Origin of the sequence: Nocardia sp., assembly GCF_025465275.1 — a bacterium.
Lineage (GTDB): Bacteria > Actinomycetota > Actinomycetes > Mycobacteriales > Mycobacteriaceae > Nocardia.
On record NZ_JAODNK010000028.1, the window covers coordinates 1 to 53,824 of the forward strand.

The window sequence follows — 53,824 nt, forward strand, 5'->3', positions numbered from 1 at the left end:
GCTCCGCTGGTACGTTGCAGCCCAATCGGCTGCACTCACAGAAAGAATCGAGGAGTCCCAGAAAGTGACAATCCTTGGTATCGGGCTGGACTTGGTGTGCATCTCCGAGTTCGCCGAACAATTGGAACGCCCCGGATCCACCATGATCCGGGAGACTTTCACCGCGGGCGAGCGGCGCTATTGCCAAAGCAAAGGCACCGACCCGGCCCGCAGTTACGCCGCCCGGTGGGCTGCGAAGGAAGCTGTCATCAAGGCGTGGGCCGCTTCGCGTTTCGCCCGCAGCCCGCAGATCGGCGACAATCCGTATCCCCTCATCGAGGTCGTCAATGACGCCTGGGGCCGCCCCAGCATCAAATTGCACGGCCTCACAGCCGAATTCCTGCCTCGGGTACGGGTGCATCTGTCGCTGACGCACGACGGCGATATGGCGGCCGCCATGGTGGTGCTGGAGGATCCGGGCGAACTCGCCGACCTCATTCAGGGCTGAGGCGGCTCGGTCCCTCGCGAGCTCGAACTCAGAACTTGTCGTCGAGCGGCAGGCGCTGCCCGCCCGTCCGCGATTCCTTCTCGGCGATCAGCAGATACGCGACCATGAGGCGCTTGAGTTCGGCGACCGCGTCCTCGTGACTGAGGCCGTCCTGCACCGAGAAATTCAGCATCGAATAGACGACATGCACCAGCACCTGCGCCATCATCGAACGACGGGCGCGCGGGGTGCGGGGCATGAGCGAGCGCAACATCTGCGCTACCGCCTCGGCGAATTCCTTCTCGTGAATCGCCCCGGTGGCCCGCGTCGAGGGTGTCGACTGCATGGCCAGCCACACTTCGCGCCGTGACGGGTCGGTCATCCACAGTTCGGCGAGGTGATCGACCAGCGCGTTCATATGCCGCAGCCAGTCCATGGACGGGATCTCGCCGTGGAAGTCGGCCAGCTCCTGTGAAACCGCCACCAGGTCTTGGCGATTGAGCTCGCAGACGATGACGTACTTGTTGGCGAAGAATTGGTAGAGGGTGCCGATCGGCACCTCCGCGCGGGCCGCGACCTCTTCGCAGGTGAACGATTCGAAGCCGACCTCGACGAGCAGTTCGCGGGAGGACTGCAGCAGCGCGTCGAACTTGCGTTTGCTCCGCTCCTGCGTCGGCCGGCGCCGCGGCATGAGCTCCTGCGGATCGTCCTGCAACTCCAACGCAGGGTCCGGTCGCCGCGTCGACCTGGTTCCCGTGCGTGCTTCCACGTTCAACAGCCTAGAGGTAGCGACACTCCGATGACACGCTGCGGTAGTTCGTGTGTCCTTCTGTCGCCCCGGTTTTTTACCCATCCGCGCCGGGAACGGCGACGAACCTTCATCGCAGCTGCTTCCCAGCTGCATGTCTCAGCGCTCATTTAACGCAGGGCCTATTTCACTACCGGGTTTATTTCACTGAGTAGCACGACGACGTTGGAAGGCTGATCTGTGGTTGCTTCTGCTGTTGTTCGTTCCGCGGTGACCATCGGCGTTGCCACCGAGCGCGGCACCGTGCGCGCCGTGGCACTCGCCGACGACGGTGACAAGTTGCCAGAACGCGTGGTCATGGAACGTGTCGAGAAGATCATCGGCGACACGAAGGCCGATCTGGCCGAGGCGGTCGAGCTGGTGCTGGAGGAGATCGCGGGCAAGCTCGGCCCGGATCGGGAGATTCTGGGTGCGGCCGTCGCCTACCGCGATTCCGCCGAGCGGCGGGCGATCGTCACCCGCCTGGCCGCCGGGGCGTGGCGTGAGGCCTCGCTGGTCTCCGCGAAGGCCGCGCACCTGTCCGTGGCGCGCGCCATGACGTGGGTGGCCGAATTCGACGATCTCGCCATCTGTGAGGTGGTGCCGGGTTCGCAGGCCTTCTCACTCATCGATCCCACCCGCAGCCGGGTGCTCGCGGCGGTGTCGCTCACCGGCGGCGGTACCACCGAGGAGGCCATGCGGGCCGCCGTGACGGCCGCCTGGGACCAGTTCGACGCGGCCGGGGTGAAGCCGGACGCGGTGGTGCTGATCGGTTCCGCCGCAAGCGAACCCGCTGTCAAGGCGGCGCTGGAGGCCGGTTTCGGCGCACCCGTCATTCCGTGCTCCGTCGCCGCGGCCGCACCGGCTATCGGCGCGGCGCTCTCCGCCATGCCGGAGGCCGAGTACGCGGGTGAGGCCGCCGAGCGCATTCGCCGCGCCCGGGGCACCGCTGCTCTTTTCGCAGCCGCCAGCGTGCTCGCGGGTGGTCTCGTCGCGGGCGGAGTGTATGCGGCGAGCGGTAATTCGAAGTCGGTGCCGGAGCCGATGCTGACCGATTCCCGGGTGTCCGCGGATGCGCGCACCAGTGGCAGTGCGCATCCCATCGCGCAACCCGGGGTCGAAACCGGGTCGGCGGGCAATCCCGCGGACGGTCAGCCGGGTGGTCCGGCCACACCGACCGATGTGGGCGCGCCGCTCTCCGAGCAGCCCGCTCCGGTGGCCTCGCCCGCTCCGGATGTGGTTACCATCGATCCGGCGACCATGAACTGGGGTCCGTCGAATCCCGATGCGGGGCATTGGCGTCCGTCCAAGCCGCTGGTGAAGTCGCAGCCGGAGCCGGAGACGGGTCTGTATCAGGATTCCATCCTGCCCGCGCCGACACACGCGGCCGCACTCACCGATACCGGGCTCTTCTCGGGTGAGACCGCACCGCCCGCGCTGGACACGCCGGAGTTCGCCAAGTGGTGGGACAACCACTGGAACATGATGCTGCAGTGGGCAGCGGCACAGATGCTGCCGCGCGGCGTCTAGAGCTGGGTTCCTTCGGGAACCAGGTCTCGGCGTCAGCGACGCTGTGTCGAGGTGAAGAGTCCCGGCCCGGGTTGGGGGCCGGGACTTTTCATTTCTGTGTCGAAAAGACTCCTATACCGACAGGTCGCGGCGCAGCTTGGCGACATGTCCGGTGGCGCGCACGTTGTACTGGGCCACCTCGATCTTGCCGCTCTCGTCCACCAGGAAGGTGGACCGAATGACTCCGGTGACGGTCTTGCCGTACATGGTCTTCTCGCCGAACGCGCCGTACGCGAGCAGCACGGCCTTGTCCGGATCCGACAGCAGCGGGAAGGTCAGGCCCTCCGCCTCGCGGAACTTGGCCAGCTTGGCGGGCTTATCGGGGGAGATGCCGATGACCTCGAGCCCGGCCTCGTTCAATTCGGCCAGGCTGTCGCGGAAGTCGCAGGCCTGTTTCGTACAGCCGGGGGTGCTCGCGGCCGGGTAGAAGTACACGATCACCTTGCGGCCGCGGTAGTCGGCGAGCGACACCTCCTTGCCGTCCGCATCGGGGAGCGTGAAGGCGGGCGCGATATCGCCGGGACTGAGTCGGGGGTTCTCGGTCATGCCGTCACCGTAGTAGACGGGTCCGGCGCGATGTGAGCTATACACTCCAGAGCAGGTCGGCTCGTACCCGGACGCGCTGAGCGATTCCTGACGACCGACGCGCGAGCGACCTCGAGACGACAGTGCCGCTGAGCGCGGCTTGCAGACAGGAGTGTGACGTGGCCAGAGATACCGAGGCGATCGAGCGGGAGATCGAGGCCGCACGGAGCCGGCTCGCCAGCACCCTCGACGAACTGGCGGTGCGGGCCGATCCGCAGCGGTTGGCCGACAACACCAAGCACGCGCTGATCGCGAAGGTGAACGAGCCGAAGATCAAATACAGCCTGATCGGCGCGGGCGCGCTGATCGTGACGCTGGTGCTGGTCAAGATCTTCCGCTGAGACGAAGAACACCCGGTGCCCACTGCGGCACCGGGTGTTCTTTGTTTTCGAGCATAAGTAAGACCGGATCAGACTGTCGGGCAGGCCATTCCGGTGCCGTCGGGATCGAGGTTCGGGCCGTAACCGGGCTCACCGCGGAAGAGCGGCGCGCGGCCGGCCGCCCGGGCTTCGTCGCAATTGCGGAACTGGCCGCCCGCGGAACCGGTCTGGGTGAGATTGGCCGAACCGGTCGCGCCGGAGCCGGTGTCGATGACCGAGGATCCGGTACCGGACGACCCGGTCGGCACATCGGCGAGGGCAAGGGCGGCGGGGGCTGCAAGAGTCGTCAGTCCCGCGACGCTGGCGGTGACGAGAAGCCGGCGAACGTTCATGTATTCCTCAATGTCGGCGCAATAGGTTGGTGGCGGCCCGATTCGGCGCGGATGCCACCCTTGCCGCGGTGGTGCGGCACGGTGGCCGGTACGGGTCCGGCGTCTACAGTTCCGGCGGAACGTTGCATTGTCAACCGGTATGGCTATTCATCCAGGTAAATAGCCATGCGACGGACCGCCGAACGGGATGTGTTCCGCTGGAACATGTCCCATTTGTCCTGTGGCAGACACTGTATCGTGACGCCAGGCCTTATATCCTGTGAGGACTCGCAGAGTTTCCTGCAGATCGGGCGCGAGCACGTCCCCCGGGCGCTTATTCGCCCAATCGCCTGCCGCGAAGATGTTCCGCCGGAACATGTCCCATCCGCCCCGCCTGGAAATCCTCGATGGCTTCGATGATCTCCTGCCGCGAATTCATGACGAACGGGCCGTGCTGCACGACCGGTTCACGAATCGGCTGCCCGCCGAGCAGGAGTACTTCCATATCTCCGGTGCGCGTCTCCTGCTGCGGATCGGCCGCGACGGTGAGGGAGTCGCCGCGGCCGAGGACCACCAGCTGTCCGGCGGTGACGGGGCGGCGCTCCACGCCGACCGTGCCGCTGCCGGAGACCACGTAGACCATGGCGGTGAACTGTTGCGGCCACGGGGTTTCCAGCTGCCCGCCCGGACTGAGGGAGGCGTGCGCGTAGGCGATGGGGGTATGTGTGGAGCCGGGGCCCTCGAAGCCGCCGATATTTCCGGCGATGATGCGCAGCAGCGCGCCGCCGTCGTGCGAGCTGACCAGGGTGAGGTCGCCGGCCTTCAGGTCCTGGTAGCGCGGCGCGGTCATCTTCAGCGTCTTGGGCAGATTCACCCAGAGCTGGAAGCCGTGGAAGCGGCCGCCCGCGATGACGAGTTCCTCGGCGGGCAGTTCGTCGTGCAGGATGCCGGAGCCGGCGGTCATCCACTGCGTGTCGCCCTCGTTCATGACACCGCCGCCACCATTGGAATCGTGGTGGACCATAGTTCCGTCGAGCATGTACGTGACGGTCTCGAAGCCGCGGTGCGGGTGCCAGGGTGCGCCCTTGGCCTCGTACGGCTCATAGGTGACCGGGCCCATTTCGTCCAGCAGCAGGAACGGGTCGGCGCTGCGCAGATTCATGCTCGGAAACGGGCGGCGCACCTCGAAGCCGGCGCCTTCCATCTGCGAGTGCGCGGTGACGACACTCTGGACCGGCCGGTTCGCGGTGGTGACATCGGGCCGGGGCAGCCGGGGCAGCACCAGGATGTTGTCGACGGTGATGGCAGGCATGAGACCTCCTAGCTGGGCATCGGCGTGATCGAAATCGCCTTTGGTGTCCATGTCAACCAACGGGGGATACTATGTATTCCATGACCCGCTGGCTCAGTGAACAGGAACAGGCGACCTGGCAGTCGTTCATTCGCATGCGGCAGCGGCTGGATGCGGCAATGGCCACCGGTCTCGCCCAGGACGGCCTGTCGATGTCGGACTACGAAGTGCTGGTGGCGCTTTCGGCCGCGGGCGGGCAATTGCGCGCCAAGGAACTCGGCGCGGAGATCTGCTGGGACAAGAGCCGGCTCTCCAAGCATCTGACCCGCATGGCCACGCGCGGCCTGATCGACCGCTGCCAGGCCGTCGACGACGCCCGCGGGCGTGACGTGCGACTGACCGATGCGGGCCGCCAGGCCCTGGAAACCGCCGCACCCAACCACGTGGAACTTGTCCGCCGACTCTTCATCGACGAACTGACCGAGGCCGAAGCCGACGCGGTGCGCTCCCTGGCCGACAAGGTGGTTGTCGAAGTCGAACGCACCGACGTGCCCGGCATCGGCTGAAAGCTGTGCCGGCTTCCGGCCGATCAGCTTTCGTTTGCGGGCTTGTCGAACTGTGCGCGTTTCCAGTCGCCGAACGGCTCGTCGCGTTCGCGGACGGCCTCGCGGAAACCGGTTGTGGCGGCGCGTAATTGGAAGGCGTAGCCCTCTCGGGTGTGGCGGGAGATGCCGTCGAATACCGTGCTGATCATGCCGGAGTTCGCTACTCCCTGATTGAGAAGTGCGCTGTTGAGGGCCAGCTTCGCCATGATCAGCTGATTGATCGGGACCTGTGAAATGCGTTGCAGCAGATCCTCGGTGCGCTCGTCGAGCTGATCGGCGGGCGCGGACTCGATGGCCAGGCCCCACTCCTCGGCCTGCTTGCCGCTGAGACTGTCGCCGGTGAACAGCAGCCGTTTGGCGCGCTGATCGCCGACACGATGCGCCCACATGCCCGCCGCCGGAATACCCCAGGTGCGGGTGGGCGGGTAGCCGAAGCGGGCATCCTCGGCGCAGATGATCTGGTCGGCGTAGAGCGCGATATCGGTGCCGCCCGCGATGGCGAATCCGTGCACCTTCGCCACCGTCGGTTTATTGGCGTAGAGCAGGCTGGCGAAGCCGCGATTGAAGCGCGACATCATGGCGTAGTCGACCATGGGATCCCAAGTGCCCCAGGGATTGTGATTGCGCGCCTGCACCACCGGATCGAGCACGGTGCCCTCGGTGGGCTGTGCGCCTTCTGGGGGCTCGAAACCGTTCTCCGCGAAGATCGACAGGTCGTAGCCGCCGCAGAAGCCCTTGCCGCGCCCGCTGAGCACGATCACGTGCACCCGTGGATCCAGGTCGGCGCGCTCAACGGCGGCGGCCAATTCGATCGGAGTGTCCGAGGTAATGGCATTGCCCTGCTTCGGGCGATTGAAGGTGATGCGCGCGATGCGGCCGGTCACCTCGTAAGTCAGTGTGCGGCCGGTGATTTCGCCCTCGGGCTGCGGGCGGCCGGTGAAGAGCGAGTCCTCGCCGCCGGTGAGGTCGTCCCGCCAGGCGGCGGGGCGGGTACCGGAGTGGTGCTCGGAGGGTCCGGAGGGGCTGCCCGTGGGGCTGCCGCCGGCCGGGGTGGCGGGGCTTTCGGAATCGGCTGACACCCAAGCAGTGAACCCCCGTTCATTTCTTGCTGTCAAGGGCTACCGGGCAAGTTCAGGCGCCCCACGGCCGAATCGGCGGCTTCACCCAGAGGATTTTCTCGTCGGCATGTTCCCGCTGCGCCGCCGGATGCTCCGGATTGCGCGCCGCCCAGCCGTCCTTTTCGACGAGCAGCTCCGCCACCGCCTGCCACGTCTCATCGGTGCTGGGCGGATTGGTATCGGCGGCCCGGGCCAGCTTGCGCCGCTGCGTCAGCGGCAACTCCAGCAGTTCCGGCCCGCTGATGCCGCGAGCCCAGATGAATGCCGCCAATCGTCGAGCCTTGTCCTCACGGCTACGGCTCGCATGATCGGAGTGCGCGTAGTCGGCCATATCGCATCCCCGCAGGTAGTCCACAATGTCCAGCCGACCCTACCGCAGCGCGGAGTACCGGCTGCCGGGTAGTTCGCCGGGCTTTCCGCCACCGGCGCGGGTCCTGCGCGATTACGGTGAAACCCATGCCGGATGCCGCCGCAAGCGCCGACCATCTTGTTTTCGATCGAGCCACTCCGGAGGACTGGACAACCGTCACCGGATGGGCCGCCGACGAAGGCTGGAACCCCGGACTACGTGATGCAGCGGCCTTTTTCGCACAGGATCCCGATGGCTTCCTCATCGGACGCCTGAGCAGGGAGCCTGCCACTGCCGTCTCGGTGGTCAACTACGGTTATGGCTTCGCGTTCCTGGGCTTCTACCTGGTGCGCCCGGAACTGCGCGGTCGCGGGCTGGGCATCGCCACCTGGAAAGCGGGTCTCGCACACGCGGGCAGGCGCATTGTCGGCCTGGACGGTGTCCCGGATCAACAGGGCAACTATCGCCGCAGCGGATTCGAACTCGCCTACAACACAGCACGTTTCGTCGGCATACCGGATCTTCCGCCACCCGATGGAACCGTGCGCATCATGGGTGCCGCCGACACCGCGGACGTGCACGACTACGACTCCGCCTGCCTGCCGGCGGATCGCCCCGAATTCCTGCGCACCTGGCTCGGAAACCCGGGACATCGGACAATCGTGCGCATTGTGGACGGGGACCTCGCTGGCTTCGGAACAGTCCGTCCCGCAAGGGATTCCCACCGCATCGGGCCCCTGTTCGCGGACAGTGCCGATACCGCCCGTCAGCTGCTCGCCGCACTGGCCGCGCAGTCCGGCGGAGCACCTGTGGCCATCGACGCACCGTTGTGCAACGAGTCCGCCGTCCGTCTGTGCGAAGAAGCGGGCCTGGTCCCCAGTTTCGAAACGGCGCGCATGTACACCGGTCCCGTTCGATCCCATTGTCAGGAACGGGTTTTCGGCGTCACGACACTCGAGCTCGGCTGACTACCGCGGGCGAATCGATTCGGCCAGCTGCTGGGCCGCGGCGCGGTCGATGGGCGCTTTGGCGCTGCCGAGCCAGCTGACCCACCAGCGGCGGTCGCCGGATTGGACTACGGCGGCATAGATCTCGGCTTCCGGGCTGGAGGCGGTGTCGAAGGCAATGCGGTAGAAGCACGACTCTCCGGCGACCTCGCGGCCTTCCAGATCGAGGGTTTCGGTGTCCACCCGCTTGCCGGAGTCGGGGAAGAAGAACTCGCCCATGCCGGAGCCGACGGCGCACGCGGCCCGTGTGTCGTCGGATTCGGCTGCGGCGAACAGGGATTGGTCGAGCTTGCCGATCAGGATCATCCCGTCGCCGCCACCGGCCTGCTCCAGCGCGACCTGGCCGAAGATCACATGATCGTCGTCGCCCTCCTGCGGCATCCGCTGCCAGCCGTCGGGGGCCAGGAAACTCATGCCCGCCGCGCTGCTGACGATGCGATCGGCCTCGTCGTGGGAGCGGCGCAGTTGCAGGAACGCCGAATAGCCGATGCCCGCCAGCGAGGCGACCAGAGCGACAATGCAGAGCGCGACGACCCAGTGTGCGGTGCGCGGCGACACGGTCGGTTCCACCCCGCGACGCTAACAACAGTGCAGGTCAGTGCCTATGCGGCTGGTGACGCGCCGCGCCGGACGGGATTATCACGATCGGGCTACCAGCCCGACGGCCGCACCCGGCCGGGCGTGACAACGTGCGCGAGCATATTCCGCAGTTCGACAACCGCCGCCGGCCCCAGCGACCTCGCCCAGTGCTCGGTGAACTGTGCCGCGGCGGCATCGGCGGCCCGTGTGCACGCCCAGCCCCGCTCGGTGAGTGTGATCAAGCGCGCCCGCGCGTCGTGCGGATGCGGATTGCGTTCGGCGTAACCCCTTTTGACGAGCTCATCGACCAGCTGACTGGCCGCCTGCTTGGTCACCCCCAGATGCTCGGCGATCTCACCCACCGCCGCCCCGTTCGGCACCATCCGAACAAAGGCGAAGCCGTGCGCAGGCCGCACATCGGTGAACCCGGCCGCGACGACCCCGCGATTGACGGCATCGGTGACCTGGGCGGCGGCCGCGAGCAGCAGCATCGGCAAATCCTGGGCGGGTGCGGGCATGAGTGCATCTTGGCACTTGACAAGAAAGTCAACAAGCTTGACTATATAGACAAGTAGATTGACTAAATAGGAGATGTGCACATGTCAGTAATCCGCACCGCAGATGTCGAGTCCCACCAGATGCACGGCTCCACCTTCACCCCGCTGGTCCGCCCCACCACCGGCAGCGCCGAACTCTGCGTCTGGCGCCTGGAGATCGCCCCCGGCACCCAGGGCGTAGCCCACCGAATCCACGGCGAGGAAGCCTTCGTCCTCCTCGAAGGCGCCGTCACCATCACCATTCAGGGCGAGCCCAGCACCCTCACCCCGGGCGACGCGGCCGTCGCCCCCGCCGGATCCACCATCCGCCTCGACAACCCGGCGGCTGCCCCCGCTGTCATCATGGTCACCGTCGCAGTCGGCTTCACCGGCGAACTCCCCGACGGCACAATCGTGAACCCGCCCTGGGTGAACTGATCACCGCACCGGCGGTGTGGCCAAGGCCAGCGCGAAGCGCAGGGCGCCAATGGCTTCCAGTAGGACGGAGCGCCCGGTGTCACCGAATGCTGTGCCGTAGATGACGCCGTGGATCAGGGAGGGGTGGCGGCGGAGTGTCACGTGGACACCGGCTTCCCGGAGGCGCTGGGCGTACTCTTCGCCTTCGTCGCGGAGGGGGTCGAAACCCGATACCGCGACGTAGGTGGGTGGGAGTCCGGTGAAGCTGGGCGCCAGTAGCGGTGAGGCTCGGGGGTCGGTGGCGTGCAATGGGTTCGGTAGATAGTTGTCCCGGAACCAATCCATGTGGGCCTCGGTCAGGACATAGCCGTCGGAGAAGAGCGAGTACGAGCGTCGCTTCCGGGAGACGTCCGTGATAGGGCAGAAGAGTAGTTGGAATGCGGGCGGAAGGCCTGTCGCGGTCGCCTGCTGGGACACGACGGCCGCCAGATTGCCGCCGGCACTCTCGCCTGCCACAACAATGCGTTCCGGCAGTGCGCCGAGCGCTTCGGCGTTCTCGTAGGCGAACCGATACGCCGACATCGCGTCGTCGATCGCTGCGGGGAACGGATGCTCGGGGGCGAGACGATAGCCGACCGAGAGCACCGGGAATCCGGAGCGGTCGGCCAGGAAGCGGGCGACGTTGTCGCAGGCGTCGATACTGCCCACCGTCCAGCCGCCACCGTGGAAGAACACGATGAGAGCGTCGCCGGTGGACAACTCCAGTGGTGTGTACAGCCGTGCGGGAATCGGTCCCCCGTCCCCGTTGATCTCCAGATCCTCGATCCGGCGTTGCGGTAATGCGTGGCCGAGCATGCGGCCGCCGAAGTTCATTGCCGACCTGGAGTAGCGAAGGGGGATGTCGCTCATGGGCTTTCGGGACATGAGACTGAACAGGCCCATGGCCCGCTGCAGACCCGGATCCAGGGTTTGGCCGTCGATCATCACATCGAAGTTCCGGACTGTTTGCGGCCGAACGATTTTCAGTATGCGGGAGGAACCGCGCAGCAGCGCCCTGGCGATGCGATCCACACCCGGCGCCGGGGCGCTGTGCTGCTGGGTCACCGGGCCAGGAACCCCTTCTCGACCGGAAGCTGGGCGCCGGTGACGACCCTGGATCCATCGCCCGCGAGCCACACCACCACATCCGAAATCTCTTCCGGCTCGACAAGCCCGTCGGGCTTGAGCAGGTTGGGGGTGTAGCTGTAAACGTAGGACGGGTACTGCTCGAACATCTTGTACATGGAGGTGTCGTTGCCGAGCGGTGTATTGGTGCCGTAGGGGAGCAGGACATTCACCCGGATGCCGTATTCGCCGAGCTCGATCGCCAGCGATTTCGTCAGGCCCACCACGCCGAATTTGCTTGCGGCGTAATGGCCGCAGCCGGGCGGTGCCTTGACACCCGCCGAGGAGCTGATGGTCATGATCGAGCCGCCGTTGCCGGCCTCGATCATGGCGGGCACCGTGGCCTTGATGGTGTTCCAGACGCCCGTCAGATTGATATCGACGGTCTCGGCGAACTGCTCGGCCGAGATCTCCCAGAGCCGGCCCCAACTGCACACGCCCGCATTGGCCACCACGACATCGAGCCGCCCGAACTGGGCAATGGCCTCGGCCACCGCGCTCTGCTGACCTTCGAGATCGCGAACATCGACCTGTTTGGTCAGAATATTGCCGCCCTCGGCCTTGACGAGCCGCGCGGTCTCCGCGAGATCCTCCGGCTCCGCCATCGAATATCCGCTGAACTCGGTATTCGTGCAGGCGTCGACGGCGACGATATCCGCCCCGGCCCGCGCCAAGCTCAGGGCGTGCGAACGGCCCTGGCCGCGCGCTGCGCCTGTCACATAGGCGACCTTTCCGGTCAGCGTCTTCTCTTGCGGCGTAACGCCGGATGCTGCGACGGTCATGCACGTGCCTCGATTTCTTGTCGATCCGATGTGTTTTGCGAAGTGGGAGCGCTCTGCTTGCCGCCGCGCGCGAACTGGTAGTCGTCGAACGATGAGTGCCTGCTGAACCACCAAGCGCCGCTGATGGTTTGGGGACGGTAGTAGAGCGCGTCACCCTGTGAGTTGACAAAATAGGTCCGAAGCCCCGGATTGCAGTCGACGGTGTAGGTGCGAATCAGCTTCTCGTTCCGGCGCATTCGGCTCACCCAGCGATCGAAGGCCGCGGGCCGCACCTGTGCCACCGTGGCCTTCCGCCGGGTGGCCTCGGAAATAATGCGGACGGCATGCCGGGCCGTCAGATCGATGAAGGTGTGCCAGGCGACGCCGACATAACCTTGCGGGCCGACCAGGGACCACCGGTTCGGAAAGCCGGGGTGCGCACTGCCGCCGTAACTGCGTAATCCATTGCGCCGGTAGTCCTCTGCGAGATCTTGTCCGGACTCGCCCATGATCCGCCCGGTCCGGTACGACTCCGGATCGGTGAACAACTCGTACCCGGTGGCCATCACGATGAGGTCGTACGGTCGCTCGACGCCGTCCGTGGTGCGCATGCCCTCGGTGGTGACACGTCCGATGGGGTCGGTGATCAGCGATACCGACGGCAGCGCGAGTGCCGGGAAGAAGGTGCTGCTGAGGATGGGTCGCTTCGCGAGGATTCCGTAGCCGGGGACCAGCGCCGCGCGATCGTCCGGGTTCGTGACCTCCCGGCGCAGCAGCAGCCGATACACGGACCGCCAAATCTTGTCGTACTGCGGCAATACCGCGGCGAGCAGCGAACGCGGAAGTTTCGGCAGCACATTGCAAATGAGCTGCAGCGGCAGTTCCATCAGTGCCAGCACCGCCCCGTTGAGTGCCGCGACGACACCGGGCAGCGCCAGCACCCTCTGCACGCGCGCGGAGATTTCGGCGTCCGGCTTGGGCAGGATCCAGGCCGGTGTCCGCTGATAGATATCGACCGACTGGGCCTCGCCCGCGATCGCGGAGAGTATCTGCACCGAGCTCGATCCGGTGCCGATCAGCGCCACTCGCTTTCCGGCGCAACTGTATTCGGGATCCCATGCGTTGGGGCGCAGGATGGTGCCCGCGAATCCGTCGGTGCCGGGTATCTGATCGGTGGACTTCGGATTGATGTACCCGCCGACCGCATTGATGACAAAGCGTGCGGTAACCGGTTCTCGCCCTGCGATATCCAGCACCCAGACCTGGTTCACGTCATCCCAGACCTCGCGCTCCACCGCGGAACCTCCACGGAAGTGCGCGTAGAGGCCGAGCCGCTGTGCGACATCCCGGTTGTAGCGCTGAATCTCCGGTCCGTCGGGAAAGAGCCTGGACCAGTTCGGTTTTCGCGCGAAGGGGAACTGGTAGAACAGCGTCGGAACATCGACGGCGAGACCGGGGTAGAAGTTGTCCCGCCAGCTTCCGCCGAAATCGTCGGCGCGCTCCAGTATCACAAAATTGGTGAGGCCAGCGCGTTGCAGATAGTGAGCGGCGGTTATTCCGCCCGGTCCGGCCCCGATGATGGCGACATCGAAATAGTCACTTGCCATCCGTTTTTCATCCTTCCACGTGACTAGCGCGGGGCAAGTCCATTGATCAATAGATCGCTGGTGTGCCGCGCCATTTCGTCCGCACTGTCGAAGCCGAGCACGACAGACGGGAGTATTTCCAAGCTGAGCAATACCCGGACGATCCAGTCGCCGGCATGCATGGGATTCATTCCGCTGTCGACCTCGCCGCGTTCCTGCGCGGCGATGACGAGGGGAGCCCAGAATCCGGCCCAGCGGTAGACGAGGTTTTCGCCGTAGTGCTCCATGAGAATCGCGATGACGCTCTCGGTGCGCAGTGGGGGAGCGAGCACCTGCGGCGTATTCATATGTTCGTAGATCATTGCGACCGCCGCGCCCACCTGGTCACGCAGGGTGACCTGGGGTTCGACAATGGTCGCTAAGCCGTCGATGAAAGCGTCGCAGATATAGGCCAGGCCCGCATTGAGAGCGGTTTCCTTATCGCCGAAGCAGTTGTACACCGTCCCGCGAGATACCCCGGCGGCCTTGGCCAGATCGGTCAGCCGGAATCCGCGTACACCGAATCGCTGAACACACTCCGCAGCACCGGCAACCAAGTCCTTCGGAAAGTCCTCGGTCACCGCACGCTTCATCGCGTTGTTCATGTTGAACACTTTACGTCAAGATGTTCAAAGAGGTCAATGCCCAATCTTCGAATGGATTCGTATTTCTCTTTAGGGCAACGTATTTCGACCGGCGCCGAGTTCTCGCCCGAATCCGGGTGGGATCACCAGATCGTCCGGAGTCAGCTCACGCACACTGCTCCGGCCCAGACCGCGCAGCGCGGAATCGATACCGCTGCTGAGAATGTCGAGCACATTCTCGACCCCCGGCTGACCCGCGCTGGCCAGACCCCAGAGGTACGCGCGTCCGATCATGACCGCGCGGGCGCCGAGCGCGAGGGCCTTCACCACATCGCTGCCGCGGCGGATACCGCCGTCGAGTACCACCTCGATCTGGTCGCCCACCGCCGCGGCGACGGCGGGCAGCGCTCGAATCGAGGCCGGAGTGGTGTCGAGATTATTGCCGCCATGATTGGAGACCGAGATGGCAGCCGCACCCGTGTCGACCGCACGTTTGGCATCGTCCACGCGCATGACGCCCTTGAGCAGCACCGGGCCGGACCACTGCTCGACCAGCCAGCGAATCTCGTCCCAGGTGGGTGGCGTGGTCTGCATCCATTCTCCGTAGGCCTCGAAGAAGGTCGGCGACGGTTGGCCGGGGATACCCATATTGGGGACCGTGAGGTCGGGAATCCGGCCCGATTTCACGAAGGTCGACAGCCAGCGTGGATGAGTGAGCGCCTGTGGGCCGTAGTGGATGAGCGCCTTGAGATCGACCCGTTCCGGGATGGCCGGACTGCCCCAGTCGCGGCCGTGGCTGAACGACCAGTCCAGTGTGACGATCAGGCCGACGACCCCGGCGGCCTTGGCGCGTTCCATGCGCTGAAGCAGCTGATCCTTGTCGCCGGACCAGTAGATCTGCAGCAGCGTGCGTGGATTCGCGGCGGTGACTTCTTCGACGGATTTGCCCGCGAATGAACTCAGCCCCACCAGGGTGTCGCGTGCGGCCGCCGCTCGTGCGACGGCCACCTCGCCCTCGGGATGAATGGCCTGCGCACCGACCGGAGAGATGATGACCGGCAGGGAGATTCGCTGTCCCAGCACGGTGGTCGACAGGTCGCGGTGCTCGGTTTGGCCGACCAGATGCGGTGCGAAACCCAGCTCGCCGAACGCCCCGATATTGTCCTGCACGGTCAATCCGGATTCCGAGCCGGCGATCAATGCGCCGTATACCGATTTCGGCAGGCGGCGTTTGGCGCGGCGTTGTGCCTCGGCCACTGTCTCGAACCAGAGGTTGGCCATTACTTGGATCCTTTCATTGTCGATCGTGATGCGGCCGATAGTGCTGTCGCAGCGCCGATTCGGCGGGGCGGACGGGCGAGGATCGGCCGGATCGGCACGGTGGTGCGGTGCCGGAGGCAACCCGCCCAGACACCCGCGCCGTAGGCGGCGTGGTCGGCGATCCGGCCGAGTACGAAGCGGATCGGGTCCAGCCTCGGGCGATGCTGGAAGTACGCCGTCAAGGGGGTGCCCAGGAGTAGTGAGGCAGCGGCCGCACGGCTGAGTCGGCGTTGTGCCGGTCTTCCGCTCCCATGAAGCAGCATTGCGGCCAGGACCGGTGCGGCGAACTGAATCATGAAGCGCCCCAGACCGAGCCAGGTCTGCTGGAGGCCGGTACCGGTGGTTGCGAGCATGCCGGTGGTCGGCAGTCCGGCCTGGCGCAGTGCCTTGCGGGTGGCCCACACCGACAGTCCGAAAGCCACGGCGGTCGGTGCCGGTCGTCCGGTGACCGCCGCGAGCACGGTGGCGGTATGCCACGGGTGCACGACCAGCGGAGCCAGCGAGTCCGGATGTCGCTGTGCCAGTGGCGCTGCCGAGGTTCCGTAGTGGAATCGCCTGGCCAGTAGTTCCGGCCACCGCTGCGGCTCCTGGTGGTACACCTGCACCGCGGGGTCGTAGCGGATACGCAGGCCCGCCTCGTGTAGCCGCCAGATCAGGTCGACATCCTCGCCGTAGCGCAGGTGTTCGTCGAATACGCCGATGTCGCGCAATGCGTCTCGGCGCACGATGAGCGCGGCGCTGGGTACATAGGAAATTCGGGAACCCGGCAGCACGCGCCCCTCGGCCGCACCCATATCCAAGCTGCCCGCGACCTCGCCGTAGCGGCCGGCCGATGTTGTCGCGTGCAGGGTGCGGACGCGCGGAGCGACGGCCGCTACCAGTGGGTCGGCGAAATGCGGGGCCAGTGCCTCGATCCAGCCCACCGTGGTTGTGCAGTCGCTGTCGATAAACGCGACCAAGTCAGTGCTCACCGAGTTCAGCCCGGTATTGCGGGCAGCGGCGGGGCCGCCGCAGTGCGGGCGGCGCATCATGGTGGCCGAGTGCTCGGAGGCTATGTCCGCCAGCGCATCTCGATCCTCCGAGCCATCGTCCACTATCACGGTGGGATACGCGCCGCCGAGCGCTGTCAGGCATCGCCGGAGCATGGCCGCTCGATCCTTGACCGGGATGACGACTGTGACGGAGTAGGCGGTCTCGGGTTCCGGCGGTCGCGGATGTGCCAGGCCCACATCGGTGAGCCGTCGTGCCAGCGCCGACCCGGCAGCGGAACGCACTGGGCCGTGGCGCAATTCGGCCCAGGCATTGCGTCCCTTCGGCGAAAGCCGCAGTACTTTGATCGGCGATCCTCCACGCAGGGTATCGGTATCGATCTGCACGGTGTCGGCGTCGATCGCAAGGTGAAAGCCGTGCGGCAGTCCGGTATTCACAGCGCCAGCCCGCCGTCGACAGGTAGCACCGCGCCGGTGACGCCACTGGCGGCGGGCGAGGCCAGGAAGACAAGGGCGGCGGCGATCTCCCGGGGATCGAGCAATCTCCCGATCGGCTGTTGTGCGGCAAAGGCGGTGGGGCCGGACAGGTCGTACAGTCGTGCGCTTTCGGCCAGTATGGGGGTATCGGTCGATCCCGGACTGACGGCATTGGCGGTGATGCCGGTGCCGCCCAGTTCGACGGCCAGCGCCCGAATCAGTCCGGCTACACCCGCTTTGGCGGCGCAGTAGGCCGCCAGCATCGGCAGCCCCTTGGTCGCGGCGGCGGAGGCGACGGCCAGAAATCGCCCGGAGCGCGGTTCCGGCTGCCGCAACAGGGTTGGAATCACAGCCCGCGCAAGAGAAATCACGCCACCGAGATTGATGTCGAGCACAGCCTTCTCCTGCGCCTCCGGCATCTCCCATAGCGGAACACCACCGGCGATCACCCCGGCGCAGGCAATGCCGGCGTCGATCCGGCCCCAGCGCTGCCGCGCCGCATCCACGGCCGCCTCGAGACCATCAGTGTCCCGAACATCCGCACGGTAGCGGTGAATCCGCTCCGAATCCCCGGTGAGTACACGGCCCCGCGCGACTACGTCATCGAGGTCGGCCTCCGTAGCCATCGGATACGGCAGCGTCGAATCGTCCGTCACACAGTCGACCGCCAGCACCGACCAGCCGTCCGTGATCAGCGCCAGTGTCGTAGCCGCCCCGATGCCGCGTGCCGCACCGGTCACCACCGCCACCCGCGCACTCACGGCCCCGCCATTTCACCGGGCGCCGCAGTGACACCTGTCACGGCTCTCCGCCTCCTCATGGCCGCTCTGTTTCGAGCTTGGTGGTGCGTCGTCGAGCGCTGCGCCAGTGCGGGTTTCGAATGGCGGCCAGCGGTCGGGCCGCCGAGGGCGTCGGGCCCGGTCCGGCTGCTCCCGAGGCCGTCGGCCTTACCGCGGGTCCTGTCGGTGACTGTTCGCCTCGTCATGGCAGAGCCGGTTCGAGCCAGGTGCTGACATTGTCGAACAGTGCGGCGGTGAGGGTTTCGAGTAGTCGGTGGCCGGACTCGGATTCGGCGGCGGTCGGGTCGCCGAGGATGCCGGTCTCGGTGACGGCGTGCACGCCACCCGAACGCAGCAGGGGCATGATCTCTGGGAGTGGGCGTCGATCGCCGGGCACGGCGCGATCCATGTGCACGCGTTCGGGTTTCAGTGCCAGCATCAACGATGTCTCCTGATGGCCGGCGTGCGGATCGCCTGCCCAGTGCGGGCAGAACAGCTGTACGTCCCGCGATTCGGAGCGCAGCAGCCGGACCGCGCGGGTGAGCGGTTCGTTGTTGCCGCCGTGCGCGGAAACCAACAGGACCCGGTCGAACGTATCGAAGGCCGAGCGTCCCAATTCCACGATGAGCAGTTCCAGGGCTGTCTGCCCGATCGAGAGCGTGCCGGGGAATCCGGCGTGCTCGCCCGCCGAGCCGTAGGGGAGTGCCGGTGCGACCAGCACGTCGTCGCGGGCGGCGCGGAGTCTTTCGCACAGGGCCGAGGCGATATCGGTATCGGTCGACATCGGCAGGTGCGGGCCGTGCTGCTCGGTCGATCCGATCGGTATGGCCAGCACCGAAGTGGTCGCGCGCAGTCCTATTTCGGGCGAGGTCAGCTCGGCGAGCCGAGTCATCATCGGCCGATCGGCACGGCGGGCGGGGTGAAACCGGCGAGCGGGTTCTCATCACAGGCGCGATCCGGGATGACGTTCGCGGGCGGTCCCCAGCCGAGCTGCACCGGAACGCTCTTGCGGGTGCGGTGCGAGTGATCCAAGGACGGCTTCGGCCGATCAGGGATGGTTGGCATGGACAGCGCCGTAGCGCCGAAACCCTTGACGCACTCGGGATCCGGGCCGTCCAAGGGCAGTCCGGTGAAGAATTTCGCGGCCATACAACCACCCCGGCACGCGTCGAAGGCCGAGCACGAGGTGCAGGCGCCACCGGTCTGCGGCCCGCGCAGTTCGGTGAACAGATCCGAACTCTGCCAGACCTTTTGGAAGCCGCCGACGTCGAGAACGTTGCCCGCCAAGAAGTTCTCGTGAATGGCGAACGGGCAGGCGTACACATCGCCGACCGGATCGATCAGGCAGACCACCCGGCCCGCACCGCACAGATTCAGTCCCGGCAGCGCTTCGCCGTACCCGGCCAGATGGAAGAACGAGTCGCCGGTCAGCACCTGTTCACCGTGTGCGAGCAGCCAGTCGTAGAGTTCGCGCTGTTGTCCGGCGGTCGGATGCAGCTCGTCCCACACGTCGGCGCCGCGGCCCGAAGGGCGCAGCCGGGTGATCCGCAATTGGGCGTCGAATCGATCGGCGATCGCTTTGAAGGCATCCAGTTGGCTGATGTTCTGCCTGGTCATCACGACGGAAATCTTGAAATCGCGGAATCCGGCATCGGCCAGATTCTGCATGGCGCGCATTGCGGTGGCGTACGAACCGGCACCGCGCACCGCGTCATTGATCTCGGCGGTCGCGCCGTCGAGGGAGATCTGCACATCGACGTAGTCACTGCCCGCGAGGCGGCGCGCCACCTCGGGGGTGATCTTGATGCCATTGGTGGAGAACTTGACTCCGACGTGGTGGTCCGTGGCGTAGTCCACCAGCTCCCAGAAGTCGGGTCGCACCGTGGGTTCGCCGCCGCCGATATTGACGTAGAAGACCTGCATGCGTTCCAGCTCGTCGATGACGGCCTTGCACTGTGCGGTGCTCAGCTCGCGGGGATCGCGCCGCCCCGAACTCGACAGGCAGTGCACACATGACAGATTGCAGGCGTAGGTCAGTTCCCAGGTCAGGCAGATCGGGGCCGTGAGGCCGAATTGGAATTGATCGACGAGCGATCCGGTGGGGTCCGCAGCCAAGGTCATTGCTGTCGGCCTTTCATCATCGTGGGCAGATCATCGTCGAATCGGCAAGCACGGCAAGCGCATTGGCGTAGGTGCGCAGTTGCTGCTCCGATACCCCGGCGGCCAGGCAGGCCGCGCGGGCGCTGGGCTCGGTATCGAGGCGGTCAACGACCCGCAGCAGTGCGGGGCTCTTCAGGAACGACAGTCGCCGGGTGCCGAAGTGGTACAGGAGCGCGCCGAATTGCTCCGGCCGGATCGATACCTTCGGGTGCAATCCCCAGGGGGTGTCCAGGTCGAAGCCCGCAGCCTCAGTAGACACCGCACATGCCATCGATCGAAACCTCTTCTACCAGAACCTCTTCGGTGATGACGTCCGCGGCCGACTGTTCGAGGGAAGCGTGGGTGGATTCGTCGTTCATGCGAACTCCTTCGAGTGCCGTGCCAATTTCGTCACTGTGTGACAGATATCGTTTCGGACATTAACGGCACTGTGTGACAGAATCAAGACCCCGGCCGAAATTGAGGACATTTGTGACTCCCGACGAGCAAGACCGCGCACCCGCGCGCCGCGGCCGACCGCTGGGGACGAGTCCGCGCGCAGTGGAGTTGATCGCGATTCGCCTGTTCACCGAACAGGGCTTCGAGGAGACGACGGTGGAACAGATCGCCGCCGAGGCCGGAATCAGTCGCCGCACGTTCTTCCGCTACTTCGAGTCCAAATCGGCCGTGCTCTGGTATCAGTTCGACGGCGAAGTCGAGCGATTGCGGCTCGCGTTCAGCCAGGTAGCCGACGATGTCGAACTCATGGACGCGATCCGCCAGGTTGTGGTGGCCGCCAACGTGTATCTCGCGCAGGACGCGCCGGAACTGCGTGCCCGCATGAACCTGCTCGGCACCGCGCCCGGCGCCCAGGCCAGCGCCGGACCCCACTACGACGCGTGGGAGCGGGCCGTCAGCGAATTCGCCGGTCGCCGAATGGGTCAGCCCGCGGACGGGCTGTTTCCGCTGGCGATCGGGCGGGCCACCCTCGCCGTCTGCCGCGCCGCCTTCGATCGCTGGGTGATCAGCGCGGATAGTGACCTCACCGGGTATCTCGATCTCGCGCTGCGGGCCCTGAGCGCCGGGTTCGCTCCGGTCGGATCCGAGTCCGGCCCGCGGCGCTAATCATTGATTGCTGCCGCCGCGCTGACCCTGGTTCCAGCCGGTATCTTCATCCGAAGCGCGGTCACGCCCGTCATTCCGGACGGCGAGCGCACCACGGAGGGGCAGCTGTTCATGAGGTTCGGAAAACTACCCGCTCGGCCCGATGCTGTGCAGCTGAAGCTGTCGACGTACCTCGATTCCAGTGTGCTGCCGGATATTCCGGCCGAGTTCGGCCACGAGAAGACCATTGCCGACTACGGGGTGCTCGGCAATGACGCGGTCGGCGACTGCGTGCTGGCGGGTGCGGCCCACGAGACGATGGTCTGGGCCGGGGAGGCGGGCCGTGCGGTCCAATTCGACACCGCCGGAGTGGAATCCGACTATTCGGCAATCACCGGCTATGACCCGAAGCGGCCGGAGACCGATATCGGCACCGATGTACAGGCCGCCGCGTCCTACCGCCGCCGCGTCGGCGTCATCGACTCCGCCGGCCGGCGCCACCTGGTAGGCGCCTACGTAGCCCTCACCCCCGGCGACCCGGCCCAACTCGCCGCAGCCGCCTACATTTTCGGCGCGGCAGGCATGGGCTTCCAATTCCCCTCCTACGCCATGCAGGAATTCAGCGACCAGAAGCCCTGGGATGTTCAGCCCGGTACCCCCGAAATCGCTGGCGGACACTATGTCCCGGTGGTAGCCCGCCGAGGCGGCCTCTTCTCCGTCATCACCTGGGGCCGAGTCCAGGAAATGACCGCCGACTTCTACACCCGCTACTGCGACGAAGCCCTCGTCTACCTCTCCACCGAACTCCTCACCGCCGGCCGCAGCCCCGAAGGCTTCGACCTCGCCGCCCTCCAAGCCGACCTGAAAGCCCTCACCAGTTGACGGCAGATCTCCGCTACTCGGCGCGGCGGTGGTAGCGGGTGCGGGCGCGTTCATGGGCCGCGTGCAGGAGCTCCTTGATCGGCGTTTCGGTCTGCGGGCCGGGGTTCACCACCGCCAGCCAGGCAGCCCCGGCATAGGTGGGATGCGCCAGCACGGTGTCGACCTGGCTTGCGGCAGTGGTGAATTCGGCGGTCTCGCGGGGGCTGTGGCCTGTCCACTCGGTGAAGGCGTCCTTGCCGGCGCTGATGTTCAGGCGGAAGGCGCCGGGGCGATCCAGGCGTGACGCTTTGTCGTCCGGATAGTCCTTGGTCACGAGTGTCGCGAACGGCTGGGTGGTGGTGGGCACCTTGCCGTCGGGCGCGTAGTAGAAGAACACGTCGCCCCAGGCGATCTCGGGTGAGCCGTCACCAGGTCCCGGTTCGAGCGTCAGCACGCCATCCATGTCTGCGATGAGGGCGATGATTTCGTCGATAGTCATAAATTCAAGCGTGGCATTGAAGTGCTTGTGGAGACTTGGAGCTGATATGTCATGGTGGAGGTGTGCAGAGTCGCAACCCGGCCGACCTTCGCACCGCGGATGTCGCGCGGCTCGCAGGGTACTCCGTCCAGCAGATACGTAACCTCGAGCGCGACGGCGCGCTACCGCCCGCGACGCGCACCCCCACCGGATACCGCCGCTACGACCTATCCCACGTGCATTCGGCCCGCGCCTACCGATCCTTGGCAGCAGGCACCGGCCCGGTGGCCGCAAAGCAAATCATGCGCGCCGCGCACACCCAACCCCTCTCGACCCTGCTCGCCCTCCTGGACACCGCACATGCCGGACTCGACCGCGAACGCGGCGACCTCGAATCAGCCAAGGCGGCAGTGCATTACATCGCTGACGAGCCGATAGCCGATGTCCGCCAATCTGATTCGATGACAATCTCCGAACTCGCGACCGCGCTCGGCATACGTCCCTCGACCCTGCGGCACTGGGACGCCATGGGACTCGTCACTCCCAGCCGCGGAACCACCCGAGCCGCAAGGACTTACACGCCCGCCGATGTTCTCACCGCACGAATAGTGCACCAACTCCGCCTGGCCGGCTACGGCATCACACCGCTCCAAATCCTGATGCCCCAGCTCCGAGGCCCCCGCCGTCGGAGCGACGTCCTGACCGGTCTGGTGGCCCGCGACACGAACATCGAATCCCGATCGAGAGCTCTGTTCGAGGCCGCAGCCGAACTGCACGCCCTCCTCGCTCTGACCCAGCATCCACGGGGGTAATACGCCGCAGTCGCTACCGCATCGGATCAGATGGTCTGGACGGTTCTATCGGCCGCAGATTGTTCGATTGCGGCGAGGAGCCGGTGATGGCGCAGGGCGGTCTCGAAGCTGGGATGAGGTTGCCGGGCTTCGGTTATGGCCTGCGCGACCTCCCGGTAGAGGGCCGCAATGTTGGCCGGTGGGCCGGACCGGACGCTGGCGGGGACGCTCCGATAGCTGTCGGGCACGGGCACGGCTTCGTCGCCGATGCGGATGTCCCAGTCGCCCCAGTGGATGAATGTCCCGGGCTGGGCCGGGGTGGCGATCAATGTTGCGTCGCTGCCGACGAGCTCGAGGCGGAACCCGTACCGGGCGGGCCCATTTCCGCCGTGCACGGCGACAGAGGTGGTAGCGCCACCGGCCAGAAGTCCGTGCAGCAGTACGTGACTGGGCGTGGCGTTGGGCACGGTCTGCTCTGTACCGGCGATGAGCACGCGGTCATGTGTGCGTGGCAGCCGTGCCGAGACTTCGGTCAGTGGGCCCGCGACCCGTTCGAGCGCGGCCAGGAAGTGACCGGCCATGATCGTCAGGATATTGGATCCCTCCGAAGGGTCGAGGCCGAATACCAGGTCCGGCCATATTCGGTTCCCGCCGAAGGGTGCGCCCTCCGCGACCAGCGCGACCGATTCGAGCATGCCGATCCGGCCGTCGGCCAACAGGTTCGAGGCGAAGCGGGCGCTGGGGGAGTGGTGGCCCTGCAGGACGACGGCGTGAACGACGCCTGCGGCGGTGGCGGCCTCGGTCAACTCGTTCGCTTCGTCGGCATCAACACCCAGTGGCCACTCCGACACGACGTGTTTGCCGGCATCGAGCGCTGCCCGGATTGCGGCGGCATGCCCCGAGGCCTTCACCGAGACGACGACCAAGTCGACCTCGGGGTGCGCGATGAGTTCGGCTGCGCCCGAAAACGCGTGCCGTGCACCGTGGGCGGCGGCCGCCCGGTCCGCGCTGGCCTGGTTGGTGGTCGCGACCGCAGTCACCTCGAACTCTTCGAGCGCTGTGAGTGCGGGCAGGTGCGAAGTGTCTGCCCACCCGCTGGCCCCGACAACTCCGACTCGGATCATTCGCCACTCCTCTAGTTGTGTACCTTTCGGTATGAAACTAAACGGCAAGGTACGCGCCCGCAAGAGGTAATGTACCGATAGGTAAAAAACGCAGAGAGCGCATACGGGAGGACGGCATGCCAGGCGGACGCCCACGATCGTTCGACCCGGACACCGCACTCGACCGTGCGCTCGAGGTGTTCTGGCGACACGGCTACGAGGGCGCCTCGCTGGCGGACTTGACCGCTGCAATGGGCATCAACAAACCGAGCCTCTATGCCGCCTTCGGGAACAAGGAGGACCTGTTCGGCAAGGTTCTCACCCGCTACCTCGATGGCCCCGGTGCATACGCCACCGCCGCGTTGAACGAGCCCACCGTCCGTGCAGTGATCGAGCGCCTCGTCCACGGGGCTGTCGAACTGACCACGGCCGAGGACGCGCCCCGAGGTTGCCTGTGCGTCAAGACCGTTCAGGCCTGCGGACCCGACGCGCACACCGTACGTCGGGACGCCATCGCGGTACGCAAGGCCGGCGAGACAGCGCTACGCAGACGACTCGAGCAGGCCACCGACCTGCCGCCCAACCACACCCCCGCAGGCATGGCCGCCCTCGTCCACACGATCTCGGACGGCATCGCCGTCCAAGCCGCAGCCGGGCGCAGCCGCGCCGAGTTGCAACAGATCGGCAACTCGGCCCTGCGTACCCTCTTCGCTGACGCCATCAGGGACCTGAACCCCGAAGCCGCTGGTCGCTGACCTCAATCGATCCGGTGAGTTCCTAGGCCGTCGCGCAGTAGATCGAAGGCACGATTGGCGGCCCGGACCGCTTCCGGGTAGCGATCTGCGGCGGACTCGCCCTCGACCAGGCATGCGTGATTCATGAAGGCGAGTTCGCGCTGTATCACGATCACCTGGGCGGCGATGAGGCGCGCGGTGAGCGGATCGAAATCGTTCTCGCGCAACGCATCTGCCAGTGAGTCCACCCCGCGTGAGGTGTAGCGCTGCAGCCTCGCCGCCAGAGTTTCGGTGCCGCTGATCAATTGGAGGAAGGCCATGATCTCGGGATCGTCGTTCAGGCCGCTGTTCGGATCGCGTCGCCGCAATGCGTCCAGTTGCGCTTCCCGCAGTGTGTCCAGCGGCTGATCGGTCCGACGTGCCCGGACCGTCCGGGCCGCTTCCTCCTCATGGTCGGCGAACCGTTGCAGGACAAGGTCTTCCTTCGTCGGGAAGTACGCGAACAGGGTGCGCCGGGAGACCTCTGCCTCGCGCGCGATATCGGTGATGGAGACCTGGTCGAACCCTGATTCCAGGAACATGCGGATTGCCGTCGCCGCGATCGTCTCGCGCAGGCGCACCTTCTTGCGTTCCCGCAATCCCATCGGTTCGGTCATGCGATCACCCTATCGCATTAGTAGATCGAGTGTATTCTTGCATCGAGTCTACTTTTGGAGGACGACGTGCGGACCGAAGTGATCGTGGTCGGAGCCGGCCCGACCGGTTTGATGCTGGCCAATGAGCTCACCCTGGCCGGAGTACCGGTCGTAGTGCTGGAAAAGCAGCACACACGTAGTACGCAGTCCCGGGCGGGCGGGCTGCAGCCGCGCACCGCCGAAGTACTCGACCTGCGCGGATTATTGGATCCATTGCTCGACCGCGCGCTGCGCCGCGGCGAGTTCGGTGGCCATTTCGCCGGTGTCCCAGTCGAATTGGACTGCCGGACGTGGCAGACGCGCCATCCGTACCCGGTCGCCATTCCGCAGGCCCGGCTGGAGGCGTTTCTCGAACAGCGCCTCGTCGACCGAGGCGTGCCGGTGCTGCGCGGATACGAGGTGTCCGGGATCGAGCAGGACGCCGACGGCGTCACGATCGGGGACATTCGCGGCAGCTATCTCGTCGCGTGCGATGGCGGGCACAGCGCGGTGCGCAAGTTGCTGGGTGTCCCTTTCCCCGGCACCGCGGGCACAATGTCCTCGGTGGTCGCGGACCTCACCCTCGCGTCCCGATCCGATGCGGTCAGCAGGTCATCCGAGCATTTCAGTCGGTACATCAGACACGCTGCCGGGTTTCTCGGTATCTTGCACCCCATTGAGGGCGATCAGTACCGGCTGATATTCGGCAAGCTCGGCGGTGAAGGACCCGATCGCGAAGTACCTGTCACGGCCGAGGAGGTCGACGAGGCGCTGCGGGCGGTATACGGGCCTGAGACGAAGTTGGGCGAATTGCGCGAGGCATCCCGGTTCAGTGACGCCACGCGGCAGGTCGAGCGCTATCGCGAGGGGAGAGTGCTGTTCGCCGGCGATGCGGCGCATATCCACCTGCCGATCGGCGGCCAGGGCGTGAACCTCGGCATCCAGGACGCCGTCAATCTGGGCTGGAAACTTGCTGCGACAGTGCAGGATTGGGCGCCCGCGGGGTTGCTCGACAGCTATCACACCGAGCGCCACCCCGTTGCCGCGCGGGTACTGCGCACCACCCGCGCCCAGGGCGTGATCATGAACCCGAGCCAGGACGAGAACCTCGCCGCGGTCCGCGATATGTTCACCGACCTGCTCCGGCTCCCCGAGGCCAACCACTTCATCTCAGGCCTGATGTCGGGCCTCGACACCCAGTACCCCGGCCTCGGCCCGCGCATGATCGACCTCGACCTGACCACCCCGGACGGCCCGACTCGAGTGAGCCGGCTGCTGCACTCCGGCCGCGGCCTACTGCTTTCCTTGGACAACACGCCGAGGTCGATCGGCCGCTGGGCGGACCGGGTCGACCACGTGACAGCCAAGGCCGATACGGAAATCGACGCCGTGCTGATCCGGCCCGACGGCTACATCGCCTGGTCCGCCGCTGACGGGCAACCCCTCGAAACCGCTCTCACCCGATGGTTCGGGTGAGAGCCGCCTGGCCTGTTTACTGAGCGGCGGGGTGCAGGCCCGGGTTCTCCGGGTGGATCTGCTCGATCCGGTCGCGCGCGGTATACATAGACCAGTAGTGCTCGGCGAGATCGTCGGGATCCACGACAGGGAACCCCGATTCCGGTGTGGCCGAGGCCGATTCGGCGATCTCGCTGCGAGCGATGTAGGCGGCGATGGCCAGCGTGCCGGCATAGATGCCGGCCTCGGCCAGCTCACCGTGTAGCGAATACGCGTAGTTGCGCGCCGCCGCCATGACAGGGCCGAGTCCGCTGAGTTTGGGCAGTGGTTCCACGGCCGTGTAACCGTTGGTGAGCAGGAAGGCGCCGTCTCCGCGCTCGATCCATTCCGGCAGCACTGCGCGGACCACTTCGATCGGGGTCAGCAACAGCAGCGGAACCAGGCCCTCGATAGTCGTGGCGTCGAGTTCCGCAGCGGGAGTGAAGCTCTGGTCGACACCGATGGGACCGTACTCGACAACATCGATACGACCGAAGCGCTGACGGATCTCCGCGATCAGGGCGGGCACCTGCGTGGGTTCGGACAGGTCGGCAGAAAAAGCGACCGCCTCGATGCCCTCGGTGGCCAGTTGTTCCGCGAGCGCTTCGAGCCGGTCCTTGCGCCGCGCCACCAGGGCGACCCGAAAACCTTCTTTCCCGAACCGGCGTGCCACCGACGCCCCGAGTCCGGTGCCTGCTCCGAAGACCGCGATCACTTTCGACACGAGATTCTCCATTTCCTACTTTTTGTGCGGAGCCCCAGGATGGGCCATGATGAGAGTCCGTACAAAAGGCACATTCATGTCCGTGCCGGAGGGAAATGTGCGAAATGAAGGTCAAGCCCGAATCCGATACCGCAGCCGTCATCGGGCCGTGCGCCGGCCTTCCGCCGGAACGGATAGTTTCCATCCGCCAGGTTCTCGATCGCATCGGTGACAAGTGGAGCCTGCTGGTGATCGCCGTGCTGGAGGAAGGCCCACTGCGCTACACCGACCTGCACCGCGCGGTAACCGGTATCTCCCAACGCATGTTGACCCTCACCCTGCGCCAGCTCACCCAGGATGGGTTGGTAGCCAGAACCTCCTACCCGGAGGTGCCCCCTCGCGTGGAGTACACCCTCACTCCGCTGGGCCGCGGGCTACTCGAAATCGTTACGGCACTGATCGATTGGACCTCCGAGCACCACGACGAGATCCATCGGAATCGCACCCGCATGGGGGATCCGCTCAAGTGAGGGACTGGCTCGCGGTTCGCAGGTCTTGCAGGGCCGCCACAGCGTAAGGCGCCAAGTCGGCGTCGGGTTGGGCTTGCAGCCACTGGGCGTAGCCCTGTATGAATGCGAGGACGCCCAGCTCACCCGCGAGGTGTGCGGTCGAGTCCGGCACGCCGCGGGTGCGGAGGGCGTCGGTCATGGCTGCGGCCAGGCCGACGCTTTTGAGCGCATCGCGTGCTTGGAGCTCGCTGTTGGCGGCGATCGCGGCCTGTACGCGTGGAGCGAGTTCGCGGTTCATCGGGCCCATCGCGCTCGCGGCGCGTTCGAGGCCGGCCGCGACCGCTTCGAGCGGGGTAGCGCTCTCGGGCGCCTCTGCGATTCCCTCGGTCAGCAGCTGACACAGTGCCTGCTGCCCGGCCGCGAGGAGTTCGCGCTTATCGGTGAAGTGTCGGAAGAAGGTGCTTTTCGTGACTCCGGCGCGTTCGGCGATCTGCGTAACCGTCGTGGCGTCGTACCCGAGCTCGGTGAACAGGTCCACGGCAGCCAGGACGAGCCGTTCACGTGCACCAGGTTCCCATCGCGCCATCAGTCCACAATAGATGACGGGACCGTTGTCTCATCACTCTGCTATGGTGATGAGACAACGGTCCCATCACTTTCGAGGGAGAGACATGCACGTATTCATCACTGGCGGCGCCGGTTTAATCGGCTCGGCCGTCGTTGCCGAACTACTCGGCAACGGTCACACCGTCCTCGCGCTGGCCCGCACCGATAAATCCGCGGCTGCCCTCGAAACCGCTGGCGCCGAGCCGATTCGGGGTGACCTTGCCGATCTGCCCACGCTCCGCGCCGCTGCTGCCAAGGCCGACGGCGTGATCCATCTGGCCTTCGCCAACGACTTCAGCAGTCCTGCCGCTGTCACGGCGGCGGTCGCCGAGGAGGGCGCCGCGCTGGCGGCCCTGGGTGCGGAACTTGTCGGTAGCGACCGCCCGTTCCTCACGGTTTCGGGCACTCCGTCCGTTCCGGGCCGCGTGTCCACCGAGGCCGATCCGCTGCCCACCGACGGACTTGTCGGCGGTCGCAGCCGCTCGGTCATGTCGGTGCTGGACCTGGCCTCGCGCGGCGTCCGAAGCGCATCCATACGCCTGCCACGTACCGTGCACAATGACGGCGCAGGCGGATTCGCCGGTGTGCTGACCGGCACCGCGCGCCGCAATGGGGTGTCCGGCTATCCGGGCGACGGCGCGCAGCGCTGGCCGGCCGTGCACGCGCTCGACGCGGCTGTACTCTTCCGGCTGGTCCTGGAGAAGGCGCCGGCCGGCACCGCGTGGCACGCCGTGGCCGACGAGGGCGACGCCGTGCATGACATCGCCACGGTCATCGGCCGCAGGCTCGGACTTGCGGTGGAAGCCGTGCCGGAGCAGACATTCGGCCCCCTCGGCCCGATCTTCGCCACCGATCAACCCTCGTCGAGCGCCTACACCCGGCAGACACTCGGCTGGGAGCCCAGGCACCCGAGCCTGCTCGAAGACCTGGAGAACATCCAGCCCTGATCGCAGTGCTTGATGGCCGGGATCATCGGATAAGTGACGTTTATCGATCGGCCGGCTGCGGACGCGGGCATTGTCCGGCCGGCTATTACTACGCCCCTGACTATGAGTGACCCGCCCGTTGTCGGCGAGCAGCACGCAACTCCGGGTCGAGCCGCTCTCTCATCGCCTCGTCTGCCTGCGAGCCGGCCAGGAACGTAGCGTTGATCGCGGACAAGCGACGACCGCTGCGCTCGTCGTCGAAGACCGGCACGATCTCCTCCCCGGTGTCCTGATCGACCAGTACGACCTGGCCGCCTCCCGCCGCCGAATGCTTTGTGCCCCATGCGTATAGCGCGACCATGACTACGGCCAGATCCCGGCCCCGCGCGGTGGGCACGTACTCGAAACGCTTCGGGGCCGTCGAGTACTGCTCACGGGACACCAGACCCGTCTCGACCAGGCTGTGCAATCGCCGGGTCAGCATGGTCGGGGCGATGCCCAGGTTTCGTTGCAGCTCGTCGAATCGGGTGAACCCGTCCAGCACGTCGCGCATGATCACCAACGTCCACCAATCCCCGACCAACTCCAGCGCGCCCGCGATCGGGCAGCCCATCGGTTCGAAACTGGTGCGTCGCATTGGAAACCCTTCTCTACCGACCGGTGAATGACCACGTCACTTGCATAATAGTAGTCGTACTGGCCGGTAGGCAACCGAGTCCATTGCATAATAGTAGTCACTCCTCGTAGGGTCTGGTCCACTATCCGGAATCACGACGACGAGGTGTTTCATGGCCACATCCACGACCCGTTCACACCCCCGGACCCTGGTGCTGGGCGCCACCGGCAGACACGGCCGCACCGGAGCTCGACTCGTCGAGCGACTGCTCGCCCACGGCCACCTGGTCCGGGTGCTGGCCCGCTCCGACGGTCCCGGTGCCGAGGATCTGCGGCGACGCGGGGTCGAGGTGGTGATCGGCGATCTGCTCGATCGGCGATCCCTGCCGGGGGCGGTCGAGGACGTGGACGCGGTCTATTTCGCCTACCCGATCGCGCCGGGCGTCGTGCCCGCCGCCGCGAATCTGGCGTCGGTCCTCCGCGAGGTCACACCGTCGCCGCGACTGGTCGTGATGTCGATGGCCGTGTCGCGCGCCGACAGCCCCAGCGGTTTGGGACGGGCGCAATGGACGGCCGAAGAGATATTCACCTGGGCCGGTCTCGAGCCGACAGTGCTGCGGGTGGCCGGGTTGTTCTACGAGAACATCCTGGTCCTGCATGCCCCGGCCATCCGCGCCACCCGCGCTTTCGCCAACAGCTTCGGCGCGGCCCGCACACCCTGGATCAGCGGATTTGACGCCGCAGACCTCGCCGCCGCAACGCTCATCCACCCCGATAGACACGCCGGTGGCACCATCACCGACCCGCCCGCGGCCGAACTGCTCACCCACACCGACATCGCCGCAATCATCAGTGCCGAGATCGGCCACGACATCAGCTACACCCCCATCTCCCAGCGGCAATGGCACGACGAACTCGCCAACTCGCCGGAATCGGTGATCAACCCCGATATGGCACAACACATTTCAACCATCGGCACCATGCTCGCCACCTCGACCACACCCCCGCCCGTCGCCCCCGACGCACACGCCCTCGCCGAACTGATCGGCCACCCGCCGACACCCTTCACCGACTTCGTCCACCAACACCGAAGCGAGTTCCAACCCCACTGACCCACCAGTTGCCGGGTGATCGTCATCGCCATCGGCGACAAGGGTAGAAAACGAAAAACTCCCTGGCAGTTGAACTGTCAGGGAGTTTCGATTGTGCGCCATCAGGGACTTGAACCCCGAACCCGCTGATTAAGAGATACCGGCAGATCGCTTGTGGCTGAGCAGAACTCAGGTCGCGATGAGTATTCGACGCCGTTCCGTGGCGTCGATGTCGTCGCCGTTGTCGTCAACCGTGTCGTCCATCCGCGACCCTGCCATGCTCGGGACTTCTTTTCTCCTGCTTCCTCATACAGGCCATCCTCTGCGGAGGGAGGACGTGTCAAGGATGCCGTAGGCACCGCGTAGCGGACACCGGCAGGTGGTCCTTGACTCGTCCTCCTGGAGCGAGACAATCAGGCCGCTGAGGAGGCGGGGAGTTGCTTCCGCACCACGGGCTTTCGGCAACCGGCTCTCCGGTACGGGCGGGAAGGTGCCCGTACCGGAGAGCCAGCGTTCCCGGCGGATCGAGGGAGCCGGGAGCCTGCGGCCTGGAGTCGACGCCGTTGGCGACTCGCTGTCCGGCATCGTTGCCGGTGGCCGAGAAGGGGGCCGAAGCCCCCGGGTGCTCAGTACCGCATCGCTTCCAGGGTCCGGCGACAGTCCCAGTAGGCATCGAGGCACTTGCGGCACACCACGTCCTTCTCATCGCCGGGGACGTAGATGGGGAGGGTGTCGGTCGCCGGGTTGGGACAGTTCGGAGTCGTGCACTGGACGGTGGAGGTGGTGGCGGTCATGGTGGGTTCCTTCCCTGGGGTGCTCGATCTGGGCATAGCCCGGACCGCGCTGAGAGGGCACGGAAAAGGGTGGGCGAATGCCCATCACGCAGTGACGCGAAGCGCCCTTTGGAGCGCTCTCTCAGGGTGGTATGCCTTCGGCAGATCGATCGCCCCAGGGAAGTCCGTGACCGCTGCTACCGCATCGGGTGGGTGACCGCGAACTGCCTCGATCCGGCGACCGACACCCGGAAGCGACCTCGGCGATGAGAACGACGTGGTGCGGTGAAGCCGGTCATGGCCATCTCACGCGCCCAGCAATGCATGATCCTGGTGAAGGTGAGCCGGAGGAATCAACCGGTTACTGCTGGTGCCCGCCGACGCGCCGGCCGCCGGAGGGAGCCTGCGAGTGTAGGTGAGCCGTTAGCGTGGCGGCGGGCGTCAGCCCGCCGCTCTTGAACCTCTATAGGCAAATTCGGCAGTGACTCACAGAGCGTCCAGACGCGCATTTTTGGTGAGCACGGCGGTGCCCAACGATGGGGAACGAGTCTGGCTGATGGCACGTAGCATGACTACTTGTGGACGCTGCCATTGCGGATTTGCTCGCCCCGCTGACGGACTCGCGCCGAGCGCACACGATCGAGGTCGGGCGCAAGGTTGAACAAGTCGCTGGCTTGGTGCCTGCGAGCCTGCGAGAAGAAGCGATCATCGCAGCTCAGCTACATGATGTCGGGTACGGCCACCCGGTGACCGGATTCCATCCGATTGACGGAGCGCGACTGCTGAAGGCTCGCGGGTACTCGCCGGTGGTCTGCCACCTGGTCGCCTTCCATTCAGCCGCCATCGTGGAGGCTGAAGTCCGCAAGATCGACCTGAGCGCTTTCAATGAGTTCTTCATCGATGATGTGCCAGGCATCGACGTGGCGGGTGACTTCGTGTGGTGGGCGGACATGACTACAGGACCGACCGGCGAGACACTCACAGTGGATGAGCGACTGGCCGATATCAGGGTTCGCTATTCAGAGGGCAGCATCGTCCGTACTGCGATCGACCTGTCCGAGCCACTGCTTCGAGGGGCAGTTCAGCGGGCCTCTGGGTCAATGTAGGGCTCGCTCTTGGTGAGCGCCCAATCGATCCGCTTCCGCTGGCTCGGGTCCATGGTCAGAGCTGGAATCCGCTCTACCGGAACCCATTCCACGCGGGTGCTCTCACTGCTCGTTGTAGGCTCGCCGCCGGTCGGTTCAGCCCGGTAGATGACGGTGAACTCCTGCCGCACCTCGTCGTTGCTGGTGTAGTGGATGACGTGGGTGGGATCTGTGAAGATGCCGACGATTCCGGTGAGCCGGACGTCAACACCGGTCTCTTCCTGCGTTTCACGAACGGCTGTTCGACTGAGCGATTCACCGGGATCGTGCGCGCCGCCTGGCATAGACCAGTTGTCATTGTCAGAGCGGCAGATTAGGAGAACTTCGTCACCCCGGCGCACGAAAGCGCCTGCACTCGGTCGGACGCTGTTCGCGGCGGGTGCGTTCGGGTCCTGGTGGTAATCGATACGTCGGCCCATAAGGCTCAGAGTACTGCCGGTTTGGCCGTAGCCCAGGTGGCTTCGAACGAAGACAGGTAGTACCCAAAGAGCTTTCCGCCGGGTACACGCTGGAGGTGCTGAACGGGCGACTTCGCAGCGTACATGCCGTAGGCGTGAGTGTTGACCAGCAGCGAGTCATCGAACCGATAGATGCTGTTGTACAGCGGCGTGTGATGGGTGCGGATACTCACGTGCGGTAAATCGGTTGTCTCCCAAAGGTATTCGAGAGTCGAATGGCATCGCTGTGGCAGCGAAGGCAAGCCTTCCTCACGTGCTCGCGCGCGTACAGCTTCAGAGTTTGCGTCTCCGAGGAGAATTCGAACCTCAGTGCCTTCGCCCGCCTTGGCGCGCACAAGGTTCACGAAGTCGAGAGCCTCGACCAGGAACCCGCCAGCGTATACAAGAACTTCAATCTGGCTGACTGTTTGCTGCATGAGTGAGCGCCAGAGTTCATGTGGCACTTCGGAACGTGTGGGCCAGATCTGAACGAGCTCGGACTGTGAAGCGGTTAGTGCGCGGCTACCGGCCAGAAGTTCGGGCCACAGGTATGTCTCGTCTTGGCTAAGTGTTCGGGACACCTTGAGCCGCATGGCCGGATGAGGACAGCGGCTTTCGATTATCCATCGTTCAACAGTCTTGGTGTTAACCGAAAGGGCTTCGGCAAGGCCGGTTTTCGTGAGGTTGGCGGCGGCAATGGCACCTCGAAGACGTTCGTTCGCCATCACCCAATTGTAGACCTAAAAGTGTCTTGAAATGTCTGAATCGGTGGGTTAATCCGTCCCTATCCGTCGCCGCATCCTTAGTGAGTATTACATCACCGATTGCCTAGGAATCACGAAAGTGACTGTGGCATAAAGGAGTTCAAGAGATGGGTATCAAGTCGAAGCATCGTTTTGCGCTTCCGTTCGAGGCGGCGTTCGAGAAGGGCGCGTTGCTGGTCGGAGAGGTCGAGCCGGTCTTCACCTACGACAGTCGGCGTCGGGCGTACACCACCGAACAGGAGCGCGATGAGCTGACGGGCCAGCTGAAGTGGAAGGCCCGGCTGATGGACCTGGATCTGGACGTCAAGGGCAAGCAGTCGGGCCTTGACCTGATCTTCTTGGCGGATGTGCGGCCGGTGCCGGTCACGCAGGAGATCACGCCGAATGTGCGGCCGATCCAGCTGGAGGGCGTGACCGTAGAGGTACGTGCCAGCGTGCAAGGAGATTTCGCCACCATGACCTTCGCCTACTGGGCGACCGGGATCAAGGGCGATACCTCGGGTTCGAAGCTGCCGCCGATGGATGTGCCTGCCTCGCGTCCGGTTCGTTCGGATAAGTCCGCTGCTGATGCGAAGGCGGTGGCGTGATGTCGTCGTCGGTGAGTATCCCGAATGTCGGTGGAGAGTTGCGTGCGATCAAGTACGAGGCGGCGCACGTCTTCCACTACGGGGCGAATGACAAGTATTCGGCGGACATCCCGGCGTGCGTGTCGTTCCGGCTGGGTGATGCCCGTGTGGCGTTGACGGTCTCGGATGCCCGAGATCTGCTGGAGGCGCTGCCGAGCGTGCTGGCTCAAGACGATTACGCCGAGTACGTCACCTTCGATTCGAAGGCGGTGGCGTGATGAGCGTGAAGGTCTACGCCGACAGTCGTGATGAGCGCCTGCGGGGTGTCCGCTATGTGGCGGCTCATCGGTACTACTACGGCACGTCCAAGCGGTCCGGGATCGAGGTTCCGGCGGCGGTGTCGGTCGATTTCAGTTCCGGCTCACTGGTTCTGGAGATCGAGGACGCGCACGTGCTGATGGAGTCGATCGCGGTGGCTCTGGTCGAACACGCTGTGACGCTGAAGGATTCGGTCACCGGCGCGAAGGCGGTGGCGTGATGAGCGACCACGTCTGGATGCAGGTGTCTTCCAGCTGCCATCAGGGCCTCGATGATCAGCGGATCGAGATCTACTACAGCGACGCTGTCGACATGGTCCTGATCGTGGCCGGGACCGGGGAGATGTACATCCCGGTGTCGATGGCTGCGGCCATGGTCGGGAACTTCGTGAATGCGGTGGAAGCTGCGTTGCGTGCGCAAGTGTCCGCTCCGGCTGAGGGGCAGGTGGCGTGATGCATCTGCAGGATGTTGCCGAGTGGTCGGTTCTGGCGCTCGCCCTGGTGACTCTCCTCGGCCTGCTGGGCATCGGGGCGGGCAAGGTTCTCGTGCTCATGGAGAAGGTCTATCTGCACGAGTACTGGATCAGTCAGCTCTGGGATGCGCTTCTGGCGCAGGAACAGGCCGATGAATTCTGGCTGCTGCGCGACCGGATGGACATCATCGCGTACGGCCTGGATCGGCTCAATGATCAGATCACCTTTCCCGGTCTCGGCGTAGTTGCCTCCGATGAGTCCGGGGAGGTGGCGTGATGAGCTTGAAGAGCTATCACACCTGGGTGGCGGTCCTGACCGGTGTCGCGATGGTGTGGATAGTGCCGGCCGCTTTCCTGCTGGCGTTCGGGCATCACTCGGACCCGGTGCAGGTGACTCCGGTGGCCTCGCTGGCCTCGACCTCGACCGGGACGCCGTGCTTGATGTTCTGCGATCCGGAACCGGTGACCTCGCCGTCCGGTACGGCCCCGTCGTCACCGAGCAGCGCACCGGGTTGCACGTTCCTGTGCAATGAGCCGCCGTTGCCGACACCGGGTGAGCTGTGCCGTCTGTTCTGTGAACTGGGATCGGGGCGGTAGCAATGGGATTCATGGTTGGGGCACTCCTGGTGAGTGCCCTCGCCGCGACGGTGGCCCTGGCCTGCTTGCGCGGGCCTCGGTCGCAATCGCTGGCGCAGATCATCGCCGCCGCTCCGATCGAATTGCGGTGCGCGGTACGGAATCTCGCGGACAACGGCGTGCGGAATCGGATGCTGGTCACGCTGAATCTGGCTGCGGTCGATCGCGGGTTCCCCCGGCTGGAGTGGTGGGACTACACGAACCAAGGCTTGGAAGCGGAATTGACGCTGGTGGGTGGTCAGTCCACGAAGGACTGGACCGACAAGGAGACCCTCGATGCGATGGCGCACTCCCTGAAGGCACCCAAGGTGACCGCGTTTTCCCCTGAGCCTTCCCGAATCCGCTTGGAGGTGAGGACATCTGATGTCCTCGCTGCACCGGCAACGTTGCCGGTAGCGGTCCCCGATGACGTGGACCTCCGAGCGGTACGGATCGGTATCACCGAAGCGGGCTCGCCGTGGCTGCTGGCGATTCTGTGGACGCATCTGCTGATCGTCGGCGCTACCGGCTCGGGCAAGGGCGGTGTGCTGTGGGCGATCCTGCATGGTCTCGGCCCGGCCATCCGTTCCGGGCTGGTGGACGTGTGGTGCGTGGACCCGAAAGGCGGTGTGGAATTCGGTCCGGGCAAGGAACTGTTCGTCCGCTTCGCCTACAAGACCGCTGAGGATGTGCTCGCGCTGCTGACCGAGGCGGTCGCGGTGATGCGGGAACGGCAAGCGGCCCTGTTCGCCGCCGGTATCCGTAAGCATGTGCCGACCGTGGCCGAACCGTTGATCGTGATCATCATCGATGAGGCGGCCAGCTTGACCGCGTACGCCTCCCGCAAGATCCGGGAGGAGTTTGAGGAACTACACGGGCTACTGCTGAGTCAGGGCCGCGCGCTGGGTATCTCGCTGATCGGGTGTGTGCAGGATCCGTCCAAGGACACCATGCCGCAACGGCAGCTCTACCCGCTGCGGATCGGGTTGCGCTTGGACGAACCGAGTCAGATGAACATGGTCTTCGGTGCGGGTGCTCGCGATCGTGGAGCACGCTGCGACGAAATCCCCGATACCACACCCGGTGTCGCGTTCGTGGAGCAGGACGGCTCGACCTCGATCACCCGGGCACGCGCGTTCCTGGTCACCGATGACGACGTCCAGGACATCGTGGGGCGCTATGCGCCTGTTCCCTCACCTATCGCAATCAACCCTCACACAACCGATTCTGGACAGGAGGTGGCGGCATGAACGGCAAGGTGCAGCTGCGGCTCGCGGGCGAACTCGGCGATATCACGATAGTTCTGGCAGAGCTGTTGGCGTCCAAGCAATTCCGGATTCTGGTGGATGAGCGGCCGTATCCGGATCGGCGGGGGTTCGGGGTGCGTGTGTACGTAGACCTCGCTCTGCCGACCACGCAGGAGGGCAAGTCATGACCGCCCGAACGAGGCCAGCAGATGAGCCGAAATCCCATGCTTCACCGGTGAATCCGGTCGTGAAAGCAGCGGCCGAGCAGGTGGCGGCGGGCAAGGCGCGGCGGCGGGGCAAGGACCTGCGCGGTGACGGCTCCGATCAGCTGGAGCTGGACCTGTTCGCGCCGGAACCGAAGACGACGCGTCGGAGGCGGAAATGACGACGGGCGGTCTCACCGGAGATGCTCTCTCCGGTGAGACCGCCCTCGTCTCCTCGGTGCGGGAGACGGCGGCGGGTCGGCGTGCACTGCCGGATGTGTACGACATCGCTGAATCGGTCGCGGAGAAGTTCGGGGTGTGCAAGCACCCGATCCCGATGCGCACATTTGACCCCGACACGGGTGAGTCGAAATATGTTGGGGCAGCATGTAAATCGACCAGGGAATCGGACTGCCCGAGTTGCGCGGCGAAGGCGAAAGCGTTGCGGTTCACGCAGTGCAGCGAGGGCTGGCACATGCTCACCGAACCCGCCGACGACACCCGCGATCCCACCGAGCAACAGATGGGTCTGCTGACCTATCGGGCGGATCTGGCGGAGGAATACAAGAAAGCACGCGCGGACGGGGATGAGGAACTCGCGGAAGCGTTCCGCGGCTTGGTTCACGAACTCGATGCCGCGTTGCGTGAGTCCGGGATGCGGGGACGGATGCCGGGATTGGATGCGGTGGCCAAGCCCAAGCGGTCCCGCTCGACCAAGCGGCGCCAGGACGTGCCGGACCTGCCACGCAAGAAGATTGACAAGGCCACCCTCGGGCGCAAGTTCGCCGACAAGCACCAGCCCTCGATGTTCGTGACCTTCACGATGGACTCCTACGGCCGGTGCCATCGCGACGGCGCGAAGGACAAGAACGGCAAGGTGTGTGGAGATGGTTCTCCGGTGGACCCGGAGACCTACGACTACCGCCGTGCCGCGCGGGACGCGATGTTCTTCCCCCGGCTCTTCGACCGGACCATGCAGAACTGGCGGCGGGCAGCGGGGCGGGATGTGCAGTACTTCGCCGCCGTGGAACCCCAAAGACGGGCGGCTCCACACGCGCACATCGCCATTCGCGGTACCGACCCGCATGCCCTGATCGAGCAGATCAAGGCGGGGACCTATCACAGCGTGTGGTGGCCGCACTTCGATCACGAGCTGTACACCGACGACCGGATGCCGGTGTGGGATCACGCCGCCGGCACTTTCGTGGACCCGGATAAGCGGGACCCCGAAACCGGTGAACCGTGTCGGCTGCCCGGCTTCGATGACGTGATGGCGCTGATGGATGAGGTGGACGATCTCGAACCCGCGCACGTCGTTCGCTGGGGTGTGCAGATCGACCGCCAGGACATCGGCGACACCGACCCGGACGGTGAGGTCGGCCCGGTCCGTCCCGGCAAAGCCAAAGGTGTTGTCGCGAAAGACGCGAACCGGCTGATCGGGTATCTGACCAAGTACCTGACCAAGTCCATCGCCGAAGTCCTCGAGGCTCCGAACGAGCGGACCCGCCGCCACTACGAACGACTGCACGCGGAGCTCCAACGCACCCCGTGTTCGGAGAAGTGCGCGGTGTGGCTGCGGTACGGCATCGTCCCCCGGGGTGCCAAGGCGGCGACCAAGCCCGGACGCTGCAAGAGCAACGCGCATCGCCGCGACACCCTGGGTTTGCGGGGTCGTCGGGTGCTGGTCTCGCGCCGCTGGAGCAACAAGACACTGCCGGATCACAAGGCCGATCGGGTCGAATTCGTTCGGCAAGTCCTCACGGCGGTCGGTATCGCCAAGGCCGAGCGGTCCAAGGACTGGGTGGTGCGCCTCGTCGAACCGGGTGACCCGGACGTTCCTCCGCGCGGGCAGCTGATCCTCTCTGCCATCGCGCAGCGCTCGGTGTGGCAGAACGAATACCTGGAAGCCAAGGCAGCGATGGCGGAACCGCCAGGGTCACAACATGTTTCGTCAAACACTACGGCAGCACAGGAAGGGTAGGGGGATGGTCATGGGCAAGTTCATGACGGTTCAGGAAGCGGCGGAGGAACTGAAGGTCAGTCGGTGGATGATCTACCAACTGATCTGGGCCAGTGAGGTGCAGTCGGTGACCCTGGGGCGGTGTCGGCGAATCGTTCGGCAATCCTTCGACGCCTACGTTTCCGGGCTGATCGATGGGGCGGCGTGATGCCCAAGAGAGAGCGTAAGCAACGCAATCCGAATGGGTCGGGCACGATCGGCCCGCGCAAGGACGGCCGTTTCGAGCTGAAGCTGTTCGTGGATGCCCCGGACGGGCGGCGCAAGCGGATCAGCGTCTACGGGGTGACCTGGGACGAGGCCGATGCCGAACGTACCCGGTTGAAGGAGCTGCAGCGCAAGGGAATGCCGGTGGACGTGACTACCGTGACGGTCGGGCAGTACCTCAAGCATTGGCTCGAAGATGTTGCGCAACAACAGGTTCGGCCGACGACGTACCGTTCCTATGAACAGCTGGTGCGTCTCTACCTGGTGCCGGGGCTGGGCAGGAAGAAGCTGCGGGTGTTGCAGGCGCAGCAGGTCCGCACCTGGCTGAGCGGGCTCGCGTCGCAATGCCAATGCTGTGTGCAGGGCAAGGATGCCAGGCGCACGCTCGACCCCGATGACCCGAGCGCGGTCGACGTGAGTAAGGCGCGTTGTTGTGCGCGGATCCCAAAGGACTGCTGCGAGCAGTGCCCGAGTGCCGGCACCCGGCGGGCATTGCTGCGGGTCCTGCGGGCGGCACTCCAGCACGCGGTGAATGAGGAGGAGCTGGTCAGCAGGAATGTGGCCCGGCAGGTGCGGATGCCCGCACGGGACGAACGGCGTCCGCGCGAATGGACCGCGCAGGAGGCGGCCCTGTTCTTGACCGAGGCGCGCAAGGATCGGTTGCATGCGTTGTGGGTGGTCGCGCTGTCGCTGGGTCTGCGCCGTGGGGAAGCGCTCGGTCTGCGGTGGGTCGATGTCGATTTCGTCCGTGGTCGGCTCGATATCGCGCAGGCGCTGCACCGCGTCGGCGGTGAAACCATTTTCCTGCGGCCCAAGACGGACTCGTCGGAGAGCTGGGTGCCGCTGACGCCGGAGATGGTTCGGCTGCTTCGGCAACGCCGCGATGATCAGCGCGCGAACACGATCGAGGCCAAGGCGAACCGGGGCGGGCTGGTGTTCACCACCAAGAACGGCACGCCGCTGTCTCCGCGGAACATCAATCGGGCCTTCGAGCGGTTGTGTCGGCGGGCGGGTGTCCGGCGGATTCGCCTGCACGATCTGCGGCACTCGTGCGCGACGCTGCTGTTCACTCAGGGGGTGGATGCCGCGACGGTGCAACGGATTCTGCGGCACAGCTCGATCACGGTGACCACGAGTACCTACATGAAGGTGATCGAGGAGGTACGCCGCGATGCGCTCGGCGGGATGGACGCCTTGGTGAAGGGTGGGGATGACGAAATCGCCTGAAAAGGTGGCGCATTGTCGTCAGAAGAGTCGTCAAAGGCCCGTACCGACCGAATGAATTCGGCTGATACGGGCCTTTGACCTGCTGTGCGCCATCAGGGACTTGAACCCCGAACCCGCTGATTAAGAGTCAGCTGCTCTGCCAATTGAGCTAATGGCGCATGCCTGTGCATTGGGGTCTCTGCCTTGCGGCTTCGGCCTCTCTGCGGTGCGGAAGAAACATTAACAGGCTCGGCGCGGAAAAGTGAAATCGTCCCCTTGAGCTGCGTGTTTGTGGACTTCGAAGATCTCTGGGGGGAGTGTTAACGAATCGGGGGGCGGTGGGGATGAAACGGTCGAGCCCTGCGGGGGCCGGGCGGCGCTGGCGCGTGGCCGCTCCCGGCGGGCATGGTGGTCGAGCAGGCGTGGTCGGGGCCGAATGCGCTCGGAGACGACTACGTACCGAGACGTGAAGTGGGGTTGTAATGAGCTTTGGTCAGGGCCGGCGCCGTTCGAGGCAGTGGCGGGGATCGGCCGCACTCTTGTCGGTGCTCGCGCTTGCGTTGGTGGCGTGCACTTCCGGGAACTCTTCGAAGGATTCGGGTTCGGTCGTTATCGATTCCAACCCGGTCAGTGAGCTGGTGAAACCGAAGCTGGTGTCGCCGGTGAAGGACGGCGACCGCGGGATTTCGCCCGGTGATCCGCTGGTGCTGAAGGTCGAGGACGGCAAGCTCACGAATGTTGCGCTGACCAATCCGGACGGGAAGACGGTGGCGGGGGAGTTGTCGCCGGACGGCCTGACCTGGACGTCGACCGAGCAGTTGGGCTTTGCGCGCACGTACAAGCTGGCGGTGGAAGCCATCGGCCTCGGCGGTGCGACCAAGTCGACTATGAGCTTCAGCACGATTTCGCCGAAAAATCGCACGCACCCGTATCTGCTGCCCGCCGAGAACGAGGTGGTGGGCATCGGCCAGCCGGTCGCGGTGCAGTTCGACGAGAACATTCCGGACCGCGCGGCCGCGCAGAACGCGATCAAAATCACCACCACGCCCGCGGTGGAGGGCGCCTTCTATTGGGTGAACAATCGCGAAGTGCGTTGGCGGCCGGAGCATTTCTGGGCTCCGGGCACCCGGGTCGATATCAATGTGAACGTGTACGGCCGGGATCTGGGCAACGGCCTGGTCGGCGATTCCGACATCACTTCGAACTTCACCGTCGGCGATGCGACGGTCTTCACCGCGGACGACAACACCAAAATGGTGACGGTGGAGAAGAACGGCGAGGTGGTCAAGACCATGCCGACCTCGATGGGTAAGAACAGCGCCCCCACCGACAATGGCATCTATATCGTCGGCGACAAGTTCGACAAGATCATCATGGATTCCTCCACCTACGGCGTCCCGGTGGGCTCACCCAATGGCTACAAGACCCCGGTCGACTGGGCGACCCGGATCTCCTACTCCGGCATCTTCTTCCATTCGGCGCCCTGGTCGGTCGGGCAGCAGGGCTACAGCAATACCAGCCACGGCTGCCTGAACCTGAGCCCGGAGAACGCGCACTGGGTGTACCAGAACGCCAAGCGCGGCGACATCACCATCGTCAAGAACACCGTCGGCGGCACCCTGTCCGGCGTGGACGGATTGGGCGACTGGAATGTGCCGTGGCCGCAGTGGAAGGCCGGCAACGCCGACGACAACCGCTGAGGCAGACAACAAGGAAGGGGCGCCGGCGAAAGCCGGCGCCCCTTCCTCGTGCTCGATGCGAATCGTGAAACTACAGGGAGGGCAATCCGAGATTGCCGCCACCGGTCAGGCTGCCGCAGCCGAGGCTGGAATTGCCGACAATGGTGGACGCGCTACCGGTGACCGCGCACAGCGTCTTGAAATTGCCGAGCAGCAGCTTGTCGAGGTTGGGGATTCCGAAGGATCCGGTGCCGGTCGACCCCGTGGTCGCCAGGCCGCCGGCACTACCGGTCTTGGCGGACCCGGACGCCGAACCGGTGACCGAAGCCTCCAGCGGATCGCCCGTAGTCGTGGTGGTGGATGCGTCCGTGAGGGTGATTTCCGCGGAGGCGACAGCGGGAGCTGCGGTCATGATGGCTGCGGTGGCTAGCAGAGTCGTTACGGCCGAACGCTTCACGTGAGGGTCTTCCTTGATCGAGCGCGGGTCGGGGGCCCCGACTCCCCCGTGTTGCCATGCAGTCTACGAAGATCACGTGGCATGCGCCACAGTATCCAATACAGAGATGCACCGGTCACATGCGGATACGGGCCGTCGATCACCCGACGCGAGCAATGGCCCGCACGGGTGCTCCGTCTGCGCCGGGCAGATTGAGGGGGAACAGGGATGCTTCTATGCCGAGGCCCTGCTGTTGCGCCTGCAGCACCGCGGCCAGGCCGGTGAGATTTTCGGCGATCACGGCATGGGCGCCGCACAGTATCTTATGCGACGGAATGTCTTGCGCCGGAGTGGGATCCACGCTCAGCGCATCGATCCCCACGGTCCGTACCCCGGCCTCGACGAGGTAGCTCGCCGCCTCGGGCGTCAGATACGGATGTGCCAGGTAGGCGGGTGTTCCCCAGTGCTCCGACCACCCCGTGGCGATCAGCACGATCTGCCCGGCCGCGATCTTGCCCTCGAAATACTCGCGTCCGATCGCAGCGCGCGCAGCCAGCCCCCGGGCATCCACGACCACCGCCGGCCCGTTGAACCGCTCCAGCGGCAGCGCGTCCAGTGTCGGCAGTGAGTCATCTATATGGGCCGGCGCATCCACATGCGTCCCGCTCTGCGACCCCATCTCCAGGTGCAGCACATTGACCCCGTCCACCGGGACGGTCAGCGCAGGCCGGATCCGCACCTCCGGATCGCCCGGATACACGGGCATCCCGCTCAGCAACGGAACCGACAGATCGATGATGCGCATGGTCAGCCTCCGGGAGATTTTCGGTCGTGAGTCGTAGGTAACTACGAAATTCCAGCTTTCGGAAGGGGTGAAAATGGTTCGCGAAAACCATCCCGCCCGATACTGGAATGAGTCATACTTCGGAACGTGTCCATGGCAGCGGAATTCGGGCGCATGTTGCGCGGGGTAGACCTGCGTGTGACTGCGCCGCGGGTAGCGGTGCTGAGTGCGGTTCAAGCCCACCCGCACTCCGATACGGATTCAATTCTGCGGCGCGTCCGCGAAGCGCTCGGCACCGTGTCCCATCAGGCTGTTTACGACGTGCTGCGGGTATTGACCGATGCCGGTCTGCTGCGCCGGATTCAGCCCATGGGTTCGGTGGCGCGTTACGAGACGCGAGTCGGGGACAACCACCACCATGTCGTGTGCCGGTCGTGCGGCGCTATTGCCGATGTCGACTGTGCGGTCGGCGAGGCGCCCTGTCTGACCGCTTCCGACGACAACGGCTTCGTCCTGGACGAGGCCGAGGTCATCTACTGGGGCGTGTGCCCCGACTGCTCGACACCACAGACGTCGCGATCACATCCGTGATCACAGCCCCGACACATCCACTCCTGAAAGGAAATGCCCCGTGACCGTTGAACATCCGCCCATCGGTGAGGCCCAGACCGAACCTGCCCTGGAGGGCGGTTGCCCTGTTGCGCACGGTCGTCTCAAGCCCCCGGTCGAAGGTGGCAGCAACCGTGACTGGTGGCCCAACCAGATCAATCTGAAGATCCTGCAGAAGAACCCGGACGTCCTCAACCCCTTCGGTGCGGACTTCGACTACGCCGCCGAGTTCAAGACCCTCGATCTGGCCGCGGTGAAGCAGGACATCGTGTCCGTCATGACGACCTCCGAGTCGTGGTGGCCCGCCGACTTCGGCCACTACGGCCCGTTCTTCATCCGGATGGCCTGGCATGCCGCGGGCACCTACCGCATCAATGACGGTCGCGGAGGAGCGGGCGCCGGCATGCAGCGGTTCGCGCCGCTCAACAGCTGGCCCGACAATGCCAGCCTGGACAAGGCCCGCCGCCTGCTGTGGCCGGTCAAGCAGAAGTACGGCAAGAAGCTGTCCTGGGCCGACCTCATCGTCTACGCCGGCAATGTCGCGCTGGAGGACATGGGCTTCGAGACCTTCGGTTTCGGTGGCGGCCGCGTCGACCAGTGGGAGCCCGAGGAGGACGTCTACTGGGGTCCCGAACAGACCTGGCTCGGCGGCGACGAGCGCTACACCGGTAAGCGCGACCTGGAAAACCCACTGGCAGCAGTGCAGATGGGCCTCATCTACGTGAATCCGGAAGGCCCCAACGGCAATCCGGATCCGCTGGCGGCGGCGACCGATATTCGTGAGACGTTCCTGCGCATGGCCATGAACGATGTCGAGACGGCAGCGCTCATCGTCGGCGGTCACACCTTCGGCAAGACGCACGGCGCGGGCCCGGCCGATCATGTCGGTCCGGAGCCGGAGGCCGCCCCGCTGCAGGAGCAGGGCCTGGGGTGGAAGAGCTCGTTCGGCACCGGCGTCGGCAAGGACGCCATCACCAGTGGCATCGAGGTCACCTGGACGCCGACTCCGACCAAGTGGGACAACACCTTCCTCGAGACCCTGTACGGCTACGAGTGGGAGCTGACCAAGTCTCCCGCCGGCGCGAACCAGTGGGTCGCCAAGGACGCGGAAGCGATCATTCCCAATGCGTTCGACTCGTCGAAGAAGCAGCTGCCGACCATGCTGACCACCGATCTGTCGCTGCGTATCGACCCGGTCTACGAGCAGATCACCCGGCGCTGGCTGGCCAACCCGCAGGAGTTGGCCGACGAGTTCGCCAAGGCCTGGTACAAGCTGACCCACCGCGATATGGGTCCGATCGTCCGCTACCTCGGCCCGCTGGTGCCGCAGGAGACCCTGCTGTGGCAGGACCCGGTTCCCGCGGTGACCGGTGAGCTCATCGGCGCGGCCGATATCGCCGCGCTGAAGAGCACCATCCTGGCGTCGGGTCTGACTGTCTCGCAGCTTGTCTCGACCGCATGGGCGGCGGCCTCGTCGTTCCGTGGCAGCGACAAGCGCGGTGGCGCCAATGGCGGGCGTGTCCGTCTCGCGCCGCAGAGTGGTTGGGAGGCAAACAATCCCGACGAGCTCGCCCAGGTGATTCGGGCGCTCGAGGGCATTCAGGAGTCCTTCAATGCCGCCGGCGCGAAGGTGTCCTTCGCCGATCTCGTGGTGCTCGGCGGTGTCGCGGCGGTCGAAAAGGCTGCCAAGGACGCGGGATTCGACCTCACGGTGCCGTTCACTCCGGGCCGTACCGATGCCACCCAGGAGCAGACCGATGTGGAGTCCTTCTCCGCACTCGAGCCCGCTGCCGACGGTTTCCGTAACTACCTGGCGAAGGGCAACCGGCTTCCGGCCGAATACCTGCTCATCGACAAGGCGAACCTGCTGACCCTGAGCGCTCCGGAACTGACGGTGCTCATCGGTGGTCTGCGCGTACTGGGTGCGAACTACAACCAGTCCGCACTGGGCGTTTTCACCTCGACCCCGGGTCAGCTGACGAACGACTTCTTCGTGAACCTGCTCGATATGGCCACCACGTGGGAGCCGACCTCGTCCGATGAGGAGACCTTCGAGGGCAAGGATCGCGCCACCGGTGAGGTCCGCTGGACCGGCACCCGCGTCGATCTGCTCTTCGGATCGAACTCGCAGCTGCGTGCGCTCGCGGAGGTCTACGCGACCGACGACGCCAAGCAGAAGTTCGCCGAGGACTTCGTCGCCGCATGGACCAAGGTCGCCAACCTCGACCGGTTCGATCTGGCCTGATCGCCTGTCATAAGGTTCGAACTACGGGAGCAGCCCCGGTCCGCAAGGGCCGGGGCTGTTGCTTGCCCGGGTTAGCGCTCACCCACCGCACAGGAAGTGTCCAGCTGGTCGCCAGGGTCGCTGTTTACCCTGATTACGCGAGCTATTCGCGTCCGACGAGCCGAACGGAGCCGCACAATGGCAGTCAGTAGGCGGTCGGTGATGAGGGCGGGGGATTTGCTGTGGGGGCGAGTGCACCGGATCGATGAAGTCCGTGCGGCGCAGGTCCCGTCGGTGCGGTCGCCGGGCGGTGCGCCGGTGGTGCTGCTGCACGGCCAGCCCGGTGATCGATCCGATTGGGACGCGGTCATCGCATGTTTACCGGGTTCGATCGACGCCATGGCGCTGGATCGCCCGGGATACGGCGAAAACCCCTGTCCGGCAACAACTGTCGAGGAGAATGCGCGCTGGCTGGTGGAGCGCCTGGAACGCGAGCAGATCGCCGACGCCGTCCTGGTCGGGCATTCCTACGGCGGCGGGGTCGCGCTCGCGGCCGCCGCGATGGCGCCGGAGCGGGTGCGTGGCCTGGTACTGCTCGCCAGTGTCGGGCCCGGCTGTCTGACGCCCTGGGACACCATGCTGGCCGCACCCGTGGCCGGGCCGATGATTTCGGTGACCGCCTGGTCGCTGCTGCCGTGGCTGGCGCGCAGGTATCCCGATCACAATGCGAATCCCTCGTGGCAGGCGCTGGCCGAGATCCACCATGCGCACGGTGCGGTGTGGCGCAGCTTCCTGTTCGAGCAGCGTGAGCTCCGGCACGGTTTCGAGCGCTGGATCGCCGCCCTGCAGGAGAGCACGGTGCCGACCCTGGTCGTCGCCGATTCGACCGACAAGGTCGTGCCCGTGGCCACCGCCCGGGCACTGCACGAGCAGCTGCCGTGCTCGCGCCTGGAGCTGGTGCACGGCGGCGGTCATCAGCTGCCGCGCCGGATTCCGCAGGTCATCGCTACCGCGATTGCCGACTTTGTCGAATCACTGGACTGAAACGCTCGCAGCAACCTCACGGCTCGCTCCCAGGGCCCTCGCCGCTGCGGTTGCGTAAATAGTGAGGTGACTACGACTATCGACGCGGCGCCCGGGGCGAACCCGGAGTCCTCCGCGGCACCGCGCCGGCGGACCACTTGGGATCGCACGGTCTGGGAGCGAATCGCGCTAGGGGTCCTGCTCGTAGGGACGGCGGTGATGTATCTGTGGAACATCACCATCAACGGCATGGGCAATCAGTTCTATGCCGGTGCGGCACAGGCCGGTTCGAAGAACTGGGAGGCGCTGCTCTTCGGTTCGCTGGATACGGGCAACTTCATCACCGTCGACAAGCCACCGGTATCGCAGTGGGTGATGGGGCTTTCCGGGCAGATCTTCGGATTCAGCAGTGCCAGCATGCTCATTCCGCAGGCGCTGATGGCGGTCGCCGCGGTCGCCCTGCTCTACGGCGCGGTGACCCGGATCAGTGGCCGCACGGCCGGTCTGGTGGCGGGCACAGTCCTCGCGCTGACGCCGGTCGCGGCCTTGATGTTCCGCTTCAACAACCCCGATGCCGTCATGGTGCTGCTGATGATGGCGGGGGCCTACTGCACGGTGCGAGCCCTGCAGCGCGGCGCCACCATGTGGATCATGCTGGCGGGTGTGGCTCTCGGCTTCGCCTTCCTGGCGAAGATGCTCGAGGGTTTGATGGTGCTCCCGGCGCTCGGGCTCGCCTACTTGATCGCGGCACCGAATCCGATTCGTACGCGCCTGCTGCAGCTGTTCGGCGCGACGGTCGCGCTGCTCGCCTCGTCCGGCTGGTTCGTCTTTGTGACGCTGTTGTGGCCGACTTCCTCGCGGCCGTACATCGCCGGTTCGACCGACAACAACTTCATGAATCTGGTCTTGGGCTACAACGGATTTGCGCGAGTGCTCGGCCGTAATCACGGTGGTGGCGGCCGCGGCGGTGCCGGACCGACGACACCGCAGGTGCCCCCGACCGGTCAGAACATTCCGGGGCAGACCCCGGGAGTCCCCGGTGCGACCCACGGTGCGGCACAGGGCGCGGATGCCGCGGCTCAGCGCGGTGGCGGCTTCGGCGGCTTCGGCGGCCAGAGTCATGGTCTGAGCCGGCTGTTCGGTGGCGAATTCGGCTTCGAGATCGCCTGGTTGCTGCCCGCGGCACTGCTGGCCTTCGTGCTCGTCCTGGTTTCCCGGGGCCGGGCGCCGCGTACCGATATGGTGCGGGCCGGTGCGATCATCTTCGGTGGCTGGATGGTCATCGACGGTCTGGTGCTGAGCTATATGCAGGGCACGATCCATCCGTACTACAGCCTCTCGATCGCCCCCGCCATCGGCGGCATGTTCGCCATCGGCGTCTTCGAGATGTGGCGTGCACGGGAAAGCTGGTTCGGCCGTATCGGTTTGGCGGCGCTGATTGCCACCAGCGGCATCTGGAGCTACATACTGCTCGACCGCAACTCCGCCTGGATGCCCGCACTGCGGATCACGATTCTGGTGGTCACCCTGCTGGCGACGCTGGCACTGGTGATTCCGTGGAACGGACAGGTCCGCAAGCGGGTAGCGGTGGTGGCCTTGATTGCCGGATTGATCGGTGCGATGGGCGGCTCGGCGGCCTATGCGGTCACCACGATCGGTGTGGCGCATCAGGGTGGCGGTCCGACGGTGGGCCCGGTGCTGCACACCGCGAACGGAAACCGTGGCGGCATGGGCGGTTTCGGCGGCGGCGGGCAGAGCAATCCGCAATTGGACGGCCTGCTCGAGAACACGACGACCAAGTGGTCGGCAGCGACGAACGGTTCGTCCACCGCCGCCGGTCTGGAATTGGCAAGCAACACAGCGGTTATGGCGATCGGCGGCTTCAGTGGCAGTGATCCGACGCCGACGCTGAGCCAGTTCATCGACTACGTCAAGAACCATCAGGTCACCTACTACCTGGTGCAGCAGAACGGCGGCCGTGGTGGTGGCGGTAATGCGGGCGGTGCGGTGCCCGGAGCCACCGGTGGCGCTACCCACGACAACACCACCGGTGGTGCACGTGACAACGGCGGTGCCGGACGGCCTGCCGGTACGACACCCGGCGATCCGGCTGCCGGAAATGCCGGTGGCGGTTTCGGCCGCAACGGCCACACCGACATCACCAACTGGGTGGCAGCCAATTTCAAGCCGGTGACCGTCGGGTCGACCACCGTATACGACCTGTCGGGTTACACGGGCTGATATACGGAACCGCGGCGAACCCGTCCACAATGGTGTGGACGGGTTCGCCGGCGTCCGGCCGGGCTACGGCACCGGTGCGACGGCGTGGTCGTCGTGCGCCGGTTGTCGCCGCAGGACCGAATGCTTACGGCCGTAGGCGAAATAGACGACCATGCCCAGTGCCATCCAGATGACGAAGCGCAGCCAGGTCTCGATGGAGAGATTGAGCATGAGCCACAGACACGACAGCGCGGCGAGGATCGGGACCAGCGGCACCCAGGGGACGCGGAAGCCGCGGGGCAGGTCCGGCCGGGTCCGGCGCAGGATCGGGACGCCGATCGACACCAGTGCGAAGGCCACCAGTGTGCCGATATTGACCATCTCTTCGAGCGTGCCGAAGTCGACGAATCCGGCCAGCAGCGCACAGGCGATGCCCACGATGACGGTCAGCCGCACCGGCGTGCCGTGCGGACCGGTGCGGGCCAGGCTGCGGGGCAGCAGGCCGTCGCGGGCCATGGCGAACAGCACCCGGGTCTGGCCCAGGAACATGACCATGACCACGGTCGACAGGCCGGCCAGCGCGCCGATGGAGATGATGTTCTTCACCCAGGTCGCGCCGTTCAGCGCGAAAGCCGTTGCCAGCGTGGCATTCCCGTCGGCGAGCGCGGTGTAGGGCACCATGCCGGTGAGGATCAGCGAGACCGCGACATAGAGCACGGTGACAATGGCCAGCGAGGCGAAGATGCCGCGCGGGACATTGCGCTGCGGATCGCGGGTCTCCTCGGCGGTGGTGGCGACAACATCGAATCCGATGAACGCGAAGAACACCAGGCTGGCCGCGGCCAGCAGTCCGTACCAGCCGAAGCTGGTGCCGCCGGAGCCGGTGAGGTACGCGAACAGCGACTGCCGCAACCCTTCCGCCTTCGCGGACGGCTGTGACGGCGGAATGTAGGGCGTCAGATTCGAGGCCTTGAAATAGGTGGCGCCGACCACCAGCACCAGGGCGACCACCGCGAGTTTGATGGCGACCGCAATCGCCGACACCCGCGACGAAAGCTTGGTGCCGGTGGCCAGCAGCACGCCGACCACCGCGATGATCAGCACTGCGCCCCAATCGAAATGGATCGAGCCCAGCGTGATGACCGGCGCGTGTGAGCCGAGCACCTCGCCCAGGTATTGCGACCACCCCTTGGCCACCACGGAGACCGCGAGGGCGAATTCCAGGATCAGGTCCCAGCCGATGATCCACGCGATGATCTCGCCGAAGGTGGCATAGGCGAAGGTGTACGCGCTGCCCGCCACCGGCACGGTCGAGGCGAATTCGGCGTAGCAGAGCGCCGTCAGCCCGCACGCGATCGCCGCGAAGACGAAGGCGAGCGATACCGACGGTCCCGCCACCGTGCCCGCGGTGCGGGCGGTGAGGGTGAAGATGCCCGCGCCGATGACCACCGCGACACCGAAGATGGTGAGATCCTTCGCCGTCAGATCCTTGCGTAGCTTGGAATCCGGGTCGTCGGTGTCCTGGATCGACTGTTCAACTGATTTGGTGCGGAACAAACCGCTTCTTATCGCCACTCGGGGTTTCCTCTCTGAAACGTGGAGCGCCGCAGTCAGATCGAGCGCGGGATGGCATCGAGGCGGCGCTCGGCGAACCTGTTCGCGGCGGCGCCGGTGCCGATGCCTTCGGCCTTGGCGGCGCCGATGATGTCGCGGCAGCGGTCGAAGATCCGGGTCACATCGGCTTCGATCTCGGCCGGATCGGCGGCGCGCAGTTCCCCGGCCACCTGCATGAGTCCGCCCGCATTGGCGACGAAATCGGGGACCCAGGTGATGCCGCGCTCGCTCAGCGCGTGCTCCACTTCGGGTTGCGCCAGTTGGTTATTGGCTGCGCCACAGACGAGTTTGGCCTCGATGGCTTCGGCGCTGGATGCGGTGAGGGTTCCGCCGAGTGCGCAGGGGGCGTAGACGTCGACGGGGGCGCTGGAGACTGCGCTCAGCAGTCGAACCGAGGGGTGCTCGGCGGAAATCCGCTGCATTGCCGCATCGTTCACATCGGTCACGCAGACCTCCGCGCCATCGGCGAGCAGTAGCGCGATGAGTTCACGGCCGACCTTGCCGACACCCTCGACGCCCACCGTGCGGCCGGACAGTGTTGCTGTGCCCCAGACGGATTCGGCACCCGCGCGCATGGAATGGAATACGCCGAGCGCGGTCAGCCGGGCGCTGTCGCCGGAGCCGCCCGCCGCAATGCTGCGCCCGGTCACGTAGCGGGTGCGCTTGCCGATCACGTCGAGGTCATCGGTGTTGGTGCCGACATCGCCGGCGGTGATGTAGCGGCCGCCCAGAGTTTCGACGAAACGTGCGTAGGCGCCGAGCAGTGCGTCTGTCTTGGCGACCGCCGGATCGCCGATGATGACGGCCTTGCCGCCGCCCAGGTCTACGCCGGAAGCCGCTGCCTTGTAAGTCATTCCCCAGGAAAGCCGCAGTACGTCCTCGAGTGCCGCGGATTCGTTCGCATACGGGTAGAAGCGAGTGCCGCCCAGTGCGGGGCCGAGTGCGGTCGAGTGGATCGCGATGATCGCCTTCAGGCCGGTCCTATCGTCCTCGCAGAACACGACCTGCTCATGGCGTCGGGCGCTCAGCTCCTGTGAGCGGCCGAAAACGCCTGCCTCGGTGTGCATTACGGGCATGGAAGATTCCTTTCGTTTGACTGTCTCGTCATCCCGGCATGCTTTCGGCCGGGATCGACCGCATCCGTTGCTGCACTCCCGGTGTGGATCCCGGCCAAAACGCGCCGGGATGACGGGGGATTGTGACGGCATGACGGGGGATGGTGATGGTGCAGCGGGGGTTGTCCGGCCGCCCCTCATTCGCGGCCGGATGGTTCCCTTCGGGGTGCGCGGGGCAGTCCCGCGCTGGATCAGTGGTTGATGCCGAGGTCGCGCAGTCCTGACCAGTACAGCTCGACATTGGCGAGTTTGATGTTCTCGTAGCCGCGGACCAGGTCGGGGAGCCCGGCGGCCTGTGTTGCCGTGTCGTAGTTTTCGGTGTTCAGTTCGGCTGCGAGTCGCCGCATCAGATCGGTGTAGTGGGAGAGCAACTCCCGTTCCACCTTTCGGACGTGGGCGTAGCCGAAGGGGTCGAGGCGGGTGCCGCGCAGGACTTTGCCCTTTGCAAGAACCTTCAGCGCCACATGTGATTTCGGGGCGAGGCCGATCTTCTTCTTGCGACCGAGGGCGCGCAGTATCGGCGGGTGCAGCTTGTAAGTGAGTCGTTCGCCGCCCGGCACCTGCGCGAGCACCTCGGCGAGGAAGGACGGATCCACCAGTAGGCGGGCGACTTCGTACTCGTC

At 65.6% G+C, this 53,824-nt stretch carries 65 protein-coding genes and 1 tRNA gene (1 of these 66 cut by a window edge); 32 read left to right on the top strand and 34 right to left on the bottom strand.

Annotation, left to right across the window (positions count from 1 at the left end):
• The first annotated feature begins 64 nt into the window (after positions 1-64).
• Positions 65-487 carry a holo-ACP synthase AcpS gene (gene acpS, locus JWN03_RS07200; RefSeq protein WP_297611548.1) on the top strand — a complete coding sequence of 141 codons (423 nt, stop codon included), beginning with the start codon at positions 65-67 and terminating at the stop codon, positions 485-487.
• A 28-nt stretch (positions 488-515) separates the two neighbouring features.
• Here the strand turns inward: acpS and JWN03_RS07205 are convergent, their stop codons facing one another.
• Positions 516-1,157 (bottom strand): TetR/AcrR family transcriptional regulator, encoded by a 642-nt coding sequence (locus JWN03_RS07205; RefSeq protein WP_297611766.1) that lies wholly within the window; start codon positions 1,155-1,157, stop codon positions 516-518.
• A gap of 327 nt (positions 1,158-1,484) precedes the next feature.
• Between JWN03_RS07205 and JWN03_RS07210 the strand changes: the two genes are divergently transcribed.
• Positions 1,485-2,783, top strand: a complete 1,299-nt coding sequence (locus tag JWN03_RS07210; RefSeq protein WP_297611551.1) for a hypothetical protein — start codon at positions 1,485-1,487, stop codon at positions 2,781-2,783.
• Between the two features lie 111 nt (positions 2,784-2,894).
• Here JWN03_RS07210 and bcp read toward each other — a convergent pair whose 3' ends face one another.
• On the bottom strand, positions 2,895-3,368 hold the full coding sequence (gene bcp / locus JWN03_RS07215; RefSeq protein WP_297611554.1) for a thioredoxin-dependent thiol peroxidase: 474 nt from the start codon (positions 3,366-3,368) through the stop codon (positions 2,895-2,897).
• Between the two features lie 158 nt (positions 3,369-3,526).
• On the opposite strand from bcp, the gene JWN03_RS07220 reads away from it, so the two are divergent.
• A complete protein-coding gene (locus JWN03_RS07220) occupies positions 3,527-3,748 on the top strand; it encodes a DUF3618 domain-containing protein (protein WP_297611557.1) in 222 nt (73 codons plus the stop codon).
• 68 nt (positions 3,749-3,816) lie between these two features.
• On the opposite strand, the gene JWN03_RS07225 is transcribed toward JWN03_RS07220, so the two are convergent.
• Both JWN03_RS07225 and JWN03_RS07230 read right to left on the bottom strand, forming a co-directional pair.
• Positions 3,817-4,119: an excalibur calcium-binding domain-containing protein gene (locus JWN03_RS07225; protein ID WP_297611560.1), complete on the bottom strand. Its 303-nt coding sequence runs from the start codon at positions 4,117-4,119 to the stop codon at positions 3,817-3,819.
• Between the two features lie 313 nt (positions 4,120-4,432).
• Positions 4,433-5,410, bottom strand: a complete 978-nt coding sequence (locus JWN03_RS07230; protein ID WP_297611769.1) for a pirin family protein — start codon at positions 5,408-5,410, stop codon at positions 4,433-4,435.
• Between the two features lie 80 nt (positions 5,411-5,490).
• Here JWN03_RS07230 and JWN03_RS07235 point away from each other — a divergent pair, with 80 nt between their 5' ends.
• On the top strand, positions 5,491-5,955 hold the full coding sequence (locus tag JWN03_RS07235) for a MarR family winged helix-turn-helix transcriptional regulator (RefSeq protein WP_297611562.1): 465 nt from the start codon (positions 5,491-5,493) through the stop codon (positions 5,953-5,955).
• A gap of 23 nt (positions 5,956-5,978) precedes the next feature.
• Here JWN03_RS07235 and JWN03_RS07240 read toward each other — a convergent pair whose 3' ends face one another.
• Positions 5,979-7,073 (bottom strand): crotonase/enoyl-CoA hydratase family protein, encoded by a 1,095-nt coding sequence (locus JWN03_RS07240; protein WP_297611564.1) that lies wholly within the window; start codon positions 7,071-7,073, stop codon positions 5,979-5,981.
• A gap of 52 nt (positions 7,074-7,125) precedes the next feature.
• Entirely contained in the window at positions 7,126-7,443 is a 318-nt protein-coding gene (locus JWN03_RS07245) for a hypothetical protein (RefSeq protein WP_297611566.1), read from the bottom strand.
• Between the two features lie 125 nt (positions 7,444-7,568).
• Between JWN03_RS07245 and JWN03_RS07250 the strand changes: the two genes are divergently transcribed.
• Positions 7,569-8,429 carry a GNAT family N-acetyltransferase gene (locus JWN03_RS07250; RefSeq protein ID WP_297611568.1) on the top strand — a complete coding sequence of 287 codons (861 nt, stop codon included), beginning with the start codon at positions 7,569-7,571 and terminating at the stop codon, positions 8,427-8,429.
• Here JWN03_RS07250 and JWN03_RS07255 read toward each other — a convergent pair whose 3' ends face one another.
• Positions 8,430-9,038: an APA family fibronectin-binding glycoprotein gene (locus tag JWN03_RS07255; RefSeq protein ID WP_297611570.1), complete on the bottom strand. Its 609-nt coding sequence runs from the start codon at positions 9,036-9,038 to the stop codon at positions 8,430-8,432.
• 80 nt (positions 9,039-9,118) lie between these two features.
• Positions 9,119-9,565 carry a MarR family winged helix-turn-helix transcriptional regulator gene (locus tag JWN03_RS07260; RefSeq protein WP_297611572.1) on the bottom strand — a complete coding sequence of 149 codons (447 nt, stop codon included), beginning with the start codon at positions 9,563-9,565 and terminating at the stop codon, positions 9,119-9,121.
• A gap of 81 nt (positions 9,566-9,646) precedes the next feature.
• Between JWN03_RS07260 and JWN03_RS07265 the strand changes: the two genes are divergently transcribed.
• Positions 9,647-10,021 (top strand): cupin domain-containing protein, encoded by a 375-nt coding sequence (locus tag JWN03_RS07265; RefSeq protein WP_297611575.1) that lies wholly within the window; start codon positions 9,647-9,649, stop codon positions 10,019-10,021.
• On the opposite strand, the gene JWN03_RS07270 is transcribed toward JWN03_RS07265, so the two are convergent.
• The 11 genes from JWN03_RS07270 to mftA all read right to left on the bottom strand — a co-directional run bounded on the left by JWN03_RS07270 (position 10,022) and on the right by mftA (position 20,218).
• Positions 10,022-11,104, bottom strand: coding sequence for an alpha/beta hydrolase (locus JWN03_RS07270; protein ID WP_297611579.1), 1,083 nt, complete (start codon positions 11,102-11,104; stop codon positions 10,022-10,024).
• Positions 11,101-11,946 carry a mycofactocin-coupled SDR family oxidoreductase gene (locus tag JWN03_RS07275; protein ID WP_297611583.1) on the bottom strand — a complete coding sequence of 282 codons (846 nt, stop codon included), beginning with the start codon at positions 11,944-11,946 and terminating at the stop codon, positions 11,101-11,103. Before JWN03_RS07275 ends, JWN03_RS07270 begins: the two co-directional genes overlap by 4 nt.
• Positions 11,943-13,532 (bottom strand): flavin-containing monooxygenase, encoded by a 1,590-nt coding sequence (locus JWN03_RS07280; protein ID WP_297611586.1) that lies wholly within the window; start codon positions 13,530-13,532, stop codon positions 11,943-11,945. The genes JWN03_RS07275 and JWN03_RS07280 overlap by 4 nt, the downstream gene beginning before the upstream one ends.
• Before the next feature lie 23 nt (positions 13,533-13,555).
• Positions 13,556-14,155 (bottom strand): TetR/AcrR family transcriptional regulator, encoded by a 600-nt coding sequence (locus tag JWN03_RS07285; RefSeq protein ID WP_297611589.1) that lies wholly within the window; start codon positions 14,153-14,155, stop codon positions 13,556-13,558.
• A 69-nt stretch (positions 14,156-14,224) separates the two neighbouring features.
• Positions 14,225-15,415 carry a pre-mycofactocin synthase MftD gene (mftD, locus tag JWN03_RS07290; RefSeq protein WP_297611592.1) on the bottom strand — a complete coding sequence of 397 codons (1,191 nt, stop codon included), beginning with the start codon at positions 15,413-15,415 and terminating at the stop codon, positions 14,225-14,227.
• Positions 15,415-16,881, bottom strand: a complete 1,467-nt coding sequence (gene mftF, locus JWN03_RS07295; RefSeq protein WP_297611595.1) for a mycofactocin biosynthesis glycosyltransferase MftF — start codon at positions 16,879-16,881, stop codon at positions 15,415-15,417. Before mftF ends, mftD begins: the two co-directional genes overlap by 1 nt.
• Entirely contained in the window at positions 16,878-17,681 is an 804-nt protein-coding gene (locus JWN03_RS07300; protein WP_297611598.1) for a mycofactocin-coupled SDR family oxidoreductase, read from the bottom strand. The genes mftF and JWN03_RS07300 overlap by 4 nt, the downstream gene beginning before the upstream one ends.
• Before the next feature lie 220 nt (positions 17,682-17,901).
• Positions 17,902-18,594, bottom strand: coding sequence for a mycofactocin biosynthesis peptidyl-dipeptidase MftE (gene mftE / locus JWN03_RS07305; protein ID WP_297611601.1), 693 nt, complete (start codon positions 18,592-18,594; stop codon positions 17,902-17,904).
• Positions 18,591-19,820 (bottom strand): mycofactocin radical SAM maturase, encoded by a 1,230-nt coding sequence (gene mftC / locus JWN03_RS07310; protein ID WP_297611603.1) that lies wholly within the window; start codon positions 19,818-19,820, stop codon positions 18,591-18,593. Before mftC ends, mftE begins: the two co-directional genes overlap by 4 nt.
• 16 nt (positions 19,821-19,836) lie before the next feature.
• The gene (mftB, locus tag JWN03_RS07315; RefSeq protein WP_366914372.1) at positions 19,837-20,130 is read right to left on the bottom strand and encodes a mycofactocin biosynthesis chaperone MftB; all 294 of its coding nucleotides are present in this window, start codon (positions 20,128-20,130) and stop codon (positions 19,837-19,839) included.
• Positions 20,108-20,218, bottom strand: a complete 111-nt coding sequence (gene mftA / locus JWN03_RS07320) for a mycofactocin precursor MftA (protein WP_297611609.1) — start codon at positions 20,216-20,218, stop codon at positions 20,108-20,110. The genes mftB and mftA overlap by 23 nt, the downstream gene beginning before the upstream one ends.
• A 112-nt stretch (positions 20,219-20,330) precedes the next feature.
• Between mftA and mftR the strand changes: the two genes are divergently transcribed.
• On the top strand, positions 20,331-20,963 hold the full coding sequence (gene mftR, locus JWN03_RS07325; protein WP_297611612.1) for a mycofactocin system transcriptional regulator: 633 nt from the start codon (positions 20,331-20,333) through the stop codon (positions 20,961-20,963).
• Between the two features lie 3 nt (positions 20,964-20,966).
• Positions 20,967-21,824, top strand: coding sequence for a hypothetical protein (locus JWN03_RS07330; protein WP_297611615.1), 858 nt, complete (start codon positions 20,967-20,969; stop codon positions 21,822-21,824).
• 13 nt (positions 21,825-21,837) lie between these two features.
• On the opposite strand, the gene JWN03_RS07335 is transcribed toward JWN03_RS07330, so the two are convergent.
• Positions 21,838-22,302, bottom strand: coding sequence for a DUF6194 family protein (locus JWN03_RS07335; RefSeq protein WP_297611618.1), 465 nt, complete (start codon positions 22,300-22,302; stop codon positions 21,838-21,840).
• Between the two features lie 62 nt (positions 22,303-22,364).
• Here JWN03_RS07335 and JWN03_RS07340 point away from each other — a divergent pair, with 62 nt between their 5' ends.
• Positions 22,365-23,093 carry a MerR family transcriptional regulator gene (locus JWN03_RS07340; RefSeq protein WP_297611620.1) on the top strand — a complete coding sequence of 243 codons (729 nt, stop codon included), beginning with the start codon at positions 22,365-22,367 and terminating at the stop codon, positions 23,091-23,093.
• Between the two features lie 26 nt (positions 23,094-23,119).
• On the opposite strand, the gene JWN03_RS07345 is transcribed toward JWN03_RS07340, so the two are convergent.
• Complete coding sequence (locus JWN03_RS07345; protein WP_297611622.1) at positions 23,120-24,196, bottom strand: Gfo/Idh/MocA family protein; 1,077 nt, start codon at positions 24,194-24,196, stop codon at positions 23,120-23,122.
• Between the two features lie 116 nt (positions 24,197-24,312).
• On the opposite strand from JWN03_RS07345, the gene JWN03_RS07350 reads away from it, so the two are divergent.
• Positions 24,313-24,930, top strand: coding sequence for a TetR/AcrR family transcriptional regulator (locus JWN03_RS07350; protein ID WP_297611625.1), 618 nt, complete (start codon positions 24,313-24,315; stop codon positions 24,928-24,930).
• Between the two features lie 2 nt (positions 24,931-24,932).
• Here JWN03_RS07350 and JWN03_RS07355 read toward each other — a convergent pair whose 3' ends face one another.
• Positions 24,933-25,565 carry a TetR family transcriptional regulator gene (locus JWN03_RS07355; RefSeq protein WP_297611627.1) on the bottom strand — a complete coding sequence of 211 codons (633 nt, stop codon included), beginning with the start codon at positions 25,563-25,565 and terminating at the stop codon, positions 24,933-24,935.
• A gap of 66 nt (positions 25,566-25,631) precedes the next feature.
• Between JWN03_RS07355 and JWN03_RS07360 the strand changes: the two genes are divergently transcribed.
• On the top strand, positions 25,632-27,059 hold the full coding sequence (locus JWN03_RS07360; RefSeq protein ID WP_297611630.1) for an FAD-dependent monooxygenase: 1,428 nt from the start codon (positions 25,632-25,634) through the stop codon (positions 27,057-27,059).
• Positions 27,060-27,075: 16 nt separating this feature from the next.
• Here JWN03_RS07360 and JWN03_RS07365 read toward each other — a convergent pair whose 3' ends face one another.
• Positions 27,076-27,801 (bottom strand): SDR family NAD(P)-dependent oxidoreductase, encoded by a 726-nt coding sequence (locus JWN03_RS07365; protein WP_297611633.1) that lies wholly within the window; start codon positions 27,799-27,801, stop codon positions 27,076-27,078.
• 104 nt (positions 27,802-27,905) lie between these two features.
• Here JWN03_RS07365 and JWN03_RS07370 point away from each other — a divergent pair, with 104 nt between their 5' ends.
• Positions 27,906-28,310 (top strand): winged helix-turn-helix transcriptional regulator, encoded by a 405-nt coding sequence (locus JWN03_RS07370; RefSeq protein ID WP_297611635.1) that lies wholly within the window; start codon positions 27,906-27,908, stop codon positions 28,308-28,310.
• On the opposite strand, the gene JWN03_RS07375 is transcribed toward JWN03_RS07370, so the two are convergent.
• A complete protein-coding gene (locus tag JWN03_RS07375; protein WP_297611638.1) occupies positions 28,303-28,875 on the bottom strand; it encodes a TetR/AcrR family transcriptional regulator in 573 nt (190 codons plus the stop codon). The genes JWN03_RS07370 and JWN03_RS07375 overlap by 8 nt on opposite strands.
• Before the next feature lie 85 nt (positions 28,876-28,960).
• Between JWN03_RS07375 and JWN03_RS07380 the strand changes: the two genes are divergently transcribed.
• On the top strand, positions 28,961-29,842 hold the full coding sequence (locus JWN03_RS07380) for an SDR family oxidoreductase (protein WP_297611641.1): 882 nt from the start codon (positions 28,961-28,963) through the stop codon (positions 29,840-29,842).
• A 100-nt stretch (positions 29,843-29,942) separates the two neighbouring features.
• On the opposite strand, the gene JWN03_RS07385 is transcribed toward JWN03_RS07380, so the two are convergent.
• Entirely contained in the window at positions 29,943-30,458 is a 516-nt protein-coding gene (locus tag JWN03_RS07385; RefSeq protein ID WP_297611644.1) for a winged helix-turn-helix transcriptional regulator, read from the bottom strand.
• A 151-nt stretch (positions 30,459-30,609) separates the two neighbouring features.
• Between JWN03_RS07385 and JWN03_RS07390 the strand changes: the two genes are divergently transcribed.
• Positions 30,610-31,548, top strand: coding sequence for an NmrA family NAD(P)-binding protein (locus JWN03_RS07390; RefSeq protein ID WP_297611647.1), 939 nt, complete (start codon positions 30,610-30,612; stop codon positions 31,546-31,548).
• Between the two features lie 605 nt (positions 31,549-32,153).
• Here JWN03_RS07390 and JWN03_RS07395 read toward each other — a convergent pair.
• Positions 32,154-32,321 (bottom strand): hypothetical protein, encoded by a 168-nt coding sequence (locus tag JWN03_RS07395; RefSeq protein WP_297611650.1) that lies wholly within the window; start codon positions 32,319-32,321, stop codon positions 32,154-32,156.
• Between the two features lie 557 nt (positions 32,322-32,878).
• Between JWN03_RS07395 and JWN03_RS07400 the strand changes: the two genes are divergently transcribed.
• Entirely contained in the window at positions 32,879-33,406 is a 528-nt protein-coding gene (locus JWN03_RS07400; RefSeq protein WP_297611652.1) for an HD domain-containing protein, read from the top strand.
• Here the strand turns inward: JWN03_RS07400 and JWN03_RS07405 are convergent.
• Together JWN03_RS07405 and JWN03_RS07410 are read right to left on the bottom strand one after the other, a co-directional pair.
• Positions 33,382-33,864 (bottom strand): NUDIX hydrolase, encoded by a 483-nt coding sequence (locus JWN03_RS07405; protein ID WP_297611655.1) that lies wholly within the window; start codon positions 33,862-33,864, stop codon positions 33,382-33,384. The genes JWN03_RS07400 and JWN03_RS07405 overlap by 25 nt on opposite strands.
• Positions 33,865-33,869: 5 nt before the next feature.
• The gene (locus tag JWN03_RS07410; protein WP_297611657.1) at positions 33,870-34,607 is read right to left on the bottom strand and encodes an XRE family transcriptional regulator; all 738 of its coding nucleotides are present in this window, start codon (positions 34,605-34,607) and stop codon (positions 33,870-33,872) included.
• Between the two features lie 146 nt (positions 34,608-34,753).
• On the opposite strand from JWN03_RS07410, the gene JWN03_RS07415 reads away from it, so the two are divergent.
• Genes JWN03_RS07415 through JWN03_RS07470 form a run of 12 tightly spaced genes read left to right on the top strand, consistent with a single transcriptional unit; the run spans position 34,754 to position 41,518 of the window.
• A complete protein-coding gene (locus JWN03_RS07415) occupies positions 34,754-35,233 on the top strand; it encodes a hypothetical protein (protein WP_297611659.1) in 480 nt (159 codons plus the stop codon).
• Positions 35,230-35,490: a hypothetical protein gene (locus JWN03_RS07420; RefSeq protein WP_297611661.1), complete on the top strand. Its 261-nt coding sequence runs from the start codon at positions 35,230-35,232 to the stop codon at positions 35,488-35,490. Before JWN03_RS07415 ends, JWN03_RS07420 begins: the two co-directional genes overlap by 4 nt.
• Entirely contained in the window at positions 35,490-35,750 is a 261-nt protein-coding gene (locus tag JWN03_RS07425; protein ID WP_297611663.1) for a hypothetical protein, read from the top strand. Before JWN03_RS07420 ends, JWN03_RS07425 begins: the two co-directional genes overlap by 1 nt.
• On the top strand, positions 35,750-35,983 hold the full coding sequence (locus JWN03_RS07430) for a hypothetical protein (RefSeq protein WP_297611665.1): 234 nt from the start codon (positions 35,750-35,752) through the stop codon (positions 35,981-35,983). Before JWN03_RS07425 ends, JWN03_RS07430 begins: the two co-directional genes overlap by 1 nt.
• On the top strand, positions 35,983-36,279 hold the full coding sequence (locus JWN03_RS07435) for a hypothetical protein (RefSeq protein WP_297611666.1): 297 nt from the start codon (positions 35,983-35,985) through the stop codon (positions 36,277-36,279). Before JWN03_RS07430 ends, JWN03_RS07435 begins: the two co-directional genes overlap by 1 nt.
• Positions 36,279-36,599 (top strand): hypothetical protein, encoded by a 321-nt coding sequence (locus JWN03_RS07440; RefSeq protein ID WP_297611668.1) that lies wholly within the window; start codon positions 36,279-36,281, stop codon positions 36,597-36,599. Before JWN03_RS07435 ends, JWN03_RS07440 begins: the two co-directional genes overlap by 1 nt.
• An 11-nt stretch (positions 36,600-36,610) precedes the next feature.
• Positions 36,611-37,867, top strand: a complete 1,257-nt coding sequence (locus JWN03_RS07445) for an FtsK/SpoIIIE domain-containing protein (protein WP_297611670.1) — start codon at positions 36,611-36,613, stop codon at positions 37,865-37,867.
• Entirely contained in the window at positions 37,864-38,052 is a 189-nt protein-coding gene (locus JWN03_RS07450) for a hypothetical protein (protein ID WP_297611672.1), read from the top strand. The genes JWN03_RS07445 and JWN03_RS07450 overlap by 4 nt, the downstream gene beginning before the upstream one ends.
• Positions 38,049-38,249 (top strand): hypothetical protein, encoded by a 201-nt coding sequence (locus JWN03_RS07455; protein ID WP_297611673.1) that lies wholly within the window; start codon positions 38,049-38,051, stop codon positions 38,247-38,249. The genes JWN03_RS07450 and JWN03_RS07455 overlap by 4 nt, the downstream gene beginning before the upstream one ends.
• Positions 38,246-40,048, top strand: coding sequence for a replication initiator (locus JWN03_RS07460; protein WP_297611675.1), 1,803 nt, complete (start codon positions 38,246-38,248; stop codon positions 40,046-40,048). The genes JWN03_RS07455 and JWN03_RS07460 overlap by 4 nt, the downstream gene beginning before the upstream one ends.
• A gap of 10 nt (positions 40,049-40,058) precedes the next feature.
• Positions 40,059-40,235 (top strand): excisionase family DNA-binding protein, encoded by a 177-nt coding sequence (locus JWN03_RS07465; protein WP_297611677.1) that lies wholly within the window; start codon positions 40,059-40,061, stop codon positions 40,233-40,235.
• A complete protein-coding gene (locus tag JWN03_RS07470) occupies positions 40,235-41,518 on the top strand; it encodes a tyrosine-type recombinase/integrase (protein ID WP_297611680.1) in 1,284 nt (427 codons plus the stop codon). The genes JWN03_RS07465 and JWN03_RS07470 overlap by 1 nt, the downstream gene beginning before the upstream one ends.
• A gap of 85 nt (positions 41,519-41,603) precedes the next feature.
• Here the strand turns inward: JWN03_RS07470 and JWN03_RS07475 are convergent.
• Positions 41,604-41,676, bottom strand: a tRNA-Lys gene (locus JWN03_RS07475).
• A gap of 303 nt (positions 41,677-41,979) precedes the next feature.
• Here JWN03_RS07475 and JWN03_RS07480 point away from each other — a divergent pair.
• A complete protein-coding gene (locus tag JWN03_RS07480; protein WP_297611682.1) occupies positions 41,980-43,197 on the top strand; it encodes a L,D-transpeptidase in 1,218 nt (405 codons plus the stop codon).
• A 70-nt stretch (positions 43,198-43,267) separates the two neighbouring features.
• On the opposite strand, the gene JWN03_RS07485 is transcribed toward JWN03_RS07480, so the two are convergent.
• Together JWN03_RS07485 and JWN03_RS07490 are read right to left on the bottom strand one after the other, a co-directional pair.
• On the bottom strand, positions 43,268-43,588 hold the full coding sequence (locus tag JWN03_RS07485; protein WP_297611685.1) for a hypothetical protein: 321 nt from the start codon (positions 43,586-43,588) through the stop codon (positions 43,268-43,270).
• A gap of 184 nt (positions 43,589-43,772) precedes the next feature.
• A complete protein-coding gene (locus tag JWN03_RS07490; protein ID WP_297611688.1) occupies positions 43,773-44,417 on the bottom strand; it encodes a cyclase family protein in 645 nt (214 codons plus the stop codon).
• Between the two features lie 132 nt (positions 44,418-44,549).
• On the opposite strand from JWN03_RS07490, the gene JWN03_RS07495 reads away from it, so the two are divergent.
• The 4 genes from JWN03_RS07495 (at position 44,550) to JWN03_RS07510 (ending at position 50,493) form a co-directional block, all read left to right on the top strand.
• Positions 44,550-44,987, top strand: a complete 438-nt coding sequence (locus JWN03_RS07495) for a Fur family transcriptional regulator (protein ID WP_297611772.1) — start codon at positions 44,550-44,552, stop codon at positions 44,985-44,987.
• Positions 44,988-45,027: 40 nt separating this feature from the next.
• The gene (katG, locus tag JWN03_RS07500) at positions 45,028-47,250 is read left to right on the top strand and encodes a catalase/peroxidase HPI (protein WP_297611690.1); all 2,223 of its coding nucleotides are present in this window, start codon (positions 45,028-45,030) and stop codon (positions 47,248-47,250) included.
• Between the two features lie 201 nt (positions 47,251-47,451).
• The gene (locus JWN03_RS07505) at positions 47,452-48,273 is read left to right on the top strand and encodes an alpha/beta fold hydrolase (protein WP_297611692.1); all 822 of its coding nucleotides are present in this window, start codon (positions 47,452-47,454) and stop codon (positions 48,271-48,273) included.
• 66 nt (positions 48,274-48,339) lie between these two features.
• A complete protein-coding gene (locus JWN03_RS07510) occupies positions 48,340-50,493 on the top strand; it encodes an ArnT family glycosyltransferase (protein WP_297611695.1) in 2,154 nt (717 codons plus the stop codon).
• 63 nt (positions 50,494-50,556) lie between these two features.
• On the opposite strand, the gene JWN03_RS07515 is transcribed toward JWN03_RS07510, so the two are convergent.
• The 3 genes from JWN03_RS07515 to JWN03_RS07525 form a co-directional block, all read right to left on the bottom strand.
• The gene (locus JWN03_RS07515) at positions 50,557-52,047 is read right to left on the bottom strand and encodes an amino acid permease (protein WP_297611698.1); all 1,491 of its coding nucleotides are present in this window, start codon (positions 52,045-52,047) and stop codon (positions 50,557-50,559) included.
• 35 nt (positions 52,048-52,082) lie between these two features.
• A complete protein-coding gene (locus JWN03_RS07520) occupies positions 52,083-53,162 on the bottom strand; it encodes a Glu/Leu/Phe/Val dehydrogenase dimerization domain-containing protein (protein WP_297611701.1) in 1,080 nt (359 codons plus the stop codon).
• Between the two features lie 230 nt (positions 53,163-53,392).
• Positions 53,393-53,824, bottom strand: the end of a protein-coding gene (locus tag JWN03_RS07525) for an indolepyruvate ferredoxin oxidoreductase family protein (RefSeq protein ID WP_297611704.1). It continues 3,042 nt past the right edge of the window; the window shows 432 of its 3,474 coding nt (coding positions 3,043-3,474); the start codon falls outside the window, past its right edge; its stop codon occupies positions 53,393-53,395.

What these genes read in the sequence shown, in the direction of transcription:
- JWN03_RS07205 (WP_297611766.1), bottom strand. Translation starts at nt 1,157, where the DNA reads ATGCCGCGGCGCCGGCCGACGCAGGAGCGGAGCAAACGCAAGTTCGAC.
- bcp (WP_297611554.1), bottom strand. Translation starts at nt 3,368, where the DNA reads ATGACCGAGAACCCCCGACTCAGTCCCGGCGATATCGCGCCCGCCTTC.
- JWN03_RS07225 (WP_297611560.1), bottom strand. Translation starts at nt 4,119, where the DNA reads ATGAACGTTCGCCGGCTTCTCGTCACCGCCAGCGTCGCGGGACTGACG.
- JWN03_RS07230 (WP_297611769.1), bottom strand. Translation starts at nt 5,410, where the DNA reads ATGCCTGCCATCACCGTCGACAACATCCTGGTGCTGCCCCGGCTGCCC.
- JWN03_RS07235 (WP_297611562.1), top strand. Translation starts at nt 5,491, where the DNA reads ATGACCCGCTGGCTCAGTGAACAGGAACAGGCGACCTGGCAGTCGTTC.
- JWN03_RS07245 (WP_297611566.1), bottom strand. Translation starts at nt 7,443, where the DNA reads ATGGCCGACTACGCGCACTCCGATCATGCGAGCCGTAGCCGTGAGGAC.
- JWN03_RS07250 (WP_297611568.1), top strand. Translation starts at nt 7,569, where the DNA reads ATGCCGGATGCCGCCGCAAGCGCCGACCATCTTGTTTTCGATCGAGCC.
- JWN03_RS07260 (WP_297611572.1), bottom strand. Translation starts at nt 9,565, where the DNA reads ATGCCCGCACCCGCCCAGGATTTGCCGATGCTGCTGCTCGCGGCCGCC.
- JWN03_RS07265 (WP_297611575.1), top strand. Translation starts at nt 9,647, where the DNA reads ATGTCAGTAATCCGCACCGCAGATGTCGAGTCCCACCAGATGCACGGC.
- JWN03_RS07275 (WP_297611583.1), bottom strand. Translation starts at nt 11,946, where the DNA reads ATGACCGTCGCAGCATCCGGCGTTACGCCGCAAGAGAAGACGCTGACC.
- JWN03_RS07280 (WP_297611586.1), bottom strand. Translation starts at nt 13,532, where the DNA reads ATGGCAAGTGACTATTTCGATGTCGCCATCATCGGGGCCGGACCGGGC.
- JWN03_RS07285 (WP_297611589.1), bottom strand. Translation starts at nt 14,155, where the DNA reads ATGAACAACGCGATGAAGCGTGCGGTGACCGAGGACTTTCCGAAGGAC.
- mftD (WP_297611592.1), bottom strand. Translation starts at nt 15,415, where the DNA reads ATGGCCAACCTCTGGTTCGAGACAGTGGCCGAGGCACAACGCCGCGCC.
- mftE (WP_297611601.1), bottom strand. Translation starts at nt 18,594, where the DNA reads ATGATGACTCGGCTCGCCGAGCTGACCTCGCCCGAAATAGGACTGCGC.
- mftC (WP_297611603.1), bottom strand. Translation starts at nt 19,820, where the DNA reads ATGACCTTGGCTGCGGACCCCACCGGATCGCTCGTCGATCAATTCCAA.
- mftB (WP_366914372.1), bottom strand. Translation starts at nt 20,130, where the DNA reads ATGGCATGTGCGGTGTCTACTGAGGCTGCGGGCTTCGACCTGGACACC.
- mftA (WP_297611609.1), bottom strand. Translation starts at nt 20,218, where the DNA reads ATGAACGACGAATCCACCCACGCTTCCCTCGAACAGTCGGCCGCGGAC.
- JWN03_RS07335 (WP_297611618.1), bottom strand. Translation starts at nt 22,302, where the DNA reads ATGACTATCGACGAAATCATCGCCCTCATCGCAGACATGGATGGCGTG.
- JWN03_RS07345 (WP_297611622.1), bottom strand. Translation starts at nt 24,196, where the DNA reads ATGATCCGAGTCGGAGTTGTCGGGGCCAGCGGGTGGGCAGACACTTCG.
- JWN03_RS07350 (WP_297611625.1), top strand. Translation starts at nt 24,313, where the DNA reads ATGCCAGGCGGACGCCCACGATCGTTCGACCCGGACACCGCACTCGAC.
- JWN03_RS07355 (WP_297611627.1), bottom strand. Translation starts at nt 25,565, where the DNA reads ATGACCGAACCGATGGGATTGCGGGAACGCAAGAAGGTGCGCCTGCGC.
- JWN03_RS07370 (WP_297611635.1), top strand. Translation starts at nt 27,906, where the DNA reads ATGAAGGTCAAGCCCGAATCCGATACCGCAGCCGTCATCGGGCCGTGC.
- JWN03_RS07375 (WP_297611638.1), bottom strand. Translation starts at nt 28,875, where the DNA reads ATGGCGCGATGGGAACCTGGTGCACGTGAACGGCTCGTCCTGGCTGCC.
- JWN03_RS07380 (WP_297611641.1), top strand. Translation starts at nt 28,961, where the DNA reads ATGCACGTATTCATCACTGGCGGCGCCGGTTTAATCGGCTCGGCCGTC.
- JWN03_RS07385 (WP_297611644.1), bottom strand. Translation starts at nt 30,458, where the DNA reads ATGCGACGCACCAGTTTCGAACCGATGGGCTGCCCGATCGCGGGCGCG.
- JWN03_RS07390 (WP_297611647.1), top strand. Translation starts at nt 30,610, where the DNA reads ATGGCCACATCCACGACCCGTTCACACCCCCGGACCCTGGTGCTGGGC.
- JWN03_RS07395 (WP_297611650.1), bottom strand. Translation starts at nt 32,321, where the DNA reads ATGACCGCCACCACCTCCACCGTCCAGTGCACGACTCCGAACTGTCCC.
- JWN03_RS07405 (WP_297611655.1), bottom strand. Translation starts at nt 33,864, where the DNA reads ATGGGCCGACGTATCGATTACCACCAGGACCCGAACGCACCCGCCGCG.
- JWN03_RS07410 (WP_297611657.1), bottom strand. Translation starts at nt 34,607, where the DNA reads ATGGCGAACGAACGTCTTCGAGGTGCCATTGCCGCCGCCAACCTCACG.
- JWN03_RS07415 (WP_297611659.1), top strand. Translation starts at nt 34,754, where the DNA reads ATGGGTATCAAGTCGAAGCATCGTTTTGCGCTTCCGTTCGAGGCGGCG.
- JWN03_RS07425 (WP_297611663.1), top strand. Translation starts at nt 35,490, where the DNA reads ATGAGCGTGAAGGTCTACGCCGACAGTCGTGATGAGCGCCTGCGGGGT.
- JWN03_RS07430 (WP_297611665.1), top strand. Translation starts at nt 35,750, where the DNA reads ATGAGCGACCACGTCTGGATGCAGGTGTCTTCCAGCTGCCATCAGGGC.
- JWN03_RS07435 (WP_297611666.1), top strand. Translation starts at nt 35,983, where the DNA reads ATGCATCTGCAGGATGTTGCCGAGTGGTCGGTTCTGGCGCTCGCCCTG.
- JWN03_RS07440 (WP_297611668.1), top strand. Translation starts at nt 36,279, where the DNA reads ATGAGCTTGAAGAGCTATCACACCTGGGTGGCGGTCCTGACCGGTGTC.
- JWN03_RS07445 (WP_297611670.1), top strand. Translation starts at nt 36,611, where the DNA reads ATGGTTGGGGCACTCCTGGTGAGTGCCCTCGCCGCGACGGTGGCCCTG.
- JWN03_RS07450 (WP_297611672.1), top strand. Translation starts at nt 37,864, where the DNA reads ATGAACGGCAAGGTGCAGCTGCGGCTCGCGGGCGAACTCGGCGATATC.
- JWN03_RS07455 (WP_297611673.1), top strand. Translation starts at nt 38,049, where the DNA reads ATGACCGCCCGAACGAGGCCAGCAGATGAGCCGAAATCCCATGCTTCA.
- JWN03_RS07460 (WP_297611675.1), top strand. Translation starts at nt 38,246, where the DNA reads ATGACGACGGGCGGTCTCACCGGAGATGCTCTCTCCGGTGAGACCGCC.
- JWN03_RS07465 (WP_297611677.1), top strand. Translation starts at nt 40,059, where the DNA reads ATGGGCAAGTTCATGACGGTTCAGGAAGCGGCGGAGGAACTGAAGGTC.
- JWN03_RS07470 (WP_297611680.1), top strand. Translation starts at nt 40,235, where the DNA reads ATGCCCAAGAGAGAGCGTAAGCAACGCAATCCGAATGGGTCGGGCACG.
- JWN03_RS07480 (WP_297611682.1), top strand. Translation starts at nt 41,980, where the DNA reads ATGAGCTTTGGTCAGGGCCGGCGCCGTTCGAGGCAGTGGCGGGGATCG.
- JWN03_RS07485 (WP_297611685.1), bottom strand. Translation starts at nt 43,588, where the DNA reads ATGACCGCAGCTCCCGCTGTCGCCTCCGCGGAAATCACCCTCACGGAC.
- JWN03_RS07490 (WP_297611688.1), bottom strand. Translation starts at nt 44,417, where the DNA reads ATGCGCATCATCGATCTGTCGGTTCCGTTGCTGAGCGGGATGCCCGTG.
- JWN03_RS07495 (WP_297611772.1), top strand. Translation starts at nt 44,550, where the DNA reads ATGGCAGCGGAATTCGGGCGCATGTTGCGCGGGGTAGACCTGCGTGTG.
- JWN03_RS07505 (WP_297611692.1), top strand. Translation starts at nt 47,452, where the DNA reads ATGAGGGCGGGGGATTTGCTGTGGGGGCGAGTGCACCGGATCGATGAA.
- JWN03_RS07520 (WP_297611701.1), bottom strand. Translation starts at nt 53,162, where the DNA reads ATGCCCGTAATGCACACCGAGGCAGGCGTTTTCGGCCGCTCACAGGAG.